Origin of the sequence: Marinobacter sp. (assembly GCF_034669625.1) — a bacterium.
Taxonomy (GTDB): Bacteria; Pseudomonadota; Gammaproteobacteria; order Pseudomonadales; family Oleiphilaceae; genus Marinobacter.
Window position 1 is genome coordinate 115,343 of record NZ_JAXMOY010000006.1, and the last position, 53,674, is coordinate 169,016.

68 protein-coding genes (1 of these 68 only partly in view) are annotated in these 53,674 nt (G+C 53.9%); 32 read left to right on the plus strand and 36 right to left on the minus strand.

The window, feature by feature from the left end:
• Positions 1-155 precede the first annotated feature (155 nt).
• The gene (locus tag VOI14_RS07350; protein WP_323751385.1) at positions 156-1,055 is read right to left on the minus strand and encodes a LysR family transcriptional regulator; all 900 of its coding nucleotides are present in this window, start codon (positions 1,053-1,055) and stop codon (positions 156-158) included.
• A 118-nt stretch (positions 1,056-1,173) separates the two neighbouring features.
• Between VOI14_RS07350 and VOI14_RS07355 the strand changes: the two genes are divergently transcribed.
• Entirely contained in the window at positions 1,174-1,368 is a 195-nt protein-coding gene (locus VOI14_RS07355) for a hypothetical protein (protein ID WP_323751386.1), read from the plus strand.
• A 69-nt stretch (positions 1,369-1,437) separates the two neighbouring features.
• Here VOI14_RS07355 and VOI14_RS07360 read toward each other — a convergent pair whose 3' ends face one another.
• Positions 1,438-3,120, minus strand: coding sequence for an AMP-binding protein (locus tag VOI14_RS07360; protein WP_323751387.1), 1,683 nt, complete (start codon positions 3,118-3,120; stop codon positions 1,438-1,440).
• A 291-nt stretch (positions 3,121-3,411) separates the two neighbouring features.
• Positions 3,412-4,188: a TSUP family transporter gene (locus VOI14_RS07365; RefSeq protein ID WP_323751388.1), complete on the minus strand. Its 777-nt coding sequence runs from the start codon at positions 4,186-4,188 to the stop codon at positions 3,412-3,414.
• Positions 4,189-4,252: 64 nt separating this feature from the next.
• Between VOI14_RS07365 and VOI14_RS07370 the strand changes: the two genes are divergently transcribed.
• From VOI14_RS07370 to VOI14_RS07380, 3 genes are all read left to right on the plus strand, one after another.
• Positions 4,253-5,938, plus strand: coding sequence for a L,D-transpeptidase family protein (locus VOI14_RS07370; protein WP_323751389.1), 1,686 nt, complete (start codon positions 4,253-4,255; stop codon positions 5,936-5,938).
• The gene (locus VOI14_RS07375) at positions 5,935-6,387 is read left to right on the plus strand and encodes a hypothetical protein (protein WP_323751390.1); all 453 of its coding nucleotides are present in this window, start codon (positions 5,935-5,937) and stop codon (positions 6,385-6,387) included. Before VOI14_RS07370 ends, VOI14_RS07375 begins: the two co-directional genes overlap by 4 nt.
• A 105-nt stretch (positions 6,388-6,492) precedes the next feature.
• Positions 6,493-6,669: a DUF1328 domain-containing protein gene (locus VOI14_RS07380; RefSeq protein WP_323751391.1), complete on the plus strand. Its 177-nt coding sequence runs from the start codon at positions 6,493-6,495 to the stop codon at positions 6,667-6,669.
• A 65-nt stretch (positions 6,670-6,734) separates the two neighbouring features.
• Here VOI14_RS07380 and VOI14_RS07385 read toward each other — a convergent pair whose 3' ends face one another.
• Positions 6,735-6,974 (minus strand): TIGR02647 family protein, encoded by a 240-nt coding sequence (locus VOI14_RS07385; protein ID WP_323751392.1) that lies wholly within the window; start codon positions 6,972-6,974, stop codon positions 6,735-6,737.
• A 158-nt stretch (positions 6,975-7,132) separates the two neighbouring features.
• On the opposite strand from VOI14_RS07385, the gene VOI14_RS07390 reads away from it, so the two are divergent.
• Together VOI14_RS07390 and VOI14_RS07395 are read left to right on the plus strand one after the other, a co-directional pair.
• Positions 7,133-7,846, plus strand: coding sequence for a lytic transglycosylase domain-containing protein (locus tag VOI14_RS07390; protein ID WP_416361395.1), 714 nt, complete (start codon positions 7,133-7,135; stop codon positions 7,844-7,846).
• A 2-nt stretch (positions 7,847-7,848) separates the two neighbouring features.
• On the plus strand, positions 7,849-8,616 hold the full coding sequence (locus tag VOI14_RS07395) for a spermidine synthase (RefSeq protein ID WP_323751393.1): 768 nt from the start codon (positions 7,849-7,851) through the stop codon (positions 8,614-8,616).
• A gap of 45 nt (positions 8,617-8,661) precedes the next feature.
• Here VOI14_RS07395 and yeiP read toward each other — a convergent pair whose 3' ends face one another.
• The 6 genes from yeiP to VOI14_RS07425 form a co-directional block, all read right to left on the minus strand.
• A complete protein-coding gene (gene yeiP, locus VOI14_RS07400; protein ID WP_323751394.1) occupies positions 8,662-9,228 on the minus strand; it encodes an elongation factor P-like protein YeiP in 567 nt (188 codons plus the stop codon).
• Between the two features lie 72 nt (positions 9,229-9,300).
• On the minus strand, positions 9,301-9,798 hold the full coding sequence (locus VOI14_RS07405) for an acyl-CoA thioesterase (RefSeq protein WP_323751395.1): 498 nt from the start codon (positions 9,796-9,798) through the stop codon (positions 9,301-9,303).
• 829 nt (positions 9,799-10,627) lie between these two features.
• Positions 10,628-11,326: a crotonase/enoyl-CoA hydratase family protein gene (locus VOI14_RS07410; protein WP_323751396.1), complete on the minus strand. Its 699-nt coding sequence runs from the start codon at positions 11,324-11,326 to the stop codon at positions 10,628-10,630.
• Positions 11,327-11,425: 99 nt separating this feature from the next.
• The gene (locus tag VOI14_RS07415; protein ID WP_323751397.1) at positions 11,426-11,803 is read right to left on the minus strand and encodes a hypothetical protein; all 378 of its coding nucleotides are present in this window, start codon (positions 11,801-11,803) and stop codon (positions 11,426-11,428) included.
• A 20-nt stretch (positions 11,804-11,823) separates the two neighbouring features.
• A complete protein-coding gene (locus VOI14_RS07420) occupies positions 11,824-12,621 on the minus strand; it encodes an SDR family oxidoreductase (RefSeq protein WP_323751398.1) in 798 nt (265 codons plus the stop codon).
• 117 nt (positions 12,622-12,738) lie between these two features.
• Positions 12,739-13,503: a helix-turn-helix transcriptional regulator gene (locus VOI14_RS07425; RefSeq protein ID WP_323751399.1), complete on the minus strand. Its 765-nt coding sequence runs from the start codon at positions 13,501-13,503 to the stop codon at positions 12,739-12,741.
• Positions 13,504-13,658: 155 nt separating this feature from the next.
• Here VOI14_RS07425 and VOI14_RS07430 point away from each other — a divergent pair, with 155 nt between their 5' ends.
• Positions 13,659-13,928, plus strand: a complete 270-nt coding sequence (locus VOI14_RS07430) for a YiaA/YiaB family inner membrane protein (protein WP_323751400.1) — start codon at positions 13,659-13,661, stop codon at positions 13,926-13,928.
• Positions 13,929-13,932: 4 nt separating this feature from the next.
• Complete coding sequence (locus VOI14_RS07435) at positions 13,933-14,655, plus strand: PspA/IM30 family protein (protein ID WP_323751401.1); 723 nt, start codon at positions 13,933-13,935, stop codon at positions 14,653-14,655.
• Positions 14,656-14,665: 10 nt separating this feature from the next.
• Here VOI14_RS07435 and VOI14_RS07440 read toward each other — a convergent pair whose 3' ends face one another.
• A complete protein-coding gene (locus VOI14_RS07440) occupies positions 14,666-15,358 on the minus strand; it encodes an NAD(P)H-binding protein (RefSeq protein ID WP_323751402.1) in 693 nt (230 codons plus the stop codon).
• Between the two features lie 105 nt (positions 15,359-15,463).
• Here VOI14_RS07440 and arfB point away from each other — a divergent pair, with 105 nt between their 5' ends.
• Positions 15,464-15,877, plus strand: coding sequence for an alternative ribosome rescue aminoacyl-tRNA hydrolase ArfB (arfB, locus tag VOI14_RS07445; RefSeq protein ID WP_323751403.1), 414 nt, complete (start codon positions 15,464-15,466; stop codon positions 15,875-15,877).
• 55 nt (positions 15,878-15,932) lie between these two features.
• The gene (locus tag VOI14_RS07450) at positions 15,933-16,778 is read left to right on the plus strand and encodes a DUF72 domain-containing protein (protein WP_323751404.1); all 846 of its coding nucleotides are present in this window, start codon (positions 15,933-15,935) and stop codon (positions 16,776-16,778) included.
• On the opposite strand, the gene VOI14_RS07455 is transcribed toward VOI14_RS07450, so the two are convergent.
• The 5 genes from VOI14_RS07455 to VOI14_RS07475 all read right to left on the minus strand — a co-directional run bounded on the left by VOI14_RS07455 (position 16,775) and on the right by VOI14_RS07475 (position 19,021).
• Positions 16,775-17,233 (minus strand): DUF4112 domain-containing protein, encoded by a 459-nt coding sequence (locus VOI14_RS07455; protein ID WP_323751405.1) that lies wholly within the window; start codon positions 17,231-17,233, stop codon positions 16,775-16,777. The two genes, VOI14_RS07450 and VOI14_RS07455, sit on opposite strands and share 4 nt — an antisense overlap.
• A gap of 31 nt (positions 17,234-17,264) precedes the next feature.
• The gene (locus VOI14_RS07460; RefSeq protein ID WP_323751406.1) at positions 17,265-17,696 is read right to left on the minus strand and encodes a DUF3010 family protein; all 432 of its coding nucleotides are present in this window, start codon (positions 17,694-17,696) and stop codon (positions 17,265-17,267) included.
• 27 nt (positions 17,697-17,723) lie between these two features.
• Positions 17,724-18,068, minus strand: coding sequence for a PBPRA1643 family SWIM/SEC-C metal-binding motif protein (locus tag VOI14_RS07465; protein WP_323751407.1), 345 nt, complete (start codon positions 18,066-18,068; stop codon positions 17,724-17,726).
• A gap of 126 nt (positions 18,069-18,194) precedes the next feature.
• Positions 18,195-18,695 (minus strand): hypothetical protein, encoded by a 501-nt coding sequence (locus VOI14_RS07470; RefSeq protein ID WP_323751408.1) that lies wholly within the window; start codon positions 18,693-18,695, stop codon positions 18,195-18,197.
• Between the two features lie 2 nt (positions 18,696-18,697).
• Complete coding sequence (locus VOI14_RS07475; protein ID WP_323751409.1) at positions 18,698-19,021, minus strand: hypothetical protein; 324 nt, start codon at positions 19,019-19,021, stop codon at positions 18,698-18,700.
• A 365-nt stretch (positions 19,022-19,386) separates the two neighbouring features.
• Here VOI14_RS07475 and codB point away from each other — a divergent pair, with 365 nt between their 5' ends.
• The 3 genes from codB to codA are packed head-to-tail and all read left to right on the plus strand — an operon-like array spanning position 19,387 to position 22,571.
• Entirely contained in the window at positions 19,387-20,673 is a 1,287-nt protein-coding gene (gene codB / locus VOI14_RS07480; RefSeq protein ID WP_323751410.1) for a cytosine permease, read from the plus strand.
• Positions 20,674-21,303 carry a PucR family transcriptional regulator gene (locus VOI14_RS07485; protein ID WP_323751411.1) on the plus strand — a complete coding sequence of 210 codons (630 nt, stop codon included), beginning with the start codon at positions 20,674-20,676 and terminating at the stop codon, positions 21,301-21,303.
• Between the two features lie 8 nt (positions 21,304-21,311).
• The gene (gene codA / locus VOI14_RS07490; protein ID WP_323751412.1) at positions 21,312-22,571 is read left to right on the plus strand and encodes a cytosine deaminase; all 1,260 of its coding nucleotides are present in this window, start codon (positions 21,312-21,314) and stop codon (positions 22,569-22,571) included.
• Between the two features lie 40 nt (positions 22,572-22,611).
• Here the strand turns inward: codA and VOI14_RS07495 are convergent, their stop codons facing one another.
• The 5 genes from VOI14_RS07495 to VOI14_RS07515 form a co-directional block, all read right to left on the minus strand.
• Positions 22,612-22,998 carry a DUF2750 domain-containing protein gene (locus VOI14_RS07495; RefSeq protein WP_323751413.1) on the minus strand — a complete coding sequence of 129 codons (387 nt, stop codon included), beginning with the start codon at positions 22,996-22,998 and terminating at the stop codon, positions 22,612-22,614.
• A gap of 39 nt (positions 22,999-23,037) precedes the next feature.
• Positions 23,038-23,490 (minus strand): GatB/YqeY domain-containing protein, encoded by a 453-nt coding sequence (locus VOI14_RS07500; RefSeq protein ID WP_323751414.1) that lies wholly within the window; start codon positions 23,488-23,490, stop codon positions 23,038-23,040.
• A gap of 78 nt (positions 23,491-23,568) precedes the next feature.
• On the minus strand, positions 23,569-24,303 hold the full coding sequence (locus tag VOI14_RS07505) for a ZIP family metal transporter (protein ID WP_323751415.1): 735 nt from the start codon (positions 24,301-24,303) through the stop codon (positions 23,569-23,571).
• Between the two features lie 146 nt (positions 24,304-24,449).
• Positions 24,450-25,310: a Na(+)-translocating NADH-quinone reductase subunit C gene (locus tag VOI14_RS07510; RefSeq protein WP_323751416.1), complete on the minus strand. Its 861-nt coding sequence runs from the start codon at positions 25,308-25,310 to the stop codon at positions 24,450-24,452.
• Entirely contained in the window at positions 25,291-26,400 is a 1,110-nt protein-coding gene (locus tag VOI14_RS07515) for a multiheme c-type cytochrome (RefSeq protein WP_323751417.1), read from the minus strand. Before VOI14_RS07515 ends, VOI14_RS07510 begins: the two co-directional genes overlap by 20 nt.
• 215 nt (positions 26,401-26,615) lie before the next feature.
• Between VOI14_RS07515 and VOI14_RS07520 the strand changes: the two genes are divergently transcribed.
• On the plus strand, positions 26,616-27,113 hold the full coding sequence (locus VOI14_RS07520; RefSeq protein WP_323751418.1) for a DUF2780 domain-containing protein: 498 nt from the start codon (positions 26,616-26,618) through the stop codon (positions 27,111-27,113).
• A 32-nt stretch (positions 27,114-27,145) separates the two neighbouring features.
• Here the strand turns inward: VOI14_RS07520 and VOI14_RS07525 are convergent, their stop codons facing one another.
• Positions 27,146-28,045, minus strand: a complete 900-nt coding sequence (locus tag VOI14_RS07525) for an alpha/beta hydrolase (protein WP_323751419.1) — start codon at positions 28,043-28,045, stop codon at positions 27,146-27,148.
• Positions 28,046-28,440: 395 nt separating this feature from the next.
• On the opposite strand from VOI14_RS07525, the gene VOI14_RS07530 reads away from it, so the two are divergent.
• The 3 genes from VOI14_RS07530 (at position 28,441) to VOI14_RS07540 (ending at position 30,301) form a co-directional block, all read left to right on the plus strand.
• Entirely contained in the window at positions 28,441-28,989 is a 549-nt protein-coding gene (locus VOI14_RS07530; protein ID WP_323751420.1) for an outer membrane beta-barrel protein, read from the plus strand.
• A gap of 82 nt (positions 28,990-29,071) precedes the next feature.
• The gene (locus VOI14_RS07535; RefSeq protein WP_323751421.1) at positions 29,072-29,623 is read left to right on the plus strand and encodes a hypothetical protein; all 552 of its coding nucleotides are present in this window, start codon (positions 29,072-29,074) and stop codon (positions 29,621-29,623) included.
• Between the two features lie 63 nt (positions 29,624-29,686).
• On the plus strand, positions 29,687-30,301 hold the full coding sequence (locus VOI14_RS07540; protein ID WP_323751422.1) for a PEGA domain-containing protein: 615 nt from the start codon (positions 29,687-29,689) through the stop codon (positions 30,299-30,301).
• Between the two features lie 38 nt (positions 30,302-30,339).
• On the opposite strand, the gene VOI14_RS07545 is transcribed toward VOI14_RS07540, so the two are convergent.
• A complete protein-coding gene (locus tag VOI14_RS07545) occupies positions 30,340-31,290 on the minus strand; it encodes an adenosine deaminase (protein WP_323751423.1) in 951 nt (316 codons plus the stop codon).
• Between the two features lie 183 nt (positions 31,291-31,473).
• Between VOI14_RS07545 and VOI14_RS07550 the strand changes: the two genes are divergently transcribed.
• The 8 genes from VOI14_RS07550 (at position 31,474) to VOI14_RS07585 (ending at position 38,275) form a co-directional block, all read left to right on the plus strand.
• Positions 31,474-32,070, plus strand: coding sequence for a DUF938 domain-containing protein (locus tag VOI14_RS07550; protein ID WP_323751424.1), 597 nt, complete (start codon positions 31,474-31,476; stop codon positions 32,068-32,070).
• Positions 32,071-32,202: 132 nt separating this feature from the next.
• Positions 32,203-32,871: a glutathione S-transferase gene (locus VOI14_RS07555; protein ID WP_323751425.1), complete on the plus strand. Its 669-nt coding sequence runs from the start codon at positions 32,203-32,205 to the stop codon at positions 32,869-32,871.
• 233 nt (positions 32,872-33,104) lie between these two features.
• Positions 33,105-34,097 carry a phosphate/phosphite/phosphonate ABC transporter substrate-binding protein gene (gene phnD, locus VOI14_RS07560; protein ID WP_323751426.1) on the plus strand — a complete coding sequence of 331 codons (993 nt, stop codon included), beginning with the start codon at positions 33,105-33,107 and terminating at the stop codon, positions 34,095-34,097.
• A 53-nt stretch (positions 34,098-34,150) separates the two neighbouring features.
• Positions 34,151-34,945 (plus strand): phosphonate ABC transporter ATP-binding protein, encoded by a 795-nt coding sequence (gene phnC, locus VOI14_RS07565; protein WP_323751427.1) that lies wholly within the window; start codon positions 34,151-34,153, stop codon positions 34,943-34,945.
• Complete coding sequence (phnE, locus tag VOI14_RS07570) at positions 34,942-35,760, plus strand: phosphonate ABC transporter, permease protein PhnE (RefSeq protein ID WP_323751428.1); 819 nt, start codon at positions 34,942-34,944, stop codon at positions 35,758-35,760. Before phnC ends, phnE (VOI14_RS07570) begins: the two co-directional genes overlap by 4 nt.
• Positions 35,754-36,563: a phosphonate ABC transporter, permease protein PhnE gene (phnE, locus tag VOI14_RS07575; protein ID WP_323751429.1), complete on the plus strand. Its 810-nt coding sequence runs from the start codon at positions 35,754-35,756 to the stop codon at positions 36,561-36,563. The genes phnE (VOI14_RS07570) and phnE (VOI14_RS07575) overlap by 7 nt, the downstream gene beginning before the upstream one ends.
• 70 nt (positions 36,564-36,633) lie before the next feature.
• On the plus strand, positions 36,634-37,407 hold the full coding sequence (locus tag VOI14_RS07580; protein ID WP_323751430.1) for an HAD-IIB family hydrolase: 774 nt from the start codon (positions 36,634-36,636) through the stop codon (positions 37,405-37,407).
• 58 nt (positions 37,408-37,465) lie between these two features.
• Entirely contained in the window at positions 37,466-38,275 is an 810-nt protein-coding gene (locus VOI14_RS07585) for a DeoR/GlpR family DNA-binding transcription regulator (RefSeq protein WP_323751431.1), read from the plus strand.
• On the opposite strand, the gene VOI14_RS07590 is transcribed toward VOI14_RS07585, so the two are convergent.
• Entirely contained in the window at positions 38,270-39,412 is a 1,143-nt protein-coding gene (locus tag VOI14_RS07590; RefSeq protein ID WP_323751432.1) for an iron-containing alcohol dehydrogenase, read from the minus strand. The two genes, VOI14_RS07585 and VOI14_RS07590, sit on opposite strands and share 6 nt — an antisense overlap.
• Positions 39,413-39,701: 289 nt before the next feature.
• Between VOI14_RS07590 and VOI14_RS07595 the strand changes: the two genes are divergently transcribed.
• Positions 39,702-39,908 (plus strand): cold-shock protein, encoded by a 207-nt coding sequence (locus tag VOI14_RS07595; RefSeq protein WP_323751433.1) that lies wholly within the window; start codon positions 39,702-39,704, stop codon positions 39,906-39,908.
• Between the two features lie 71 nt (positions 39,909-39,979).
• On the opposite strand, the gene VOI14_RS07600 is transcribed toward VOI14_RS07595, so the two are convergent.
• The gene (locus tag VOI14_RS07600; protein WP_323751434.1) at positions 39,980-40,138 is read right to left on the minus strand and encodes a hypothetical protein; all 159 of its coding nucleotides are present in this window, start codon (positions 40,136-40,138) and stop codon (positions 39,980-39,982) included.
• Between the two features lie 268 nt (positions 40,139-40,406).
• Between VOI14_RS07600 and VOI14_RS07605 the strand changes: the two genes are divergently transcribed.
• A complete protein-coding gene (locus VOI14_RS07605) occupies positions 40,407-41,405 on the plus strand; it encodes a YeiH family protein (RefSeq protein WP_323751435.1) in 999 nt (332 codons plus the stop codon).
• 26 nt (positions 41,406-41,431) lie between these two features.
• Here VOI14_RS07605 and mtgA read toward each other — a convergent pair whose 3' ends face one another.
• From mtgA to VOI14_RS07635, 6 genes are all read right to left on the minus strand, one after another.
• A complete protein-coding gene (mtgA, locus tag VOI14_RS07610; protein ID WP_323751436.1) occupies positions 41,432-42,136 on the minus strand; it encodes a monofunctional biosynthetic peptidoglycan transglycosylase in 705 nt (234 codons plus the stop codon).
• A 136-nt stretch (positions 42,137-42,272) separates the two neighbouring features.
• Entirely contained in the window at positions 42,273-43,964 is a 1,692-nt protein-coding gene (locus VOI14_RS07615; protein WP_323751437.1) for a diguanylate cyclase, read from the minus strand.
• 123 nt (positions 43,965-44,087) lie between these two features.
• On the minus strand, positions 44,088-45,857 hold the full coding sequence (locus VOI14_RS07620) for a DEAD/DEAH box helicase (protein ID WP_323751438.1): 1,770 nt from the start codon (positions 45,855-45,857) through the stop codon (positions 44,088-44,090).
• 60 nt (positions 45,858-45,917) lie between these two features.
• Positions 45,918-46,229 (minus strand): hypothetical protein, encoded by a 312-nt coding sequence (locus tag VOI14_RS07625; protein ID WP_323751439.1) that lies wholly within the window; start codon positions 46,227-46,229, stop codon positions 45,918-45,920.
• 3 nt (positions 46,230-46,232) lie between these two features.
• The gene (locus VOI14_RS07630) at positions 46,233-46,670 is read right to left on the minus strand and encodes a hypothetical protein (RefSeq protein WP_323751440.1); all 438 of its coding nucleotides are present in this window, start codon (positions 46,668-46,670) and stop codon (positions 46,233-46,235) included.
• 16 nt (positions 46,671-46,686) lie between these two features.
• Entirely contained in the window at positions 46,687-47,166 is a 480-nt protein-coding gene (locus VOI14_RS07635; RefSeq protein ID WP_323751441.1) for a peptidylprolyl isomerase, read from the minus strand.
• 169 nt (positions 47,167-47,335) lie between these two features.
• Between VOI14_RS07635 and VOI14_RS07640 the strand changes: the two genes are divergently transcribed.
• Entirely contained in the window at positions 47,336-47,896 is a 561-nt protein-coding gene (locus VOI14_RS07640; protein ID WP_323751442.1) for a hypothetical protein, read from the plus strand.
• Between the two features lie 110 nt (positions 47,897-48,006).
• Here the strand turns inward: VOI14_RS07640 and VOI14_RS07645 are convergent, their stop codons facing one another.
• Entirely contained in the window at positions 48,007-49,287 is a 1,281-nt protein-coding gene (locus VOI14_RS07645) for a dicarboxylate/amino acid:cation symporter (RefSeq protein WP_323751443.1), read from the minus strand.
• Between the two features lie 274 nt (positions 49,288-49,561).
• Positions 49,562-49,969, minus strand: a complete 408-nt coding sequence (locus VOI14_RS07650; protein WP_323751444.1) for a DUF1294 domain-containing protein — start codon at positions 49,967-49,969, stop codon at positions 49,562-49,564.
• Positions 49,970-50,114: 145 nt separating this feature from the next.
• Here VOI14_RS07650 and VOI14_RS07655 point away from each other — a divergent pair, with 145 nt between their 5' ends.
• Together VOI14_RS07655 and VOI14_RS07660 are read left to right on the plus strand one after the other, a co-directional pair.
• The gene (locus tag VOI14_RS07655; RefSeq protein WP_323751445.1) at positions 50,115-50,558 is read left to right on the plus strand and encodes a YHS domain-containing (seleno)protein; all 444 of its coding nucleotides are present in this window, start codon (positions 50,115-50,117) and stop codon (positions 50,556-50,558) included.
• A 100-nt stretch (positions 50,559-50,658) separates the two neighbouring features.
• Positions 50,659-51,414: a DUF3750 domain-containing protein gene (locus VOI14_RS07660; RefSeq protein ID WP_323751446.1), complete on the plus strand. Its 756-nt coding sequence runs from the start codon at positions 50,659-50,661 to the stop codon at positions 51,412-51,414.
• Positions 51,415-51,434: 20 nt separating this feature from the next.
• Here VOI14_RS07660 and VOI14_RS07665 read toward each other — a convergent pair whose 3' ends face one another.
• The 3 genes from VOI14_RS07665 to VOI14_RS07675 form a co-directional block, all read right to left on the minus strand.
• On the minus strand, positions 51,435-51,761 hold the full coding sequence (locus VOI14_RS07665; RefSeq protein ID WP_323751447.1) for a glycine zipper domain-containing protein: 327 nt from the start codon (positions 51,759-51,761) through the stop codon (positions 51,435-51,437).
• A gap of 186 nt (positions 51,762-51,947) precedes the next feature.
• Positions 51,948-52,124 carry a hypothetical protein gene (locus VOI14_RS07670; RefSeq protein ID WP_323751448.1) on the minus strand — a complete coding sequence of 59 codons (177 nt, stop codon included), beginning with the start codon at positions 52,122-52,124 and terminating at the stop codon, positions 51,948-51,950.
• Between the two features lie 14 nt (positions 52,125-52,138).
• Complete coding sequence (locus VOI14_RS07675; RefSeq protein WP_323751449.1) at positions 52,139-52,384, minus strand: hypothetical protein; 246 nt, start codon at positions 52,382-52,384, stop codon at positions 52,139-52,141.
• Between the two features lie 283 nt (positions 52,385-52,667).
• On the opposite strand from VOI14_RS07675, the gene VOI14_RS07680 reads away from it, so the two are divergent.
• Positions 52,668-53,213, plus strand: a complete 546-nt coding sequence (locus VOI14_RS07680) for a nucleoside 2-deoxyribosyltransferase (protein ID WP_323751450.1) — start codon at positions 52,668-52,670, stop codon at positions 53,211-53,213.
• Positions 53,206-53,674 carry the 5' portion of an MOSC domain-containing protein gene (locus VOI14_RS07685; protein WP_323751451.1) on the plus strand. It continues 38 nt past the right edge of the window, so the window shows 469 of its 507 coding nt (coding positions 1-469); its start codon is at positions 53,206-53,208; its stop codon lies off the right edge, out of view. Before VOI14_RS07680 ends, VOI14_RS07685 begins: the two co-directional genes overlap by 8 nt.

Sequence of the window (53,674 nt, forward strand, 5' to 3'; positions counted from 1 at the left end):
CTTATCCGGTTACAGGAACAGCGCTGTTTATGACACGCAGGCCGCCCCTTCAGCAAGCTTCCTCAGCTGCTGAAGATGACGGTTTGGTAGGAATGAATCAGGGCACGTGTAAAAAACGTTTAGATATCCGGCACAAGCACGTTAATACAGAAAACTCAGAGCGTGTTGCTGAATTCGATGGCAGGACCAAGTGCCTTTAGCCTTTCCACCAGAAACTCCATCACAATCCTGACTCGGGCCATCTGCTGGGTATCCTGGTTAACATGCAACCAAAGATCGATACTTTCCCCCTCCAGAGGGTCTGAAAGTCGCCGTAACTCCTTCGCGGCTTCCCCCAGATAGCAGGGCAGAACCGCCAGACCCGCCCCTGCCCGCGCCAAGGCATGCATGGACTGCAGACTGTTACAACGGATTACAGCTGGAACGTTTTTAAGATGCTTTCGGTACCACTTGCCGGTGGCCAGATGGCTAAAGGATTCGTCCGGGATAAGCCAGATGCAGTCCTCCGGATGGTTATCGATATCCATCTTACGGTTTCGCCGACAGTAGTTTGTCGAGCCATAGACAGCAGAATCGATCGCAGCGATACGCTCGCCTTCCAGCGTGGCCTGCGGTTTATTTTCAGGGCGCAAGGTGAGGTCGGCTTCGCGGTGGCTCAGATTCGCCACGTCGTTGTCGGTCAGTACTTCCAGTTCAATCTCCGGGTACTCTCTCACCAACGCCGCCAAAACCGGGCTCAGCAATTCATACATCACCGCATCTTCCGCCGCGATTCGGACTTTGCCTACGGGCGCGCCATCCTGACCGATCAGCTTTCGTTCCAGATTTTCCATGTCTACCGCGAGCCTTTCGGCCTCTCGGTAAGCCATTTCACCCGAGGCCGTCAGCTGTAATCCATCACGATTGCGATCAAAAAACTGCACCCCCAACGACTCTTCCATCTGATCAAGTCGTCTTAAAACAGTGGTTTGGTGAACACCCAGTATTTCACCGGCTTTTGCGAAGGTTCCAGCTATTGCCAGAGCCCGTATATATCGAAGATAATCCCAGTCCATAGTCACTGCACATTTGCAACATGAGTACGAAGTTTAACGTATTTAAACTGCAAATAAGTACCTCTAGAATAGTTTATAACCTAACAAACCTAGCCACCCTAATAAGGAGGAAGGCATCATGATTCACCAGCGTAACGTGAGCGTTCGCCCACAGCCATCTGGCATCCTCCACAATGGAGTGGAGATGCGCCGCGAGTATACCCGCGCTGCAGTCCAACAGGGGCTACAATTTTTAAGCCGCAAGCTGCGCAAAGCAAATCGCGACGCCGTCGCTGCGGTACAAGATCTGCCTCAGGCTCAAGGCGGCGTATAAACGCTGGCTCTGATCCCACAAAAAAACCGGCACGCAAACGTGCCGGTTTTTTTGTGCCTGAGGATCGTATCAAAACTCCCAAACTACCCTTTGATTTTGTGCAAACCAAGTTTCCATCTTCTGATTGTAAAAGTCTTCGATCACGTTGCGCTTAATTTTCATGGTGGGCGTCAACATGCCGTTCTCCATGGTCCATGGCTCTTTCACCAGCACCAGAAAGGCCACCTTCTCATGCGCCTCGCACTCAGCATTCACGGTCTCCAGTTCCTGCGCCAGCTCTTGTTCCAAAGCCGTGCGGTCCAAACCTGAATCCAGTGCCATGCGGGCTTCTTCGGACAACAACAGCATCAAACACGGTTGCGGCTGATTGGCGCCCGCCACACATACGGCTTCGGCCATCGGGTGATTGAAACGGTTTTCAATCGGCACCGGCACCACGTATTTGCCTTTGGAGGTTTTGAACAGATCTTTCACCCGCCCGGTAATACGCAGATAACCTTGCTCGTCGACCTCGCCCATGTCACCCGTTTTTAGAAAACCATCGTGAGTAACATCTTCCTTCGTTTTCTCGTCATTCTTGTAGTAACCGAGCATCTGTCCGGGGCTTCTGACTTCAATCTCACCGCCCTCGCCAATCCTTTGCTCCACCCCGGGATTCGTCACGCCTACACTGCCGGTTTTAGCCTGCCCCGGACGGTTTGCGTGGGAATACCCGAAGTTCTCCGACATGCCATAGACTTCCAACAACTCAAGCCCCAGATTTCGGTACCAGCTGATGATCTCAGCCGACAAAGGTGCAGCGCCGGTCATGGCTGCCCGGCAGTGATCGAGCCCCAATTGTTTCAGGACTTTCTTTTTCACCAAACGGTTCAGAACGGGAATCTTGAACAGCACTTTCTGTTTTTTGGGCGGGAGCTTGGCATTCACGCCAAGATAGAATTTCATCCACAAACGCGGCACCGAGAAAAACATCGTTGGCCGAGCCCGCTGCAGATCTTCTTGAAAGGTATCCAGTGAATTGGCGAAATAAAGATGGAAGCCGTAATACAACGACTGCGTTTCTACCGCGGCCCTTTCAGCAACGTGAGCCAGCGGAAGATACGACAACATGCGATCAGCGGGCGACACCTGAAACAGCTGCTGCAGCCCCTCCGCTACCGAAATCATCGTGCGGAAACTGTGCATCACGCCCTTGGGGCGCCCGGTACTGCCGGAGGTATACACAATCGTCGCCAGATCATCCGGGGCTGGCAGCCCAGGCTTGACGGGCGCACGCTCTGCTACGACATCCATCCATTTGGCAGTGTCATCACGAGGCGATAGTGGCAATGAAATAATGGGCAAATCATTCGGGATACGGTCTTTGATATCGTTCCAACCGTCCGCCGTTCCATCCATTTTGCCCAAAAACAACAGCTTCGCCTCGCTGTGTTCCAGCACGTAGGCGGCGGTATCGCCGTTGAGCGTGGGGTACAAAGGCACACTCACGTGCCCGGAAGACCAGATTGCCAGGTCCGCCAGAATCCAATGAGCACTGTTTTTCCCCAGTATGGCGATGTGGCTGCGCTCCGGAAGGTCAAGGCTGGCCAGATGCGCAACCATTCGACAAACCTGATCCGCAGCCTGTGCCCACGTGATATCTTCCACACGTCCATCCGGGTATGGCTGGGTGAGGTAGACATTATCCGGAATGCGATCAGCCCAGTGAAACAGACAATGTACTGAGGTTAACTTCTCGGGATCTACAGCCATAAAAAGTCCTTCTTATTGTTATCAAGTCGTATGGAAAGCCTCGCCTTTAATCACACTCCATACTAGACGACTTTTTAGAAATTGGCTGGTGACATCCCTCACGAATGGTCTACATTGATAAGTGCAGCGTATTGATTAGCCATACCTATGGAGGTAGCTATGATCAAACCGGCACGTTCTGTAATGATTGTTCCAGCCTGGAGCCTTATTCTGTTGGGTTCCTGCGCGTTTTTTTACACCGCCTACGCGGGCATGCTCGGCTCCTGAGCAACGGGAGCCCTGACGCAATCGCTAGATCCAAACAGTAACCAGCCCGATGCTGCTTACGACCAGCAGGATTGTGCCGAGCACTCGGTAAAACAGAGAAGTTTCTGCGTGCAGCATACGATCATGCACGTAGAGTCCGATTACGTGTCCGACAGCCGCTGCCGGCAATAGCCATACGTGATGTTCAAGCTGCAGATCCACGCCTGCCCAGACGAACGCTCCCAGCTTGATCAAGACCAAAATGAACCACAGGGCAAACAGAGTGTCCCGCAATTTCTCTTTAGGAAGATGCTGGGCCGCGACCGCAATAATTAATGGTGCGCCAATCAACGAAGTGCCACTGATATAGCCCCCGAGCATCAAAAACACCGCATCCACTGTTTTGCTACCGCTACGAAACGGCTTGTTTACGATGTACGAAACGGAATACAGGCCTACAATAATGAATATGATCGCACTCAGAATGTGGCCCGGCAGGGTGATCAGGCCGAACACGCCTATCAGCTTCGGCACAATCAAAATCGCCAGCAATCGCCCCAAATAGTGCCAATCCACGGTGCCGGACTTTTCCACATCCTCAGTATCAGGACGCTTTCGGTTGTTCATCCAGATGGTTAACGAAGAGAACACCAACAGATGAATAGAAATGATCGGAAGGAATACCAGTGGTTCGTCCAGCACGAGCAGCAAAAAAGGCAGCGAAAGCACGGCACCACCGAAACCTAAACCGGAACGCACAAAACCGCTCCACACAAATATCAGCGCAATTAAAATATACTGAACAGCAGACAAGTCAGACATAAAGAACAGTAAACTCCAGCAAGCCTGACGGCTCAGCTTGTAAGGTATTCACGAGGAGGACGATGTGCAGGATACCGGTTCGCAGACAAGGATTAAAAGCTGCCTACTCATAACTATGCTACTGGCAGTCATGCAAAATGCCCACAGCGACGATGGTATTATCAATCATCTGGAGGCTCTGCAATCCGGTTACCCCGTTTCGATAAACGGCACACGGCTGCATACACAAAGCGCTTTGACCCAGTTTTACGAAAACCGCCGTTACCAACCGGCCTGGACCTCACCGATTGCTCGAAACGAGCTAATTCGGGCTATTGATGAACTGGCAGATGATGGTTTGAACCCGGCCGACTATCACCAAGATGCAATACATACCATTATCCGGAGATCACAGGGGAGCGCCCATTCCGAATTACCAGCCGAGCTGGATCTGATATTTTCAGACGCTTTTTTATTGCTGGCCACGCACCTTCTTAACGGCAAGGTAGACGCGCAAACCATTCAGGCGCAGTGGACAGCGCAGCGCCAGCAGGCACAGATTCAATCGGCGTTTGAGCAAGCATTGCCGAGTGAAACCGTCTATCAAACACTGCAATCCCTCAAATCTCCGGCTTCGGCCTACCAAAAACTGCGCAACTACCGCCACCAACTCTCCGGCCTGCTTGGTCGCCCCTGGCCTTTGAACGAGCCTGGCCCCACGATTCACCCCGGCGACAGCGACCCTCGCATACCCGCGATCCGTCGACAATTGGCGCTTCTGGGCGATCTGCCGGCAGCGGACGATGACCCGTTCTACAGCGCCCCAAACCAGCCAGAAAGCCACCGCTATGCGGGTAACCTGATCGAAGCCGTCCCCGCCTTTCAGGCCCGCCACGGACTGGAACCTGATGGCCTTATTGGGCGTAAAACGTTGGAAGCCCTGAACACCATGCCCATTGAACGCATTCGCCAGATTGATGCCAATCTCGAGCGTTGGCGCTGGTTACCGGACTCGCTGGGAGACACTTATGTTCTTGTGAATATCGCCGGCTACGACATGGTTCTGGTGGAAAACGGCGAAGAGGTTATGCACCAAAGGGTCATCGTTGGCGATCCTTTCCGGCAGACCCCGGTGTTCAGTGATCGTATTCGTTATCTAGTGTTCAATCCGACATGGACGGTTCCCAGAACACTGATGATCAAGGACCAACTCCCCAAACTGCAAGCCGACCCGAGCTACCTGTCCCGCATGAACTTCAAAGTCTATAAGGGATGGGGCGCTAATCGCGTGGAAGTCTCACCGGACGAGATCGACTGGCACTCACTATCCGCCGATCACTTCCCCTATCAGCTTGTTCAGCAACCGGGACCAAACAATTCGCTCGGACAGATCAAATTCATGTTTCCGAACAAGCACGCAATTTACCTGCACGACACCCCGGGGCAATATCACTTCACCCGTCAGCAACGCACGATCAGTTCTGGCTGCATACGGGTAGAACGTCCCTTTGAACTTGCAGAAAAGCTACTCAACGGCAACAGCGACTGGGACAATGACAGCATCCGGCAAGCCCGAAGCGAAGCAGAGCCGGTAAAGGCCATTCTAAAAAAGACCGTACCTGTGCATCTGCAATATTGGACCACTTGGGTGGATAAATCTGGCAATCTACAGATCAGGCAGGATGTGTATGGCCGGGACCGCCGACTCGTGGATGCGTTAAGATCCGACGTTAACGGAAACCTGCAATTAACCCCCAGGAGCCAGCGATGACCCGAACCCTCCTCCCTTTGCTCGCAGCCGCCTCACTGACAGCCTGCCAGAGCCTGCCAAGCGTCCATCCGGACATCGGGGACAACGCAGTGCTAATCAGTGCCCAACACTGCCTTGAGGAAACGGTAGGCGATAACAACCGTGTTCACTATGGCCCCTGCCTGAAAATCACAGAGATAAACGGCAACAAACCGAACGTTCGCACTGATGGGTTTATCGAGTTGACCATAGGCCAACCGGCCAAAATTGAAACTGCCTGCGTCTATCGTCTCGCCGACGGCAGGCCGATCCCAGCCACGGTCGAAACCGCAACCTTTCAGGTTCGAGCCGACACCTTCCCCAATGGTGGCCGACGCTGGTACCTCCACGCTCAGAAGCAAGCCCGGGGCGTGATCGGCTGCCAGCCTACCCTCGCTCCGTCCGTGTATCCGCTGGAAAAAACCGACTAGAACCTAACGACACAATGACCATCGCTTAACGTTCCAGGCTCTGAATTGCGGGATCGTCCGAGTTGTGCCACGTTAATAGAGAATTGCAAAAAAGGAGGATAGTAAATGCTCTATTGGGCTTTAGTGTGTCTCGTTGTTGCGATCATTGCGGGCGTATTAGGTTTTGGCGGTATAGCCGGAACTGCGGCTGGCTTCGCTAAAATTCTGTTCTTTATCTTTCTGGTATTACTCGTCGTTTCTGTATTGGCGAACGTGCTCAAAGGAAAAGGCCCCAAGGTTTAGGGCATGGCACCCGAAGACATGTACATGGCCCCGATGTCAGAGGGCCATGTACCCTCCCCTCTTACTTACTCACTCGCTAACATAGCCTGAAGCTTCTGCGTCAACTCAACCGCCTCACATCCCATAGGCGTTAAATAACCACCGTCTTCCTTCGAAATCAGTCCCTTCGAGAACAGAGAGGCAGCTGCCCGAACGGTTTCCGGAGCCGCTTGACTGGCGTGTACCTTGATACCTTCCTGAGTAGACGTGGAAGGGAACTGCAACAACAGATTCAATTCAGCAAGATGAACCGGCGAGAAAGGCATAAAAAACTCCTTGTTAGGTATCTTCTTTGCAGCATAGCGGAAATAATCCCGGCCGAGCGAAATTTCTCACAAACAAACAAAAAGCCTACACTTCACAGTACATGTCCGTTGGCAATAACGGTACATTGGAGCCTCCGATTCAGCATTCCGGTCATGAAATGACGTTGAGCCTTACCACACACAAAATTTTCGTTATCGCCCTGACAGCACTTATGTGTTGGGCGGTGAATACCGGCGCTGTAGCCGATACGATAAAACGGGTCGTGCACCCCGACGGACGTGTGGAATTCACCAACGTCAAAAATAAAAGCCAACCGCGGCCGTCCACCAAGAGTGAAACCGTTTACCGTTACAAGGATCAACACGGCGTTGTTGCCTACAGCAGCCAACGGCCCGCCAGCTCAGATTTCGACGTGATCAGTTTTTATTGCTACGCCTGCGACCCGAATTCCACCGTCGACTGGCGTAAAACGCCGCTGTTTCTTAGCCCTTTCAAGAACGAGATCAAGACCGCAGCCAAGGAATTCGGCGTAGACCCGGCGCTTGTACGCGCCGTCATTCATGCCGAATCCGCATTTAATCCACAGGCAATATCCCCTGTCGGCGCCCAGGGTCTGATGCAGTTAATGCCCGGCACGGCAAAAGAACTGGGCGTTCAAAACCCGATGACGGCATCCGAAAACATTCGTGGCGGCGTGAATTATCTGTCCCGGATGCTGGCTCGTTTCCAGGGTGACACACGGCTTGCCACCGCAGCCTATAATGCGGGTCCCGGCGCGGTAAGCCGGTACAAGGGCATCCCGCCTTACGCCGAAACCAAAGCCTACGTGGAACGCGTAGGCATCCTGCATAAACGCTACGCAGCCAACTAACAATGAGCAACCCGATTAACACCATTGCCATTCCCGGCGATATTGTTCATGTGGACCGGGACAAATACGGCAACATTCTGGTGATCGACGACCGGAAACACCGCATTCTGAGTTTCGATTCAGTGTTTGAACAAAGCAAGATGGTGCGCGCTGCACCGAACGTACCCGTCCATGAATACAATCGCGCCATGCTCTTACCCATCGCCTTTCAGGAGCCAGAGCATGTCACAGTACTTGGTTTGGGCGGCGGTGTGCTCGCCCACGGTTTGCACAAGCTACTGCCCCACAGTGACATTCAGGTCTTCGAGCTGCGGGAGAAGGTGGCGGAGATCGCCCGCAAGTGGTTTGCCCTGCCGAACAGCAACCGACTGCAGGTAACCATTCAAGATGCGCGTCTGGCTGTGGATAACCTGCCTGAAGCCAGCACCGACATGATCCTCACTGACCTCTACAGCGCCGACAAAATGAGCCCTGCCCAGGCTCAGAGGCAGTTCATTAAAGCCTGTAGCCGGGCCCTGACGAGCACAGGCTGGCTGGCGTTGAACTATCACAAAATGCCCGAGGCCAACGGCAATCTGGTGCGTGAACTTCGGCGTCAGTTTCCGTTACTGTTGGTGTTCAGAAGTAAAACCAACAATTGGGTGATCTACGGCAGTAAGCGAGGCATCAGTAACGTTAAGCTAGCGTCGTCGCGGTGTGCCGAGCTAGAAAAGCGGCTACCCATAGGCTGGGCAAAACTGGGGAAAAAACTGGAAGCAATGGAACTGTAGAGAGAGGTTCAGCCCCTCTCTACAGTCTTCAGAAGCCAGTACCAATCAGGCCCGGCTCAGGAACTTACGCTCTTCCACATTGACCTTGATACGGTCGCCGGTGGAAATGTGCTCAGGCACCTGCACAACCAGGCCTGTCGTCAGGTGAGCTGGCTTGGTACGTGCCGTCGCAGAACCGCCTTTCACAGAGGGATCGGTCTCGGCAATGGTCAACTCGACCGTTGGGGGCAAGTCCAACGCCACCGGTGTATCGCTCACCAGAATGGCCATCACACCCTGAGTTTCCTCGGTGATGAACAGCAGCTCATCTTCAATGGCGCTTTTGTTCAGCATGTACTGAGTGAAGTCTTCGTTATCCATAAAGACGTACTCGTCGCCATCCGCGTAGGAAAACATAACCGGCCGGCGAACCAGATCAGCCAGGTTCAGCATATCTGAGTCTTTAAAGGTTTCATCCAGCTTCTGGCCAGAAACAACATCGTACATCCGCATGCGGTACAAGCTGCCACCGGCACGGCCCTGTGGCACCGAACGCTCGATGTCTTTCACGAAAAACGCACGTCCGTCGTATTCAACCGCTTGGTTCTTTTTAATCTCACTCGCTTTTGGCATGTCACCCATTCCAATTAAGTTGATCATCCGTGGCCGTGATATACCACGACTGGGGTAAAGATGCGACTTTGCTCAGCTGTTCGCCTTGGAAAGCTGCTCTCGGGTTTGCAGGCGCCCTGCCCTGCGAATCTCGGCATTCGCGTACCGCCGGCGCTGCTCATCCGTCTCAGGGATCACCTCCGGCACATCCACCGGCTTGCCGCCTTCATCCAACGCCACGAAGGTAAAAAATGCGGACAGGATGTGGCGGGTATCGCCGGTATAACTGTTCTCGGCTTCCACTCGCGCGCCAATCTCCATAGAGGAGCCCCAACTGCGGTTCAGGGTCAAACTGAACAACAAGGTGTCTTTACCGGTGGCCGGCGCGCGGAAATGAATAGAATCGACCGCAGCGGTTACACACACATGCGCCGAGTGCCGTTCGGCCACAACCAGAGCCAAGCGGTCACACTTGGCCATGATCATGCCCCCGAATACCGTGTCGTGCGAGTTCATATCGTTGGGAAACACTTTATACACGTGATTCTCAATGGCGGAAGCCGAAACAGGCTTGGCCGGTTTTCCAGGCATCGCGAGGTGTTCCTTTTGTTATTTACCCACAAATACTGTGGACAACTGTGTTAGCAAGGTAAGGACAGGTAGCCCAAAGCCACGGCCCTAGCGGGTTCTCGGCTTTTGAAGGTAATTTAACCAAGCCGGACATCCCCACATCAGAAAACATATTGAGGCGATTTTCAATGCCTAACATACACAATATCAACCGGTTTATCCGTCAAGGTGGGGATAACCTTATCCAGTTACGCACAAATTCTGTGGACAACCGTGTTAGCAAGGTAAGGACATATAGGCTAAAACCGCTCTACAAGCGGGCTTGCGGAATTTGTAGGTAATTTGACCAAGAAAGATATCAACACACCAAAATACACACAAACAGGCTTTCCATTGAATAAACACACAGCACCTGATCGTTTTTCGACCACCATGGGGATAACCTTATCCAGTTACACACAAATTCTGTGGACAACTGTGTTAGCAAGGCAAGGACACATAGGCTAAAACCGCTCTACGAGCGGGTTTACGGAATTTGTAGGTAATTTAACCAAGCCAGATACCGCCGCATAAAAATACAGATCGAGGGGTTATTCATCACCAAAAGCAAGCGAAATCGAACAAATTTTTAGGGAATCTGGGGATAACGACGAGCAGTTACCCACAAACTCTGTGGAAAACTGTGTTAGCAAGGTAAGGACACATGGCTCTAAGGCGCGGTTTTACTGGCTTTCCAAGATCTGCCGGTAATTTAACCAGGGTTGAGACAAGCACTTAATAAAGCAGAAAAAATGATCACTAAATCGTCTTGAAAGACGGCGGTCGCACTATCAGCGGCCGCCCAAAGACATCAACCCATCAAATCAGACTGGCTTGCGTCCTGCTCAATGGCGCGATCCAGTGTGGCCAGGTATTCCGCCTTCACCTTCAGCTTGGTTTGCTTGTGGGCGCGCATGTTCAGCTGCTTGTATTGGGCAGCCACAGCTTTTGCTCGCTCCATCAACTGCTCAGGAGCAACCACTTCATCCAGAATGCCTGCCGAGGCCGCACCCTCTGGGTTGAAGATTTCTGCATTCACAACAGAACGGAAGAAGTATGGCGCTGGCATACGGTGACGAGCGATCTCAATGCCTGCATGGTGCATGGTCATGCCGATGGCCACTTCGTTGAGGCCCAGCTTGAAGTTACCTTCAACACCAATACGGTAATCAACTGACAGCAGAATAAACACGCCTTTAGCAATAGCGTGGCCACCACAAGCACCAATCACCGGTGTCGGGAATGCGGCTAGGCGACGAGTCAGCGTTGAGCCAACCTTTACCAGTGCCATGGCTTCTTTCAGACCTTTCTGCATTTGTTTCAGGTCGTAGCCACCGGAGAACATACCCGGCTGGCCAGTCAGGATGACAATCGCTTTGTCTTCTTCGGCACGATCAAGCGCAGCGTTCAGCTCATCAAACACTTCATGGCTCAGTGCATTGGCCTTGCCATTGTTCAGGGTGATGGTGGCAATACCTTCGTTCAGTTCGTAAGTTACGAGTTCAGTCACCGCGGTGTCCTCATCAATTTCATGGAATAAAGTAAGCGTATGTTAACTGTATAGTTTAGGCCGTTCTTCGGCAACGCAATCAAGCGCTCTCTACTAGCATCAAGGTTGAACCACCCCGGATTCGCGAACCAGGCAGTTCATCGTGGTAATCGAGACATCCCTGAAAACCGCATCGGATCTCACCTTATCCGGGAACCGGTCATACACGGCACGTCGACAAGATGACGTTCGGGATTCCGCCAGCGCAACGCAGTCCGCTTGCGCCTCGTTGCTTCCTGCCCTCGCGGTAGCCTCTTCGCACAGATCGGAAATTCGGGAAATGGCCAGATCCACCACGGCACTGCGATCCACAGGGTTGGCGGCGAGATTGGCGAAATCGGCCGCCCCAACCGGCGTGGCATCAGGCTGCGTCTGGTTCCAGAACACATACCCGAGCGCCGCAACCACCAGGGTCACGGTAACGATGGGAAATTTCATCGGAAAAACTCGCTTTTTAATTAACGTTTGGCACGGCGTGTCAGACGGAAAACCAATTCAGGCGAAAGTCGCTTCACCCAAAGTGCCGCCATTTCTTTGCCCTTACCGACAGGAATTTCTCGCTTACGCGCCTTCAAGCCTTTGAAGACCACAGCCGCACACTCATCCACATCCATGCCGGTGGCTACTTCATCATCCATCTGGCCATGGGGCGAGCCATCGGCAGACAAGGCGTTTTTGGAAATGTTGGTTCGGATAAAGCCGGGCAGAATGGTAGACACATGCACGCCACTGGTTTCCACTTCCGCCCGCAGAGCGTCGAAAAAGCCGACCATCGCGTGCTTAGCGGCGCAGTAACCCGTCATTTTGGGCACGCCGACCTTACCCGCAACACTGGCGGTCACCGCCAGATGGCCTCTGCCGCGATTAAGCATGTGCGGGAGCACGGCTTTGGTCAGGGCAATCTGCCCCATCACGTCAACGTCCATCAACTTCTGGTAGACAGCCATATCGGTGTCTTTGCACAAAGAACCTTGAGACAAACCAGCGTTATTCACCAGCAGATCAATCGCGCCAAAGCGATCCACCACCATCTGCGCCGATGCTTCGTGGGAAGCCCAGTCCGTTACATCAAGGGGAAGCACCATAATGCTGTCTTCCGGCAAGCCAGCTTCGACGCAACGAGCCGCAACACGCTGCAACTCATCTTCACGGCGAGCCGACAACACAAGCCCTGAGCCATCTTTCGCAAACTGAAGCGCCAGCGCTTCACCAATACCCGACGAAGCGCCGGTAATCCAAACGGTTTGGGCCGTCATAAACAAGCCTCCAACAGGCGGTATGTATTTATTATTAAGCCTTCGGATACTAGCAGATAAAGCTCCGGAGCTCCGAGCGCTACGGAACCGCGATCGAAGCATTAACCCACTTTGTCCTCAACGGCTATAGGGCGGGTATTGCTTAAGTGCCTCTGGCCGGCGAAAACTGTTGAACGCATCGATCTCCCAGGGGCGCATAGCCATCAACAGGCTCACGCCAAACCGATGCTCCAGCGGCAATGCGAGATCTTCTTCATGGCAATGGCGAAACTCCAGCGCTAGACGTTTGAGCTTCTGCTGAACCGCTTCATTGGATTGGGTCGATAGCATGCCGCTCACAAACAGCCTGAGTTCACCGGGGTGATTGAACCGGCACTTGAGAAAATCCTGCTGCACTTCGGCTTCGAAAAATCGCTGTATGGGGCCGCCCGGCTGCCAGGTAAAGTCATGACTGACCAGCAGCTTGAACCGGTTCCCGGGCAGCAACTCCAACACGCCCATACGATCCAGCTTGGCGAGATAGCCAATCAAATCCGTTTCCGAAACATCATAAACCTGATGTATCTCCTGAAACTGCCACCGGTTCATGGCGCAGACGGCCACCAACAACAGGCGTACATCCGACACCAGCTCCTGCTCCTGCTCCGGGCTCAGCTGCTCCACTCTGGGTTCCGGCGCCAGCTTGCGCACCAGATCGCTGATTTCCATGCCCATCAGCGTACAAACCTGATCCAGTCGCTTGAGCGAAAACTGCTTTTCAGAAAACAAACGCTTTACGCTTGCCTCTGACAGCTCCAGAGCATCCGCTACGTCCTGATAAGTCAGCCCGTGCGACCGCAGTTGCCGTTTAAGTTCACTGATGATGGCACTGGTTTGCGCCATGGTGATATCTCCCCGTCAAACTCCAGCCCCAGAAAGTATCACTATTCGATACCCCATAGATATACACCCAATACGTTTTGGGGAACGCTCGCGGCGTATTCAGCGATGGCGCACAGTGCAGCTGTCCCAACAACAACGCCAATGAGGAAGACATCATGGATAGCGAACTGAAGAGCAACTCGAGCTCCTGGGTATTTTTTGTGAAGGTTTCCTTCGCCATTGCACTGTTTGCCGCCGCCGCAGGTGTGGTGCTTGCGCCCGTCGATATGGTGCTGAAAGGCTACATGGCGATCAGCGCTCTGTTTCTGGTTACCACCACCATCACGCTTTCAAAAACGCTTCGTGACGAGCATGAGCAGCACCGAATTGCGAACCGTATTTCCGAAGCTCGAACCCATCAGCTGTTGAAAGAATACGGGGAGTAACACCATGAGCATCTGGCGCAAACTGAACACACTGTTTCGGGCATCGGCCCACGAACCGGTCGCAAAGCTGGTGGATGCAAACGACATTCGGATCTTTGAACAGGAACTGAGGGACGCCGAGCAAGCCATTGCCCGTTCAAAGCGCGAACTGGCCTGCCTGATGGCGGAGAAAACCCGGCTGGAACGCGACAACACCGACCTGCAAGCGGCCATTAACAAGCGGGAGCAGCAAGCCAGCCAAGCACTAGCGCAAAACGAAGAAGCGCTAGCGATGGAATTGGCCAACCTGATTGCAGAAGATGAAACCGTGCTACAACGCCAGCAACAACAGCACGCAAAGCTGCAGCATCAGGAAAACCAGCTGCGCCGTCAGCTGCGGGATTCCGGCCGGGCACTCAAACACTTCCATAGCGAAATGCGCCTGGCAAAGGCCAATCGACACGCCGAACAGGTCACCCGCCAGCTTCGGGGCCACGCAACCGGATTGCACAGCCACATGGAAGAATTGAACGTCTCAGCCGATCGAATTCGCGCTCGCCAAACTGAGTCAGAAGACATAGAAGCCGCCCTGGCCGAGTTGGATCAGGAACAACAGAACGGGAATCTGGACGCTCGCCTGAAAGCGGCCGGCATCAACAACCGAGCGAGCCATGGAGAGAACGTGCTGGCTCGCTTAAAGGCTGCGCAAGCCCAAGGGCAGCCCGACAACAATCAGCCGCAGCCATAAACTCATCGACTCAGGCCGCCCCGTTGCGGCCTGAGTTTGCCAACGTCACAATGTCAGCATACTGCCGAACAGACACCACCTTACCCACACTGCGGTCAGCACCGATTTCAGGCATTTCGTTCGCCATGGCCGCAGCGATCGTATCCGCCTCGATCGCACGGTACTTTCGCAATGCCCCGACCAAGGCACGGTTGGCGACCGGCATCACCGCCATACCCAACGACTCCGCCGTGCGATGCTCCTGCCGCTGACCCAGCAATAAACTCGGTTGATAGATCGATAGACTAGAAAACTCCAAAGCCCGCAAGGCGTCTTCCAGTTCGCCTTTCACCCGACTGTAAAAAACGGAAGACCGGGAAGACGCACCGATGGCCGACATCAAAATACAGGCTTGCGCACCCGCCTCTTTGGCCAGGCGCGCAGCATTCAAGGCATAACTGTAATCCACCTTGCGAAACGCCTCTTGGGAACCCGCTTTTTTGATGGTGGTACCCAGACAGCACACGAGCACATCCACATCGAATATGCCGGCATGGGCGCCCATGTCATCAAAATCGATCACAGGCGATTCCAGATTCGGATGACGCCACTCCAATGTTCTGCGCACCGGCGCCACCACAGTCGTAATATCTGGATTAGCCAGTAGTTTCTTAACTAACAAACCGCCCGTTAAGCCGGTGGAACCCAAGACCATAACCTTCATAAAGCGCTCCGTTGCTGCCTCGCCACTTCTGATCGCGGCACTGATTGCGTAGGATGATACTAACAGGAAGCGGAAGCTGATCATCACACCAACTATGCAGGCACTATGCTCAAAATTTCCAACGCCGTAGAAATTGCCGACTGGGAACTCGAAATCACGCAAATTCGAGCCCAAGGCCCCGGCGGCCAGAACGTAAACAAGGTCGCCTCTGCCGTGCACCTTCGCTTCGACATTCAGCGCTCTTCCTTGCCGCCCTTCTATAAAGAGCGACTGATGGCATTTTCAGATCAGCGCATCAGCAAAGAAGGCATCGTAATCATCAAGGCACAGTCGTCCCGGACTTTGGAGCTAAACAAGGAAGACGCTCTACAACGTCTGAAAGAACTGATTCTGGAAGCGGTCAAAATCCAAAAAACACGGCGCCCAACGCGCCCCACCAAAGGCTCCCAACGGCGTCGTGTGGACAAGAAAACGAAAAAGGGTAAAACCAAGGCGCTTAGAGGTAAGATTCAGCTTTAATTAGGTCAGCCAAATCATCGAAAATGACAATCACTCGAGCTAATCACTAACCCACATGCCTCTGCCCTACTATCTTGGCTGCCCACAATGGCAGGACCCAGCCTGGAATACACAGCTGCCAACGGGTGGCACAGCGCTCGGCCGCTATGCTCGTGTGTTCAATACCGTTGAAGGCAACACAACATTTTACGCCACACCCAGCCACGATCAGTGCAAGCAGTGGCGCAAGCAGGTGCCGGATGATTTCCGTTTTCTGCTCAAGTTGCCCCGAGCACTGACACACGAGCGCATGCTCAACGGCGTCGGTTCGGAGTTGCAGACCTTCCTGGACGTGATCGAGCCTTTGTCAGATGTACTTGGGCCTATGCTACTTCAGTTGCCGGCAGGCTTTGGCCCTGACCGACTGCATCAACTCTGGCGTTTTCTGGATACGGCACCGGAGACACTGGACTGGACGGTTGAGGTAAGAAACCCGGCGTTCTTTGCGAAAGGAAGTGAGGAAAAAGCGCTGAATCAGGGGCTACGCCAGCGCAAACTGGCCCGGGTGTGTATGGACAGCCGGGCCGTGTTCTCAGCGATACCCGAAAACGATGTGATCGTAGATGCCCAGCGTAAAAAGCCCCGGGTTCCCGTTCATTTGCTGCCCAGCGACGCACCACCGGTCATCCGCTACATTGGCCACCCGGATCTGGAAACCAACCGGAGCTTTCTTGCGCCTTGGGTAACCCGGATGAAAGAGTGGCTGGATTCCGGCAGCGGGCCTTATGTGTTCATGCACATGCCCGATAACGCTCATACAATTGCACTCGCAGAGCTGTGGACGGAATTGTTACGGGAACACCTTCCGGAGCTGGAATCTCTGCCGGTGGATGTTTCCGAACCTCAGCTCGGACTGTTCTAGAACAGCAGCGTTAATCCACCCGTCACCACAGCGAACAACACGGACAACCAGATCAACGTTTTCCAGGGGAATGGCGGCGCTGGTGGTTCTATCTCGAGCTGTTTTTCCAGATAGTTCCTCAACAACCGGGTATTGCGGGTATTCGCCTTGTAAATGGCATCAAAGGCATCGCCCACCACCGGCAGCAAGCCTCCTAGAAAGTCGATGCCCATGTTCCGGAGCATGCGCAGTTTGATCCCTTTACTCGCCCCCGCTCGCTGAGCCTCTACCAGCACGTAGCTGGCCAACACCAGACCTGCCACATCGCCCAATACCGGCACGACACCAATAATGGCCTCTGCACCGATTTTGAATTTTGTGAAGGGAATGCCAATGCTACTGTCAGTAAAGCGACTGAACTTATCCAGCCGCTCGAGAATCGCCCGCTGGCGAGCCTTCATGGCATCTGTTGCCATTTCATCTCCAAACTCGGGGGAAGTCATCCGCTTATTTCGTCATCTGCCCAACGTACGCGGCTGTAAACGCCGTTTCCTGAAACACTTTCAATCCGGTCTCGGAAAACGGAATCGGTAACGGCTTGGACGCCAGCGTGGATTTAATCAGTGCGGGCGTCAGCAATCGAACGTCTAACTCTACATCCGAAATCAACTGAAGGGCCGCTTCAAGCTTGAAGCTGATCGCGCCGCCGGCAAACTTACCTTTCGGCATCCGCTCCTTGATGGCAACACTGCTTACCCCGTGCTCCTTCATCAACTCTGCAAACGCCTTTTGGAAGTGTTTCAGGTCTTCCCGAGTGTGATTCTTGGGCAGCGAAAGCTTTCGCACCTTGCACTCCGGCAAACTGAATTGCCCCCGATCCAGGCTCAGCAAACAAACCACGGCATCGCTGCCGCTCAGTTCAACACCACAAATAGTCATAGACTCTTTCTCAACCTCAAACCGACATCAACCACAGCACTTCTTGAACTTCAGCCCACTGCCACAACTGCACGGATCATTGCGAGAAGGCGCTTTCGTTGCCGTAACCGTCTCGCTCTTGTTTAAAATTACGGTCAATTCGGCAATCGACTCCACCGCATCGTCACGGGTATCAACGGTAATGTTGGCGTAGAGGTTGGCTTCCGCCACCTGGGCTTCAACCTCTTTTTTACGAGCCTCGCTGGTCACCACTAACGTTAACGGGAATTTCTTGCTGCCACTCTTTTGGCTGGCATTGGTTTTAAAGCCGCCGTATGCCGTGTGATGCTGACGCGCGTCTTGCCGGCCTTTGTAGAAAAATTTGTCTGACATGCTGAAGCCCTGATAATTGAAAGTGCGCCCTGACTCGCCAATTGTAGTCGACCCTAGCTGGGCGACGACGTTTTAACACGCTTAAGGAACGGGATATATAGGTAACCGTGTAAATCGTCGGGAACTTCAGCGATCCGCGGCGTCATTCGCCGCTTCCGGACCTCCCCCCTCGCCGTCGTCACCGCGCTGCTGCCGCTCAGCCTCCTTCGCGAGTGCCATACCACCTTGCATCAGCATGGACTTCAATCGAGGATCTCCCTGCTCCACCACGCCGAGGGCAAAGGCCGCCAACGCCGCTTCCAGAGGATTCTTCTGAATTAGCCGTTTAACGGCTCCGAATGGCGAACCACTCGAATCGCCATCGCCAGAGCCCTCCGACTGTTTAGAAGGCAACGGACGAGTCATACGATAGAAAAAAAGGAACAATAACAATAGGCAGGACAAGCCCGTCACCGCCATAGCGCCGGCGCCTCCCAATAAAGGTGTCAGCGCTAATGTGGCAGCATTGACGAGCAAGTAAAAGCCGGTGATTAACAAGGCAACCAGCAACACAAAGGACAGCATAAACCCGAGAAAGGCGGCAATGGCTTTGCGCAGGGCGCCCTGTAACCGATCCGAATCAGGCATGATCAGCGATCCAGCAACCGACCAACCAACACACCGGCAAGGAACATAAGAACAATACTGAGGAAAGGCCGCTCCTCAATCTTATGCTCCACACTCTCAACGGCCTTACCGCTGGCATCCCGGGCCTGGGTGAGCGCTTCATCACCGCGCTGTTTGACCTGATCAAAAGCCGCGAGACTCTCCCTTCGAATTTCATCCCGCAGATGACTGATGTTGCCTTTCTGGCCATCAGCAACACTTTTCGCGAGCGTGGAGAGGTCTTCCTGAAGTTTTCTCAGATCCTCCCGGACCTGGTCGTACTCGGTTTTATCCGATTTTGCTTCCATTACGTGCCTCCTTATCAGTATCAATAACTGTTATTTCGGCTTAGCCACCCTCGGGTGTATAGGGGTAGCTAACACCAATCTAGCACAAGGATCGGAGCCTGAAATGAGGACTTTTTAATCTTCCGTTCAAAACGAGATGAATAACAAACCCTTACCCATAAAGCGCAACGCCCTATCCGGGCACACTCAACGTTAAATCGCACCAACAAGACGCATGCAGCTAATGAATTTAGGTTCCAGCCACCGCCCCTTGTGCATTGTGCACAAGCCACGCCCGCTCCCAGCGGTTTAAAGTCCTCCAAAGTTCACGATGGCACGAAGGTTGCGGACCCCAAGGTGTTTATTCACGACAGGGAACATTAACGATGAACTCGCAAACCCCTCAAAAAGACCAAGACTACCCATTGAGCCCCGTGCCGATGACCGATCGCAAAAGCATCTGGTCTATGGGACTGGTCTTGCTTGGCTTCACCTTTTTTACAGCAACCATGTGGGCCGGCGGCAGCGTTGGTACTGCCTTTGATTTCCCGACCATGCTAATGGTTCTCACCGTCGGCAACTTACTGCTGGGGCTTTATGCCGCTGTCCTGGCTTACATAGCGGCTCGGTCTGGCCTTAACACCGCACTGATGAGCCGATTCGCCTTCGGGGAAATTGGCAGCAAACTTTCCGACATCATCCTTGGGTTTACCCAAATTGGCTGGTACGCCTGGGGCACTGCAACCATGGCCATCCTGCTAGTGAAACTTACCGGTTTACCGGAAAGCCTAACCACCCCCTTAATGGTGCTCTTCGGTTTAGGCTTCTGCGTGACGGCCTTCATCGGATACCAGGGCCTGCTATGGTTATCGCGAATTGCGGTACCAGCTATGATCATCCTGGTTGCCACAAGCATGGGCCTTGCCGCTTCCGACGCCGGCGGCTTATCAGGACTTCTCGCAATCACACCCACCTCAGAGATGACCGTAGCAGCAGCGATCACTCTGGTATTCGGCACCTTTGTTAGCGGCGGCACCCAAGCCACCAACTGGACCCGGTTTGCAAAGTCAGGCAAAACCGCTGTGATCGCCACGCTTTTGGCATTCTTCCTTGGTAATGGGCTCATGACGCTCATCGGCGCATTTGGAGCGCTGGTCTACCAGCAGGCGGATATCGTTGACATCATGGTGGCCCAAGGGTTGGCAACGCTCGGTATTCTGATGCTTTTCCTGAACCTATGGACGACTCAAGACAACACCGTCTATAACTTCGCAGTGGCCGGCTGCAACCTCCTGCGAACCCGCCGACGCAAAGCCGTCACCATCGGTGGCGCGGCCATCGGCACCGTGCTCGCTGTATTGGGAATGTATGAATGGCTGATTCCGTTTCTGGTATTACTTGGCACATTCATTCCTCCAATTGGCGGCGTGATCATGGCGAACTACTTTGTAGGCTATAAGCGCCAGTATCCGGACCTCACGCAAGCATCCTTACCCGCGTTTAACATTCCGGGACTATCCGCCTATGCCATTGGCTCCGCGGTAGCCTACACATCCCCGTGGATAGCGCCGATTGTCGGTGTATGCGCGGCCATGTTTGCCTATAGCGCGATTGTGGTTATCAGCGCGGGCGTCCGCGAGCGCAAAGCCCAACAACTCTTGGGCACCGTGTAAATGCCCCTGCGTTGCCGCGATATTCCACGAATCCCCGGCCTGGAGCCCATCAAGCTTCGGGGCGGCATGACAGCAACGGACAATGTCGTGCGCTGGCCCTACGTCGCTGAAAACCGATCCTTTCAAGAGTGGGTCAAAGGTGGTGAGCTGGTTTTCGTAACGGGCATCAGCCGCCACCGAAACCCTGAAAATCTGGCGGAATGTCTCTACGAAGGCAAGGAGTGCAGCATCTCGGGATTGGTCGTGTTAACCGGCGACGCATACATAGCACAGCTACCAAAAACCCTCTGCCAACTGGCCGATGAGCTATCAATACCGCTGTTTGAGCAGCCATATTCTCTGCCCATGGTAGAGGTAACTGAAAAAATTAGCCGAGCGATTGTTTTGCGAGAGCACACAGGTGATGAGCCCTCAATACCAGAGCTAACGCCCCAGCTATCTGAACTAATCGAAGCCTGGATAACCTGCCGAGGCAATCAGCGAGCCATGGCTGAGGCACTTGGCTGCCACCGGAATACCGTTCACAACCGAGTACAACAGTTATCCAGAAATGCTTCCGGCCACACCAACGACCACCAGAACTTCAAAGCGCTGCTGATGACTCACTTACTCAAAGCATCACAGCCATAGGGAACATCATGACCAAAACACTGAACGCTATCGTCAACGCCCGCCTAGCCGGCAAAGAGGGATTACACAGCCTCACGATCAACAACGGACTCTTCACAGAGATTCAACCTCAAACATCGCCAGTCTCAGCAACAGACCACGAATTGGATGCTTGTGAGAATCTGGTCACCTCTCCTTTCGTCGAGCCCCACATCCACCTGGATGCAACGCTGACCGCCGGTGAACCGCGATGGAACGAAAGTGGAACGCTCTTCGAAGGCATCGAGTGTTGGTCAGAGCGCAAGGCGCTCTTAAGCGAAAGCGATGTGACCAGTCGCGCAACCCAAACACTAAAGCTGTTGGCAGCTCATGGCGTTCAATATGTTCGCACTCACGTGGACACGACCGATCCGCAACTCACCGCGCTCAAAGCCATGGTCAAAGTACGCGAACAAACCGCGAACTTCATTGATCTTCAGATAGTGGCCTTCCCACAAGAAGGCATCTGGTCCTTTCCCAACGGGCGGGAACTAATGGAAGAGGCCGTCCGGATTGGCGCGGATGTCATCGGCGGCATTCCCCATTTTGAGTTCACCCGGGATTATGGTGCCGAATCGGTGCGTTGGCTGGTGGAGCTGGCCCACAAAAACGACCTTCTGGTGGACGTACACTGCGACGAAATCGATGACCCTGAATCACGGTTTCTGGAGGTATTAGCGGCCGAGGCCCTGCGTCTGGACTACGGTACCCGGGTTACCGCTAGCCACACCTGCGCCATGGGCTCGTACAACGATGCTTATTGCAGCCGGCTGTTCCGGTTGTTAAAAAAATCCAATATCCGGTTCCTGTCGATGCCCACGGAAAGTCTGCATCTACAGGGGCGCTTCGATAGCTATCCCAAACGTCGAGGCATCACCCGCGTTCCCGAACTCCTGGATGCCGGGCTCAAAGTAGCCTTCGGCCAAGACTCCATTCGAGACCCTTGGTATCCCATGGGCAACGGCAATATGCTGCGCACGCTTGATGTGGGCTTACACGCTTGCCACATGCTCGGCATGAACCGAATCGAGCGCTGCCTGGAACTGATCACCGACAACGGCGCCGCCGCACTGAACCTCAAAAACTACGGCATAGCCCCGGGCCAACCCGCTCGCTGCGCGGTTCTCCAAGGGCAAAACGCTTATGAGGTGCTTTTAGGCCAACACCCTGTGCTTGCTTCCGTACGAGATGGCAACGTTCTGGTACAGCGGGCAGCCGTAAATCCTGAGGCAGACTTACTCATCACATAAGGACTTTGGCCCCTGAAATGGGGCCTTGTTAATCGCCCGTTCAGAACGAACCGGACAACACCTCCTGAAGGTCGCTTTTCAGCACTTCAGGTTCGGTGATCCAGAGTTCGCTGTCGGCACCGGGGAACACGCCAACCTCAAGCTTGTCGCGGGTTAGGCCGGGCACCCACTTCTTGAAAAAGTCCGGGAGTGACAGTGATTTCGGAGAAAGATCGCCGGAACCACTAGCATACTCGGCCGCAAAATCCTCACTGGGCCAAACCGGGAGATAACCAACGCCGTCTTCTTCGGACACAATCTTCAGAAACTGGTTGTCGGAATTGACCAGAATCCAAAGTTCGCGCTCTTCCACGACAGCATCCAGGAAATAGTCGTATCGTTCCTCGCCATCCATTTCGAGAATCTGGGCTAACGGGTTATCACTCATTAATGCTTCCTTGTGGGAATGCGGCCTTTTGGCCTGAATTTATGCCAGAGCAGCCCGAACTTTTTGGCTCAGCTGCCCCATATCCACCCGTCCGGTTACCTGGGGGCGCAACTCGTTCATTACCTTACCCATATCCTGCATGCCCTGAGCACCGGTTGAACTCACCGCATCACGGATCAAACCTTCCAGTTCCTCGTCCGTCAAAGCTGCCGGCATGAACTCTTCGATGATCTTCATTTCGGCGCGCTCTTTATCCGCCAACTCGGCACGACCGGCGTCATCATACTGGCTGGCAGCATCACGGCGCTGTTTGAGCATCTTGTCGAGCACCTTCAGAACATCATCATCAGAAAGCTCGCGGCGCTCATCAATTTCAATCTGCTTCACGGCCGCCTGAGCCATCCGCAAGGTAACCAGGCGCTCCCGCTCTTTGTTGCGCATGGCATCTTTTACCGCCGTGCCAAGCTGTTCCTTAAGTGATGATTCTGCCATCGTCGGGCTCCTGTTTTATGAATGTGGGGTGTGCATCGTCTGAAGACCGGAATAATACCCAAACCGTGGGCCCGCGTCCTACCCTGAAAGCATCATCTGTCCGATTACGCCCAGCAGGAAACCGGCCACCGCACCCAACGGCGGCGCCCAATGTTTTTCCAACCGCGACTGAGGAGCAATGTCCTGAAAGACAATGTAGAGAATACCTCCCGCTGCAAACAACATAATTCCCGACACCAGATGGTGGGAGTCCGACAACAAGAAGTGGCCGGTTGCACCCGCTACCGGACCCAACAGAGCCATCAAGGCAAAACAACCCACGATTTTCCGCCGACCGTAATTCGTTGACTGGGTTAGCTCTCGATAAGCGTTGAATCCTTCCGGTAAATTCTGAAGCGCGATGATGCCAGCCAATAACACCCCACCTTCGCTAGAGACAGAGAACGTTGCCCCCAGCGCCAAAGCCTCCGGTACAAAGTCTGTCAGCATCGCCACCAACTGACTGGCCGATGTGCCATTGGCCGCCAGCCAGCGGTCGATCAACATGAAGGTGATCCCGCCTGCGGCGAAACACGCAACAACCGCCACCATCGGCAGATTGGCGGTCCCCTCGGGCACCAGAACCAGCGCCACCGCGGCCAAGAGTGCGCCACCCCCAAAAGCGATTACGCTGTGATGCAGCTCAGATTCCAGCCAACCGGGGTGAATTCGCTCCACCGACGCCAGAGCTGCCCCCAACGGCATGGCCGCGCCCGCCATCAGTGTGAGTAACAAAACCTGCAACAGACCGTTTGTCTGAAGGGCCTCCACCATATCTGTCACCTACCCTCGTTGATCTTTTCGTCCCCGGAAACGTGCGGGGCAATCATTCACAGAATGCGATGTTCACGGTTTAAACGAACCGTGCATAAGGACGGACAACATAGCAGAAAAATAAAACGGTGGGATTTCAAGAATGACTATTCGGGCTCCGGAGGCCGCAGTGTACTGAGATACGGCCCAAAACCGTCATCCCCCAGCCAGTAGCGCAACAAACCGGTGACACTGCGACTCGTCCTGGTGGCACCCGACAGCCCGTCGACTTCATAGACGGCAGACGGACTTGACGCTGGCACCTGCCCCCTTGCCACGCCAATGCGAATTTCACCCTCCGAATCGCGCACCTGCTTCCCTTGCCATTGCTGCAGCCATTTGGCGTCTCCGACCCGAGCTCCAAGCCCCGGCGTTTCAGCGTGCTCGTAAAAGGTTAAACCAACAACGGTGTTGGCATCGGCCGCCAGCCCGAGATAGCCATACAAGGTGGAAGCGTACCCGCTACCGTAGACCGGCAGGATGATCATTTTTATCTCGCGATCTTTACTGACCAGATAAACCTTGGCGTACTTTTCCCGCCGCTTAATCTTCGCGAGATCCTTGTCGACAGCGATCTCAATGCTTTGGTCCGGGAGCTTCGCCGCTGCCCGCTGGTCAAATTCATTCGGGTCGATTGCTTGCAAGTGCTGCCCTGTTTCGAGATCGATCACATGCGCTTTCACGTGCTCTGCCGACACCTCTTCGAATAGCTCCTGCATCCCGGGCTGGCTTCTAACCATATCAAGCAGGCTCTTCTGTTGATCCCATTCCTGATTTGCAAGGTATCGAGGCTTCAGAAGCACGTTCGAACTGGTCACCAGATAACCGCAGATCAAACCAATCACGCCGGCCACAAGCAAAGCTTTAGGGGTACTATCTATTGGAAGCGCCGCCATCTTCCGTTTCGCCCTACCCCATATCCCCTCCGCCTCCTTGCTACCGCCGGAATCAATGGACTTTTTCGGCATAAGACTGCGCCCACTCCTTATCTTTATCGACGTGACAAGACAAGCACACGTAATCCAGTGTCAGGTAGGCCTTACCAGCATCATCCACGCGCACAAACGCGCCATCATCAGTAAACATCTTCCAGTTCGGATCGGTGCTGATGCGCTGAATGTGTGTTCGCAAATCGCCTTTTGGCACGCTGCCGCCGTCATACGTCACGACTGTGGATACCGCAGATTTAACCGCGTGCGGCATATGGCAGGTTTGGCAGGCCACATCCTTTTTAGCCTCAAGTTTGATCTCGATGTTTTGATGGCAGGTTTTGCAGGTGGTGTCGGCGCCCAGATAGCCACCGGCCTGATAGATCGTGCTCTTGTGAGGATCATGACAAGCACCGCAACCCAGCGGCTTGTGCGGAGAGGCTAACAAATCCTCATATTGCTCATGATGCCGAATCAGCCCGCCCTTTGCGTCGATCTGACTGGGATCGCCTCGCGAATGGCAGGTGCCACAGTTTTCCTCAACGGTCGGTTTGAACTCTTTGGGACTGGTAACGTGATCGGCACTGGCACCGTGACACGCTTCGCATGTCACGCCGGGTTCTGCCCACGTTCCATGGATGCCAGGCAGTCCAGCCTGATGCGGCCCAGCGGCCCCCGTGGATTCCCATCCGGTGGTATGACATCCACCGCAGGTGTATGGCTTTCGGGATGGCTCGTCACCCCCATAGGCGACCCAGTGCGCATCTAGGCCCAAGGCCATATTCGGCAAGTTGTATTGGCGGCTTTCACCCGTAAGAATATAGCCCTGAGCATCCATGAAACGCGCCTTCCAACCGAACCCACCAATGACGTAACTGATGGACTTCCAATCTTCACCCAACGGGGGATGCGGCACACCGGGCGAGGTGCCGGACGGATAGAGCGGCCGCGCGCCTTCCACCGCTTGAATTTTGTAGGGATGGCCCGACCGTTCGTATTGTTCATAAACGGTTTCATGGCAGCTCTTACAGCTTTCGGAACCGGCAAAACTCTCCGCCAGAGCATCGGCGCCAACCAGTAGAGCCCAAAGACCAACGAGAAACCTGAAACCCAAGAGACCCTGACTCATAACACTCTCCCGAACCATGATGGGGCGCCATCAGCGGAAAGAAGCTGTCATAAAAGAATAGTACAGTTTTTGAACACACACCCTGGACTGACTCCAATATTCAGCCACATGAATGAAAATTCATGACTTTATTTCGGTTTATTACACTGTAAAAAGTCTCACATTGCCTCAATATAGAAAGGACTTGCTCGCACATTCAAAATTAGGACGCCCGAATGAATGCTATTCTCAAGCAGTTTCTTTTAGTCTCCAGTATCTACCTGCTCGCCCCCAGCGCCAGTGCCTTTAGCCTGAACGATGCACTGACAACCGGCGCCATGGCGCTGTCTCCAACCACCGAAGTCAACGGTGAAGCGCAACAGCTCGTAGGCCAGCTGACTGACCAACTGGGTGTGACACAAACTCAAGCCGTGGGCGGCACCGGTGCATTACTGCAACTGGCCCAAAACCAGCTTGGGCAAGACACCATCAGCAACCTGAGCAGCGAAGCCTCCGGCCTGTCCAGCCTTCTGGGTGGCGGTGGTGGTCTGACAGAAAGCCTACTCTCCAACATTTCATCGATGGACGGGGTTCAGTCAGCCTTCTCAGCCTTGGGAATGGATGTATCCATGGTGCAGCAGTTCGTACCAGTAATATTAGGTTTCCTGGGCAATCAGGACATTGGTTCGTCACTACTGGGGCAATTGCAGGGTTTGTGGACGCCGGCTGAATAAACCGGCCCTCCAACAAATAGCATTCAGCCTTTTTATCCGAACGCTTTACTCAGCGTTCGGATACAGGCGATCGGTTGGTCAATCAGCGGCACATGCCCGCTGTGTTCAAACGTGACCAACCGAGCATTGGGCAGTTTATCGGCCATGAACGCCTGCCCCTCCCAGGGGTACATTTCCGAGCGGCGGCCCGCTATGACCGTAGTCGGCACTTCCAGTTTGGGCAAAATAGGCCGGAAATCGTACTCGCGTTCCGTGTAGGCACGCATGTGCTGGTACAGGGTATACCAGTTGTCCAAAGGCACGAGTTGCCGCGCAATGTATGGCACACGCATTAACCGCCCTGCCCCCCACTTCATCCAGCCCCGACTCAGCGCCGAAGCCATGAAACCGGCCAGATCTTCATGCAACTGTTTGCGCAGCGATACCGGCAAGTTTTCATAGGGTGTCTGTGGGTCAATTTTCGCCACTTGATCCAGCATCGGCCGCCAACCACGAATGCGCTCGGGCCCCAGCTCACCAAATATCCCCCAAGGCCAATCCGGGCCATGCGAAATACGCGGTGCCTGATCAATGTGGGCGTAATGGCGGATCGCCTCGGTGCCGAACATTTCCATATAGCGCAAAGCCGTGCTGGCACCCATGGAAATCCCGCCCAACCCAACCGGTTTGCCATGACCGTAGGCACGAATGATGGCATCAAGATCTTTAGCGTGGCTTGTCAGCACGCAGGACTCACTGCACGTCAGCCGCGAAGACCCGCCAAACCCCCGCAAGTCGGGAAGCACAAACCGGAACTTATGCGCCAACGGCAACACAATCGGCAACCAGTGGCGGCTCTCCATACCAAAACCGTGAAGAAGGATAACCACCGGGCCCCGCCCGATTTCCCGTACTTTCAGTTTGGCACCGTCGTGCGCGGTTACTCGTGCCATCTTTGCGTTTACTCCGTTACGTTCGATGGCGGCCATTGTCTATGTCGAGCACCCAACGAGGCAGTGCTGAGCGGGCCAAGTTGATAGAACCGAATGGCCCTGAAGAGAAAAGCAGAGCCCTCCAATAATCAATTGTGTATGAATGTAAAATCTTCAAGTGCCATCTTCACCTCAACGCGCCAATACGTCATCATTTGTTTGGATAGGACAGCAACTTATAGCTAGCGACAATGGATGTCGGATCCCTGCAGTGCCTCCCCACATCCAAATATCAGCATCCCTATCGAACGCCCCCGCTCATGTATTGAGGAAAGGTATTACCTTGCAAGTAATGTAGTCTTCGGTCACGAAGCGGCTCAAAGCAACAAAATATAATTAAACTCAAGGAAGAACTAATGTTCAAAAAAGCGTTAATTGCCGCAAGCATATCTATGACAGCCACCCCAGCACTTGCCACTGAAGTCGACGAGCAAAAACGCTTCTCTGTCGGTATCTCATCCTTTGCTACTGCAACAAGTATTGACACTTACTATGGTAGCGAAGATGAAAATTTTAGCGGTTTCGCTTTATTTGGAACTGCGGCCGTTAACGATAACTTCGCATTCAGATTAACCTATGCCAACCAAAGCCATGAAGACGATTCAAATCTTGACCTGACCGCAATTGAAGGCAGTGTAATTGCAGGTACAGGTCTCGCTACTACTGGTTTCAAAGCGTATGGTTCCCTCGGCTTTTTCAATGAAACACTTGAATACAGTGGCTATAGCGAGGAGTTCGACTTTAACGGCTTAATGCTAGGCGGGGGTATTGGATATAACTGGAACCCTGTCTCTCTCGAACTCTGGATCAACTTCCGTGATGCCGGCGACTACGAAGACTTCGTTGGTGGAGACGCTGATGCAACCGCAGCCTCTGGCGGGATTGGGCTATCCGCGAGATTCTGACGACTACCCGAAAATCCTACCTAAAGCCACGTCAACGCAGTGGCTATAGAAAAACTGATATCGCCAAGAAAAAGGAACTTTCGTGAACCTTTTACGTTTTTTGGTAATTGCGGCGTCGGCAATCTATTTGTCGGGATGCGCTTCTGGCGCCAAGATGGACAACATGATCTACGACGGCCCAGCTAAAATTTACGATGCTGAGCTTGAAAACAATATGGGAATTTCCAATGTCACAGGTGGAACTAAAACCAATCCAGCGTGGACATCGGAAATTGACAATAACGCTTTCTCTGGCGCAATAAAGGAAAGCCTCCTTCAGCAAGGCCTTCTATCAGGAAAGGGCCGATATCAGCTTGAAGTTATTCTACTTGAAGTGGTCCAACCTCTCTTCGGACTCGATTTTACTGTTACGACACATGTTAAGTACCTTCTTACCGACCGGGAAAACAATGGTGCTGTCGTCATGAACGAGACAATTGTTGCCCCATATACCGCAACATTTGGCGATGCATTCGCTGCAATCAAACGTCTGAGGCTTGCGAATGAAGGCTCGGGAAAAGCAAACATTGCAAGCCTTCTCGCCGCCCTGTCTGAATTAGAGATCAAACCTGGCGACATTTATCTCTCGCAATAAATAGAAAATGGCCACGTCCTTATAGATGGGACATATCGGATCACGATGACTCAAGGAAATTAAATGAAATCGCTTTTATTACTCACGCTTTCCATACTTGTCTCTTTGGCTAGCGGTTGCGCCTCCATCGTTACAGGCACAGATCAGAACCTCACGTTCAACAGCGAACCTGAAGACGCGACTGTCACTGTATCCGGCAGGGTACTCGGCAAGACCCCCCTTACTGTGCTGGTCGACAAAGGCACAAATCAATCCATTACGTTCGAGAAAGAAGGCTACAAAACTCACACAGCCCAACTGTCCACAACCACCAACCCTTGGTTCTTTGGCAACGTCGTATTCGGCGGGCTTGTTGGCTCAACAACTGACGGGGTATCAGGCGCTATTCACGAGTTTTCACCCGACCAATATTTCGTAACACTTACGCCAGATTCTCCAACAGGCCTATCATCATCTAGGCCAAGAAAAATAAAGGAACTGTTGATTGCGTTTAGCGGTGAAATACGTCACGAACTAGCAAGCGGAGGTGGGGACAAGGTTGCAACGATCCTAGGCATCATTGGCATCGACCAGTCGGAGAAGGAAACCACTGTTAAAGCGCTAAACCAACTAGCTCTTAGCAACGAAAACGATCTAGAGTTGGCACAAACCATCATTGATATCTACAACGTAAAATAACCCGTCAAATGAGAGCTGGGCCAGCCCAGCTCTCGGCATTACACCAAACGGGCATCCATGCTATTTTGCGCCAATTGGCGGGCTTGATCTTCGGTCATCCCCAAACCGTCACGCAGGGCCTGAAAGTTCTCCAAGACATAACCGCCGAAATACGATGGGTCATCCGAGTTCACGGTAACCTTCAAACCACGCGCTAATAGATCCAGAATGTTGTGCTGGTTCATGTCCTGAAAAACACGCAGTTTGATGTTCGACAGCGGGCACACGGTTAAGGGAATCTGCTCATCCGCCAGCCGGTCGAGCAACTTCGGGTCTTCTGCTGCGCGTACGCCGTGGTCAATGCGGCTTACCTTGAGCAAATCCAGCGCCTGCCAGATGTACTCGGGCGGCCCTTCTTCACCGGCGTGAGCAACCGCCAGAAAACCTTCAGCACGCGCCTTGGCGAACACCCGTTCAAACTTACTGGGTGGGTGGCCCTGCTCAGAGCTGTCCAGCCCCACTGCAAAGAACTGATCACGAAATGGCATCGCCTGTTCAAGCGTGCGGAAGGCATCGTCTTCCGACAAGTGCCGCAGAAAACTAAGGATCAGCCCCCCGGAAATACCCAACTGCTCACGCCCATCGCGCAGGGCGGCGCTGATGCCATGGATGGCCACCTCAAAAGGGATGCCGCGTTCGGTATGGGTTTGGGGATCGTAGAACGGCTCAACATGCACCACGCCCTGCGCCTGACACTTCTGCAGGTATGCCCATGTGAGGTCATAGAAATCCTGCTCCGTACGCAACACATTGGCGCCCTGATAATACAGATCCAGGAACTCTTGCAGGTTATTGAAGGAATAGGCCTGGCGCAGCGCATCCACATCGCTCCACGGCAACTCAATGCCATTGCGTCGGGCCAGTGTAAACATCAGTTCGGGCTCAAGAGCACCCTCCAGATGCAAGTGCAATTCCGCTTTGGGCAGAGCGTTCAGCCAGTCTTCGTTCATGGCAGTCTCCCGGATCGTTGTGGCGTAGATTTAACCATCATCCCGAAAAGCCCTAACATCTTGCAAATACCCGCTTGCCTTTCCGGCGCAGCGCAGTCTCTCAACACCTTCAGCGATTGGCATTTACACGCGTTTCACACGCATAATCGACACACCGTATTCAGCAACCGGAGATGCCACTCAATGACCACCGACCTCCCGTTTTCCCAGTCTTGTGAGAACAACAAAACCCCCATACTGGAAAAACTCCGCGAGATTTTCGATGCGCCGGGCAAAGTTTTGGAAGTCGGCACCGGCACCGCGCAGCACGCCGTGCACTTCGCAGAAGCAATGCCTCACCTCCAGTGGCAACCGACTGACCATCCCAACGCGGTTAAAAACTGCGGCCCCCGGTTAGAGCTAGCCGCGCTACCCAACACCTTGCCAGTGCTTGAACTGGATGTCGCCACGCCCCCTTGGCCCGTTGAATCCTTCACGTGGGTGTTCTCGGCAAACACGGCCCACATTATGGCCTGGAGCGAAGTCGAGCAGATGTTTCACAACATTGGTAAGCGCCTGCCAAAAGAAGGAGCTTTTTGCCTGTATGGCCCTTTCAACAATCAGGGTCAGTATTCTAGTGAAGGCAACCGAGCATTTGATCAACATCTAAAAGCCAGCGCTGCGCACATGGGCATCCGGGATCTGGAAGATCTGAGCACACTAGCGCAAACCGTCGGCCTGACCCTGTCGGAGAACCACGCGATGCCCGCGAACAACCGGTTGCTGGTTTTCAGGAAATAATCGTCAACAGCGGTCTCCGATTGGCGTCGTGAGCCAAAACATCACCGAAAACACCCCATCCGGTGATCCAAAACCACATTTTCAGTCTACTCTAACAGTCTTCTTCTAATTGCGATGCCAATGGAGTTCTGCATGATTACGGTCCATCACCTGAACAATTCCCGCTCACAGCGCATTCTCTGGATGCTGGAAGAGCTGGGCGTGCCCTACGAGATCAAGCGTTACGAGCGTGATGCCCAAACCATGCTGGCGCCGGAAAGCCTCAAGAAAGTACACCCTCTGGGCAAATCCCCGGTGATCACCGATGGCGATCTGGTCGTGGCGGAATCCGGCGCTATTATCGAATACCTCGCCCACACCTATGGCAAAGACACCATGCTGCCGGAGTCCGGCGGACAAGCCTGGCTGGATTACTCCTACTGGATGCATTACGCCGAAGGTTCGCTGATGCCACCGCTGGTGATGCGCTTGGTGTTCGAGAAGGTGAAAACCAGCCCAATGCCGTTCTTCATCAAGCCTGTCGCCAAAGGGATTTCAGACAAAACCAATGAAATCTTTATTGGCCCGATGATTAATACCCACCTGAACTTTGTCGAAGCCCATCTGGCCAAAAGCACCTGGTTCCTGGGGGATAAGCTTAGCGCGGCGGACATTCAGATGAGCTTTCCACTGGAAGCCTCAGCAGCACGAGGAATCGTCGGTAAGAGCCGACCCAACATCACCGCCTGGGTAGAGCGGGTACACGCTCGTCCGGCTTATCAAACGGCGCTTGAGAAAGGCGGCGAGTACGACTATGCCTGAGTGATCGGGGAGGGCTTCAGCGCCCTCCCCAACCGAACGACCCCGCCTCGAAACCCCGATCAGAAAAACCACCGAACTCCCCCCAAAAGCATTCAAACAAGAACCATCTTGCCTAATAGACATAGACTGTTACTATCAATGTTCAATTGAACATCTCGCAATAAAAACCAATGGAGCCGGCCCTCCCGGATGTTCAATAAAACTGCATGGACCGCTCCCGACGGAGAATCACAATGAATTCCCATAACAAAAAGTTTTCCGGGGCACTGCCCTCCGCTGCCTTGGCAGCATCCGTTCTGATGACAGGCTTTAGCGGTCAGGTATTCGCAGATTGCGAAAGAGGCGCGCTGGATACGCTGTATTGCGACGAAAATGGCGACATGGTTGCCGATCTGCCTAAAGACCAGTCTCAGTGGAACGATCCCGACACACTGATTTTTGCCTATACACCCGTTGAAGACCCGGCCATTTACTCCGATATCTGGCAACCGTTCATCGACCACCTGTCGGAAGTCACCGGCCGTGATGTTCGCTTCTTTGCCGTACAGTCCAACTCCGCTCAAGTAGAAGCTATGCGCAGCGGCCGTCTGCATATTGCTGGTTTCTCCACAGGCCCGACGCCTTTCGCGGTTAACCTGGCGGGTGCGGTGCCTTTCGCGCTGATGGGCTCTGAATCCGGTCAGTTCGGTTATTCGCTGCAGGTTTTCACCCACAGCGATTCCGACATTCATGAAATTACAGACCTGAAGGGCAAGCGTGTAGCCCACACTTCCCCCACGTCTAACTCCGGCAACCAGGCGCCAAGAGCCCTGTTCCCTGAACTGGGCGTCGTACCCGGCGAAGACTATGAAATCACCTTCTCAGGCAGCCACGACCAGTCCATGCTGGGTGTCGTTGCCAAAGACTATGACGCAGCTCCGGTAGCGTCTGAAGTGGTCGAGCGTATGGCCGCTCGCGGACTGTACGACACAGACGACGTACGTCTGGTTTGGGAATCCGATCGTTTCCCGACAACGTCATACAACCACGCTCACAACCTGCACCCGGACCTAGTTGAGAAGATCCGTGAGGCCTTTTACACCTTCAAGTTCAGCGGCACCGAGCTGGGCGAAGAGTTTGAAGGCGTCGAGACCTTCATTCCCATCAACTACAAAGACAACTGGAAGGTCATTCGGACCATTCAGGCTTCTAATGGCGTCCAGTACACCCGCGAAAACCTTAAATAAGCAGACCAAGAGTCTCTGGTGACATGCCAGAGGCTCTACCCGGAGTTAACCACATGTTAGAGATTACCAACCTCGTAAAACGTTACGGGCAAAACGAACCTGTGCTCAAAGGCCTGAACCTGAAGGTCAAAGGCAGCAGCGTTGTTTCCATCGTCGGTGCATCCGGTGCCGGTAAAAGCACCCTGTTACGCTGCATCAACCGGTTGGTCGAGCCGACCTCGGGTTCGATCAAGCTGAACGACCACGAGTTGGTCAATCTTCGCGGCAGCGAACTGCGCCATGCTCGCCGACGCATTGGTATGGTATTTCAGGGCTTCAACTTGATTGATCGCTTAACGGTCATGGAAAACGTGCTCTCCGGGCGCTTGGGCTACGTGTCCTTCTTCCAGGCCCTGACTCGCCGCTTCCCGCAGTCGGATATTGACCGCGCCTTCAGCCTTATGGAACGTGTGGGGATTGCCCACTACGCCGACAAACGGGCCGACCAGCTGTCTGGTGGTGAACGCCAGCGTGTGGCGGTGGTGCGGGCACTGATGCAAGAGCCCGAGATTCTTCTGGCCGACGAGCCTACAGCCTCGTTGGACCCCAAAACCTCGCAACAGATCATGAGCCTGCTGCAAAGCCTTGCCAGCGAAATGTCCTTGCCCGTGCTGATCAACATTCACAACGTCACTCAGGCACGCATGTACACCGACCGTATTGTCGGCATGCGTCATGGGCAGATGATCTTTGACGGGGAGCCCAAAGACTTCAACCAGGATGCCTTGGATGCCATCTACGGTGGTATCGAATCACCGGAAGAAGATGCCGGTGAACCCGCATCCCCAACCGAGGAGGCTTCAGCATGACATCCGGCAGAACTGCATCCGACGCCAAGTCGGGCAGAGTCTGGAAAAAGCCCCCTTTTATAGCGAACCCCTGGATTCGCTACGGACTGGCCGTCATCGTTCTGGCCTACCTGTATTGGGCATTCTCCACTCTGCCGTTTGACTGGCAGCGCATCGCCGAAGGCTTGCCCCGTGCTGGCAAAATTTTTGGCGGCGCCTTCCCTCCCAGCTTTGAACGCGCCGAGCTGTTATGGACAGGTTTCAAGGAAAGTTTCCAGATCGCCTTTTTGGCGACCCTGCTGGGTGTTCTCTTATCGGTACCCATTGCGGTCATGGCGGCTCGGAACGTAGCTCCCCTGCCGGTTTATCTGCTGGGGCGAACCCTGATTATTGTCTCCCGCAGTTTTCACCCGGTTATCGTCGCCATTCTGTTTGTTGCGGCCGTAGGCTTTGGCCCCATGGCAGGCATTCTGACCCTGACCCTTTATTCCATCGGGTTTGTGGCCAAGTTGCTGGCTGAAGAGATTGAAGAAATCGACTGGGGCCAGGTGGAAGCCATGCGCTCTGTCGGCGCCGGTTACATGAAAATCCTGGTCTATGGAGTATTCCCGCAGATCATGCCGCGTCAGATCGGCCTCTCTATGTATCAGCTCGACAGTAACCTGCGGGCATCAGCCGTTGTTGGCATTGTCGGTGCCGGCGGTATCGGTGGCACCTTGATGAACGCATTCGGACGTTACGATTACGATTTCGCCTTTGCCATTTTGCTGATGATTATTGCAATCATTCTGGTCAGTGAAGGCTTGAGCGGATGGGTGAGGAAAAAAGTATGGTAGATCACGCAGCAAAACTGACCGATCGAGTCTGGTCACGTTACGACCGTAAAGAACAACTTACGCGCTATGTGGTCTATTTGGTCACCCTGATAGCGGTTGTCTGGGCCGTACGTGACATCGACATCTTTTGGCCCTGGGTATGGGATGCACCCAACCAGATCCAAAGCCTCGCTAGTCGCATGTGGCCACCGGAGTTCAGCAAGTGGGATGCAATATTCGCCGCCATGCTGGAGACCGTCCATATCGCCACACTGTCCACCATGCTGACGATTTTCATCGCCTTGCCGGTGTCTTACATTGCCGCGCAGAACACCACACCCAACAAGCTCACGCTGTGGATTGGCCGGTTCATTCTGGTATCCAGTCGTTCGGTGAACACCATCATCTGGGCCTTGCTGTTTGTGGCCATTTTTGGCCCCGGCGTGCTGGCCGGCATTCTGGCGGTTATGTTCCGCTCCGTTGGCTTCATCGGCAAACTGATGGGCGAAGCCATTGAAGAGATCGACCGCCGCCCTGTTGAAGCCATGGAAGCAACTGGCGCCAGCAAGATGAAAGTCGTGCTGTATGCGATCGTGCCTCAGGTCATGCCGGCATTCTTTGCCATCATCATTCTGCGCTGGGACATCAACATCCGTGAATCCACGGTATTGGGTTTGGTCGGCGCCGGTGGTATCGGCGTGTTGCTACAGGGGTCAATCGACATGTTCGCTTGGCAAACCGTAGCAACCATCCTGCTCGCAATCGTTGTTTTGGTCATTCTGGGCGAGGCGCTGACCAGCGTCCTGCGTAAGAAAGTCATTTGACCTTGAGTTGTTTGTCGCCCGAAGCATTCGGGCGACAAACACTCGCGCCGTGAACTGGAAAACCGTTTCTATGAAAGACCGTATTGATTTTGGCAATGCCGACATTCTTTTCACCGATGTGGACGATACACTCACCACCGGTGGCCGGCTGTTACCAGAGACCTACCTAGCACTCTGTCGCTTAGCCGAGGCTGGCATAAGTGTCATCCCGGTAACGGGTGGCTGCGCGGGCTGGTGTGACCAGATCATTCGCACCTGGCCAGTAAAAGCGGTTATTGGTGAAGGCGGCGCATTCTATGCTGAGCGCACAGCCCCACAAACTGTACGCTGGCACTTCTGGGAAAACGAAGCCAAGCACCGCCGCGACCAGCAGGCCATATTGGATGCGGTTGCCGCCCTGGAACTGGATTTCGAGCCCAAGCTGGCCACAGACCAACCCTTCCGCTTTGTGGATGTGGCCGTGGACTACAACCAGCAGGAATCGCTAACACCGGAACAAGTGGCCGCGATTCACGAGCCACTGGTGGCTCAGGGCTTCAGCGCACGGCAAAGTTCGATCCACATCAACATCTGGCTCGGTGAATTCGACAAATCCACCATGTCACTTCGTGTCGGGCAGGAGTTGCTGGGACTGGACACCGAAGCGTTGCAGAAGCGCGCCATCTTCATCGGTGATGCGCCCAACGACGAGAGTATGTTCCGAAGCTTTCCAATGAGTGTTGGCGTAGCCAACATTCGCAAGCATTTACCCGTGATGACCCACCAGCCGGCTGCCATTGCCAGCCAACCGTCGGGTCTGGGCTTTGCTGAAATGGCAGAGGTCTGGCTGCAACATCGTACCTGATTCAGTCCGGAGCTTTGCCTGATACCCCTAGGGGTCAACTGATCGAGCATTTAGTCTGATGAGCGCAAAAGAACGCCAGCGCTGCATCCTGGAATGGGTGCATGAACAAGAGCATGTCGAAGTCGAAGACATCGCTCAGCGTTTTGGCGTTACCACCCAAACCATTCGCCGCGACATCAACAAACTCTGTGAACAGGGTTTATTGCGCCGTCGTTATGGTGGCGTCAGCTTGCCAGCCAATCCGGCCCCGGCGCTAACCGCCTTACCCGGGGAACCCGTTCCCAACCTGTTCGCTAAACAGCAAATCGCCAAGCGCGTTGCCGCCGACATTCCGGAAGGTGCCACCGTAAGCCTGGGCGTTGGCAGTACCATAGAACTGGTCGCCCAAGCGCTCGCGGGCCACACGTCACTCCGGATACTGACCAACAACTTCCGTGTGCTAACGGCGCTTTCCGGTAACCCCGGCATCGAAGTGATTGTTTCTGGTGGAATATACCGGCACAGCCATCACGACGTGGTTGGCCCTGAAGTCACTAACTTCTTAAGCTCATTCACAACCGACTTCGGCATTGTCAGCACCGGCAGCATGGATCTGGTCAACGGCTTGATGGATCACGAAATTCGGGAGGCCGAAGTGAGCCGGGCAATTATTGCCAATACCCAAGCCCGTATTCTGGTCGCCGATCAGAGCAAATGGAGCTACGACTCACACTGCAAAGTTGCCTCGTTCAACTACGTCGACCGCTTCTATACCGACAAGATCCATCATAAGCAGCGAGTATGCATGCCGGGGTCACTCGAGATTATCGAATGCCATGAAACAACATCCGATTCAGAAGAAATCAGCCCGGAACCTTCGCTGTCATAACGACTGACGTATAACCTTTTCGACGATTTCCGCCGGCAATACAACGGGATTGGCTTTCATCGAAGAGGACGTGGCTGCGGCTTGAGTGGCGCCAATAATGTGGTCCTCGTTGACACCAATGGACGCTAGCCCAGGCAGGCCACTCGAAACAATCCATTGCCGAAAATCGGGTAACGCCTGATCTGGAGATGTCTCGAACACGTCCGCAATCCAGTCAATGACCTGATCGATACGAGCCTTATGGTCAGTCTCGACAACGCTGTCCCTGTTTGCAGCAATACCGGCGGGCAACAAAGCGCCGCAAATGGCACCGTGGGGCGCACCACACAAACTGCCTAGCGGGCCTGCAATACCGTGCACCACACCCAACCCCGAGTTCGCAAGCGCTAGCCCACCGAACAAGCTGACCTGAGCCAGAGCATCACGGGCCGCTTCAGACTCGCTGCTCATCAATTGCTTTATGGCCGCAAGCCCTTTGGGAATCGCCTCTTTGCACAACATATCCGTGAACAGATTGGCGCGAGCCGAAAGGTAGGGCTCGATCACCTGAGTAATCGCATCCAGCCCAGAATGCAGGCTCACCGTCTTGGGGCAGTTGTCGGTGAGCGCCGGATCCACCAGGGCGAGGTCCGGGAGTAACTGGGTATCCCTGAGACTCACCTTGCGCTGGGCATCCGGAACATCAATCACCGCATTGCGGGTAACTTCAGCACCAGTACCCGACGTAGTTGGCACCAAGATCAGCGGCAAGCGACTGGCGGCTAGTGGCAGCCCGTCTCCCACCACCTCCAAATGGCTCATCAACCCGGTTTCGCTAGGCAACATGGCCGCCAGCACCTTGGCGGAATCCATCACCGAGCCACCGCCAATTCCGATGACCAGATCGATACCTAATAATTTCCCTTCCTCGATAGCGGCTGTGAGGGTGGGCAGATCAGGCTCTTTTTCAATCGCCAGCATCTGGACGATATCGATAGAATTAAGGGACTCGAAAACCCCCGAGAGCCTGCCCGGGCTCTTACCGTGCACCACCAGTGCCCGTGAACCCAGCTTTGCCGCCCGGTCATTCAGTTGGGCGATGTGCCCCCGGCCGAAGACGATCTCAGTAGGGGTAATTAGGGTAAAAGCGCCTGCCATGGGTGATAAAGTCCTGTATCAGTCCGGGTGAAAATCGGCTCAGGTTATTGGCGCTGCGCGATCGTAGGAAAATAATTGAAAATTTCTCTATGCAACGCCGATCAACTCGCGTACTGTAGCTCTCGTTGGAAAGATTTAGCAAAGCATTTCACGAATAAGACCTTTCAAGTAGTCATACTTCTAGTCCTGTTTTTGACCCTGCACGTTTTTTTGTTTCCGCACATCGCTGATCAAAGATCACAACGATCTCTTGGCGGCACATTATTGATTAAAAATCAGGATATATATTATGTCTACAGTTACTGGCAACGTTAAGTTCTTCAACGAAGCAAAAGGTTTTGGCTTTATTACTCGTGAAAGCGGCCCAGACGTTTTTGTTCACTACAGCGCTATTCAAGGTGGCGGTTTCAAGACTCTGGCCGAAGGCCAAGAAGTTGAGTTCACCGTGACCGACGGCCAGAAAGGCCCTCAGGCAGAGAACGTTGTTGCCCTGTAAATAACAGGTACAACGTAATCTAAAAAAGGCAGCCCTAGGCTGCCTTTTTTGTTGGTATCAGATAACCACTGTTACTTTTTCAGATTAATCTGCTTGGAATTGGTAGGGAACGTTTGCCCACTCTTACCCTTACCTACATGCTCAACAGAACCACCCGCCTTTAAAAATGCAGCCGTCTGCTCTTCAATCGTGGCAGAAGTTAATGTCGCTTTTTCGTTCTTCTTACTCATTCTATTTACCCCGTCCACTTTGGTTTATTTACCAACCTAAGTTTCTATACTATAGGATTTGAATAAAAATTGTTTGAAATATAAACAAAAACAGCAAAACTGATCGAACTATTCATCCTTAGTAAATCAATCTCACACCGCCCTCGCCCGCCCAGCACGCCTCCAAAATATTCGTAAAATCGATTACAGAAACACAAAACAACCATTTCCCGAATATCAAATCGCCAGAATAGAATATGCATATTCCAAGAAGTTAGGAGTATCGCAAATGTTCAAGGGATTAGGTTTGTGCGCGTTTCTGACGCTGGCTGGCTATGGCCTAGCGGCTTTGCCTCCCGTTCACGAGACCGGACTGGGGCCTCTGGTATTCACATTAATACTGGGCCTCGTGGTTGGAAATCTCCGTATCGGCACACAATTGGAAGGTGTCGCCCCCGGGCTTGGCTTTGCTTCCCGCTGGCTATTAAGAACAGGCATTGTGCTGTTCGGGTTCTCCCTCACCGTGCAGCAGTTGGTGGGCCTGGGGCCCATGATTCTGGTTCTGGATACACTCGTTGTACTCACCATCACAACAGCTGGATATTGGTTGGGCACCCGTTGGCTCAAACTGGATCGCGATACCGCCATCCTTACCAGTGCAGGCAGCGCAATCTGTGGTGCGGCGGCGGTACTGGCGACCGAGGGCGCCATTCGGGCAAGGCCTGCGGCAACCTCAATGGCGGTGGCTACGGTGGTACTTTTCGGTACGCTGGCCATGTTCATTTACCCAATCATGTTTCCACTGCTGGGCTGGGATGAGGGTCTGTACGGCATTTACATTGGCTCCACCGTACACGAAGTAGCACAGGTGGTGGCCGCAGGGAATGCCGTTGGGGAGCAAGCGATGGCCAATGCGGTTATTGTGAAACTGGTGCGGGTGATGCTGCTGGTCCCGTTCCTTCTGGTGATCGGCCAAATCTGGACACGGAACCGAAATAAAACCGACAACGGTGACGAAACAACCGGCAAGCTCACGATCCCGTGGTTCGCGTTTGGCTTTGTCGCCGTTGTCGTGCTGAATAGCCTGTTACATCTACCCCAAACAGCCCAAGGCACGCTCGTCCTTGCCGGACAAATAGCCATGACAATGGCAATGGCAGCTCTCGGATATCAAACTCGAATTGAAGCCCTGAGGCACCTGGGCCTGAAGCCGTTTATTCTGGCGTCATTACTCTTTGTGGCGCTGCTCGTCGGAGGCGCCGTGGTGACCCCTGCGATTATCGGTTAACACCCATGTCGGTTATCTGGATGCCGCTATAGTGCATCCAGATAACCCCACCGCGACAACTGCCCCATCTGTACTTCTATCCAAGCCACACGCTCCTGCACGTATGGCGAGGGCGAACGCACACTCAACACTTTGGGGTTGGGCAACACCGCTGCCAAGTGCGCAGCCTGGGAGAGTGACAACACGCCGGCCGGAATCCGGTAGTAAGCACGGCTGGCAGCCTGCACGCCGTAGATGCCCGAGCCGAACTCCGCGACATTCAGATAGACCTCAAGAATCCGCCGCTTCGGCCAGAGCGCATCAATCGCCAGAGCGAGCCCCGCTTCGATGGCCTTTCGCACAAAGCTGCGGCCGTTCCAGAGAAACAGGTTCTTAGCCGTTTGCTGAGTGATGGTGCTGGCACCGCGCAAGCCCTCTCCGGCCTGATATTCCGACACGGCTTTGTGCACAGCCTGAAAATCGACCCCATGATGTTCGGGGAACCGTTGGTCCTCACTGGCCATCACCGCCAAGGCCATCCACTCGGAAACCTCGGCCAGAGGCACCCACTCGTGCTGCAAGGCCGGGCTCGCATCGCTCATCTGATAACTGAGCATAAACGCCGACGTAGGCGGGTTCACGAATCGAAACAGCAAGATGACCAAAAGAACCAGTGCCACCGCGCCTGCGGCACACCCGAGAATCAACCGCAGTAACTTGCGCGCAAAAGAGATCTTGGCCTTATTACTCATCCGCTTTACCTACACCGCCCCTGATTGTCCAAAATGAATCGGTTTAACCCTCAGCATAATGTATCGGAGGGGCAATGGTCTTCAAAGACGGAAGCATCAAACTGGAGCGGCTGAGCGATAGCACTGGGTTTTAAGATTAACCACAGAAGCCACTGACCCGGTTTCGCCCTTCAGCTTTCGCTTCATATAGCAGCTGGTCCGTACGGTTAACCGCGCTCTCTAGCGTTTCAAGCGCTGGGTTAACCTGTACGACCCCCAAACTGACAGTGACACGGACTACCACATTCTCGCTGGCTGCAATGGCCAGCGACTCCACCGCGCTCCTAATTCGCTCGGCACAGCCGTATGCCTCATCGAGATCCGCGCCGGGCAATAGGATTAGAAATTCCTCACCACCAAACCGAGCGACCAAATCCCTGTCTCGGCTTAATTTACGGAACGTAGAAGCAACCTCCACCAAAACGAGATCACCCACGTTGTGACCATGGGTATCGTTAACTTCTTTGAAATGGTCAATATCGAGAGCAATCACTGACAGAGACTCGCCGCCTTCCTTCGCCTTCGTCAGCAAATACTCGCCTTCCGCCATAAAATAACGCCGGTTATAGAGCCGGGTCAGCGGATCGGTGGAAGCCTGTCGCTTGAGCTCATCCTGCTTCGAACGAATATCCTCCAGCAATTTGATCCGATACGAGATGATAAACGCGAGCGTAAGCGCCTCGAGTATGATGCCAATGCCAACCCCATGACTGTTGAAGTAGTTCGGCGTAACAATCCCCTTGTAATACATGACCGCGATCCCGTTGAATATCAGGAAAAAAGTGTGCCCAACAAGGAAAAACTTCACCAGCGGGTGCCCCTTTCGGAGCAAAGAAAGACTGACCGAGAAGGTCACCAGCATCACCAATGCGGCAAGATTGTCAGAAAACTTAAAGACGGCCGTAATATCAAACAAGCCGTAAACGAACGCCACAATCAGAGGCACCAACATAGCCTGTAAAACACGGTGTTCTGTTCGGTAATACTCGCGAGTTTCGAAAATTGCCATCATAAACAGCAATAGAAAAATCGGCATGGTGATGATCGACAGATTCAGCATGAAAATGGCATCGCCGTAGGCGCTAAAGGCCTTGGCCACAAGGCCGTAAGACAACGCTATCCACACCAGGCCTGAAATAAGATAAAGGGAGTAAAAGATGTTCTCTTTCTTGCTGGTGGCGAAGTACAACAAGCTGTTATAGAACACGAGCGCCAACATCATGCCCACCATGAGAGCGATATCGAGATGACTGCCGACAAGTTCATGCCGGGAATGCTCCTCATCGTATATCCCTAGCGAAAACCACTGGTGAGAGTATGCATGGCTACGTACGTACAGAACCGTTGTCTGGCCCGCAGGCAGAACGAATGGATACACCACCGTTCCTTTGTACATCGCAGGATGGGCCTCGGCATTATTGAGGTCGATGGATAAGCTATTCACCAGACTGGCAGCGCGTTCCTCGAGGATATCAATTGAGCGAACGTGATAAGCCTTGGGTAGATGCAGAAAAAGCGAGTGATCAGAGGCACCCGTGTTCTGCAAGGAAATACGGTACCAAGCAACCGGCGCTCGGTTACCCAGGGTTGCCATACTGGTCGTGGTTTCGAACGGCTCAAGGCGAACCGACTCATACTCCATCGATTGCGAACCATCCACAAAATACTCGACGGGAAAGTCCTTTAGCTTTACCGAGCCTTGGCCTATCTCCAATGAATGCGAAGCCCATGCAGGGAGAGCCACCAGCAACAGCGTGACAACGCATAAAAACAAACGGCAAAGCGCCATGTTGGGTATCCTTACTCAAGCAACGGCCGTCAGTTTAGCACTTGCCGGAGGTCACGACCGTAGGACGAAAGAAGAAATATAATAACCTATTGATTAGCGAGACAGGAAAGGGCTTCGGGGGCGTTATGCCTCATTCGCTTTCCTGTATTGCCCCTGATAATCAAACATCCGTTCCTGCACCTGCCAGTAATACTTTTGCTTTCGAGCAATCACGAAATCCGGTGCCGGCATCAAGGCCTGCAGCTCAAGCACTTCATCCGCCTTACTGAACTCTTTCGGGGCCTGACTGTTCGCGAAACGCCGCCCGAACAGTTTATTGAAAATACTGCGCTGTGCCGGTTTGCCAAAATCGAACGACTCGCTGAGCTCCTCTCCATCTTCACCATGATAGATGATCTTCAGCTTGCTACCCGCAGCGCTCAAGGAAACGCCGGCACAGCGGATGACCATGGCATTCTTGAGTTTCAGGGCGTCTCGAAGCTGATCGTCCGGGTCGATAATGGCTTTTTTACACTGGTGGCAATTACGGGCTGCGATGTCATTCTCGGCACCGCAGTGTGGACACCCTTTAAATCGAAAACGGTAATCGCACTGTTCGGGGCGCTGGCTCCGAGCTGAAACCCCACCGTCGTCCGCAGGCTCTAGCAGCCCCTGACAACGACGGCCGTAGTGCTCGATAACACGACCTTGGCTGTCTGTTTTACCCCAGAAGATATTCGCAAACCCACAGCCCGGGCAAAATACCTGCACCGGCTCGCTGTCGGGGTCCGGCTTCTTCTCTCCCACTTCCGGGTGGTGCAAATTCACACTGTTGCCCGCGTAATCAATCACCAAACAATCTTGCTTACCTTCATCCAATCGCAGACCTCGGCCGACGATTTGCTGATACAGGCTCACCGACTGAGTCGGGCGAAGAATGGCGATAAAATCCACATGAGGCGCATCAAAGCCCGTAGTAAGCACAGACACATTCACCAGATACTTCAACTGCCGTTGCTTGAATCGCTGAACCAAGGAGTCCCGCTCAGCCAGCTCTGTCGCCCCGGTAATCAACGCAGTTTCGTGCTCTGGCAAATACCCGGTGATTTCCTTGGCATGATCCACCGTGGCCGCAAAGATCATCACCGCAGTGCGCTCAACCGCCAGTTCCATCACCTGCTCAATAATGGCCCGGGTTACGCGCTGGTGTTTACTCAGCAGTTCGTTGACATCCTTCTCCGCGTATTCGCCAAAGCGATCCTGAGCCAACGCGGAAAAGTCGTATTGCGCCACCGCCGCGTTCACCAGTTCAGGCTTGGTAAGGAACCCGCGATTAATCATATAGCTGAGCGGCAGCTCGTAGATGCAATGCACAAACGGCTTGTCCTGCTCACTGCGCACAAAGCCCCGATGGTGATACCGGTATATCCAGCCCATCGCCAGCCGATAAGGTGTGGCGGTTAAGCCAAGCACTTTGAGGGAATCGTTCTGCTGTTTCATCAACTCGATGATGCGGTGATACTGGCTGGTTTCTTCGCCGCTCACCCGATGGCACTCATCGATGATCACCAACGAATATTCGCCTTTGAACTGATCCAGGTTCGCCGAAACCGACTGCACACTGGCAAAGGTCACCTGATGCCGGTTTTCCTTACGTTTCAGCCCGGCCGAAAAGATCCCGCCCGTTAATCCATAGCTCTCGTACTTGGCGTGGTTCTGCTCCACCAGCTCTTTCACATGAGTCAGCACCAGAATCTTGCGCTTGGCTAAGCGAGCCAATTCCGCAATCACCAGACTCTTGCCCGCACCGGTCGGCAACACAATAACCGCAGATTCATCCGATTTGCGGAAATGCCTCAACGTCGCATCGACCGCTTCTTGCTGGTAAGGCCGCAGTTTGAAAGGAGCGTTCATCTGGAAGGGCTTAATCGTTGAATGGGCAGAGACCCCTCTGCAACGGTTCAAAGTGAGAAATTACAGATCGGCGCTCGGTTTAATAAACATCTTGATGTACACCAAATACCCCGAAAACAAGAACAACGGAGTCGTGTACCAAAGGTACGCTAACTTACCCGCGCCCATACGATAAAGCACAATCACAGCGATCGCACTGACAATGCAGCTTGCCGGCACGGAATACATGGCCGAGTCCAGCACCGAGGAATCAAACGGCGTAACCCGATGAGTGGTGCCAACGGCACTGAACCCGAACACCACCAACATAAACATCATGTACGCCAACAAAAACTGGCCAATCGTGCCTGCTACTACCCATCCTAGAGTCATTCGTCATTCCTTTTGCTCTTTGATCAACAGGCAACTTCCCAACGCCTGCGCGTCCAAATATTCACAGAACGCCTTCACATCCGAGTTTGTGAATTCACTGGAAATAAACTCGCCCGGAATCAGCCCTTCATCCCATCGGCTCGTCACCAGAGTATGGGGCCACTGTTCACCGTCGCCGAGATAAATCTGCACCACCGATTGGGTCTGGTGAATATAAAGATCACGAAGTTCTTTAGCGCAACGAAGCGCATTGGGGTGATGGCGAGTATCACACTGATAGCCCTTCCCGGAAAAGAACTCACTGGTGACGGAGAACAGCGTGTCTGCCGTCAAAGAAGAAGACGGCGCCGGATGAATGGTTCTGGCCGCATCGCTGGTAATGTTGGTACAACCAGCGATGAACGACAGGGACAGCATCAACAGAACTGTAAACTTATTCACAACAGCGCCTAACCTCTTAATGATGACCGCCGGGCCCATGAGCGTGGCCGTGTGCGATCTCGTCTGCATCGGCATCGCGTACTTCGATGATCTCGATATCAAAGGTCAGAGTTCTACCCGCCATCGGGTGATTAGTATCCACATCGGCAAACTTGAGGCCGACCTTGGCAACAACCACATGGCGTGGGCCCTGTTCGGTTTTCACCTGGGCGATCATGCCGGGCTTCCAACGTTTGGCGCCCATCAAATGCTTCACCGGCACGCGCTGAATGGCATCGGGCTTCCGCGGTCCGTAGGCTTTTTCCGGAGCAATGGTGACACTGAAGACTTCGCCAGCCTCGCGACCTTCCAGAGCTTCTTCCAGGCCCGGAATAACACCGCCGTGGCCGTGCAGGTAGGCGTTCGGCTGGCCGCCACGGGAGTTTTCAACAACGGTGCCTTGCTCATCACGGACGCTGTAGTGAAACAAAACCACCTGATTCTTTTCGATTGGCATAACGCCCTCTACGACGATTTAAAGTACGCCACTATAGCCCGCAGCGGCGCTGATTCTAGAACCGGAAAACCAGAACAGGTCTACTTTCACGGCGTGTCGCAGCCATTCGCCTTATGCAATAATGATATAACAGAAAATCACACAGACAATATCGCAAGGAAACACAACCATGAAAAGGATTGCACTGTTCACGCTTGTTTCGGCATTAATGACCGGCTGCGGAGGCGGGGAAAGCGGAAGCGACCTAGACAAAGTCGAGGAGGGTACCCCTCCGGATTCAGGCTCCTCTGACGGCAGCGATGATAACGATAACGACACTCCTAGTGATGAAATCACCGTACTTGAAGGCACTTGGAACAAGCAGTGCGGACCCGTTCAGGGCGAAGTGCACCACGATATCGTGACGGTAACCTTCACCCGCGGCACCTTCAACACCAGTATCGAGAACTACACCGATAGCGGCTGCATGGTGCCGTTACCGGAGGCCCCGAACCCTACCTCATCAGGCTACTTCACTTTGGGTGCGGATGTTGTATTGGGTTCTGGCATCACCGCGACCGAGCTGGATACGCATGTTACTCGATACAATGGCGCCGACTGGGAGATCGACGAATACACGATCGTCCACATCGACAATAATATTCTCCGCATCGGCGAAGGTGATGGCGAATCGCCAGCGCAGCGGCCAACCAGCCTCGACTATTCCCGTCCATTCGATCGAGTGAACTAGGTTACTTGCTCAAAACCGCGAAGGGACGACTTTGCCTCTGCCGGTCAGCTTATTGCGATTGATCGCAGAGCGAATTATCCCTTCCGGCAGAGAGCTAAGGCGCGCTTCGGCTAGCCCTGGCCGTGCTCGTAGGATAGCTGATTCTCCGATTCCACCGGGTTTGCCTCCCCGGACTCATGCTTCTCCTCAGAACGGCCAATCACGGCGCTGCACACCAGATCCCCGGTTACATTCATCGCAGTGGCCCCCATACCCACAAGGGCATCAATGGACACCAGCAGAGCCACGGTTTCAATGGGCAGACCCACCTGGGCGAACACCGTGGCAATCATGACGATACCCGCCCCCGGCACACCGGCGGTGCCGATGGAAGCCAGAGTACCGATCAGCACAATTTCCAGCATGGTCACGAAGTCCAGAGGCACCCCGATCACGTTGGCAGCAAAGACTGCGGAAATGGCGATGCGGATACCCGCCCCGTCCATATTGATAGTGGCGCCCAGCGGCAAGCTGAAACCATAGATACGCTGGGGAATCCCCATACGGCGGGCGGCGTTCAGAGTCAGGGGTAGAGTCCCGGAACTGCTCTGGGTAGCAAAGGCCGTGGCGACCGGAGCGCGGGCCTCACGAATAAAATCCGCCAAACCCACACCATTGAGACGCATAAGAACCCCGTAGACCACCAACTGCACCGCCAGGGCGATGTACAGCACCATGACCATATCGCCCAGAGCCAGTATCGTGGCCATGCCCTGCTCACCGGCAGTACTGGCCACAATCGCAAACACACCAATCGGCACATACTGGAGAACCCCGGACATCACCTTCATCGTGACATCGTTCAGGCCGGAAACCACGTCATACACTTTATCTGCGGCTTCCCTGTGATCATCTGACTCCCGCAATTTCAGCAGGGCAATGCCAAACACAACCGCGGTAAAAATAATCCCCAACAGGTTCGGCTTGGCAAAGGCTTCCACAATATTGACGGGAACAATATTCAGCAGCACCTGAACAAAGCCCGGATTCTCCGGCACTTTAACCGTGGCCGAAGAGGACAACTCCAAACCGCTACCCGGCTCGAAGACGGAAGCCACTGCCAGTCCCACCGCAATAGCCAGAGCCGAAGTCAGCACGTAGAAACCCAGCAGTTTCCGGCCCACACGCCCCATACTGGAAAGATTTGCCTGATTGATGCCCACCATCAAGGTAAACAGGACGATCGGCACGATCAGAAACTTCAACAACTTGAGCAGCAGTTCGCCAAACGGGTTCAGCCATTCGGCCACCGCCGGTCCGCCCACCAGGCCAACAACCAAACCCAGAACAAGCGCAATACCAATGCGCAGCACCAACGAAGTCTTCAGATAAACATCAAGTACAGCTTTCATGGGGGCTCCCGTTACACCCTGGCCCGTTAATGAGCAAGCGATCAAATACGTCAGGGCCGTGGATTCTGGTCAGCACCGGCTTATGGGTAAACCGGTATTCCCACGTACGTTACTCACAGAAGCTGTGGATAACATTGTTGGGAACCTAGGGTTAAACCACCATAAGCCTTGTGCCGCAAGGATTCGAAAGATTTGATGCAAAAATGGGCTATGCGTGAAGGCTATATGGATATGAAACATCCGTCTCAGCAGGCATAAGGTGCCCAAGCAACGGCTACCACAACTTCGACCAATCAAAGCTCGATTGCTGGCGCCAGCTCATCGCCTCCGGTGCCATAAGCAGCCAGCCCAGAGCGCCCAGATTTACCAACAACGCCAGCCAAAACACGAACTGATAGCTGCCCTTCCGCGTTTTATGCCGAAAAGCCTGCTGGGCCATCAGCGCACCGGGCCAGCCACAACACAGCTCAAACAGGTGCAGCGTCTTTTCAGCGATGCGTTGGTCACCCCGCTGCGCCGCCCGCTTATCAATCCCGTACATCACGAACAACACCAGACTCACTCCGCCGTAGGCTGCCAGAACGGCGACCGGCAGATAACCTTGATGGAACAGACCCGCCAGAATGGTGAAAAACACCATCACCACAGCCGCAGCCACCCGGCCCCCTTGGCGTCGTTTCATACCATGACCAACCTTTTCTGATTCAATGAATATCTCCATGCAGAGCCTACACCGGGAACAAGCTATGCGCTTGCTTGTCCAACAGGAAAATCGACGAAACAAATGTGCCGCAGGGCAAAGTATCCCATCCTTCGAGGAAATCGACATGACCAGACGACTGGCACTCATTACCTTCACGCTACTCTTGGCCACAGGTGCATTTGCTTCCGAACCTGCCGTTTACACGGGCCTGCTGAGCAATACGGGGGCCGGCGGCTATGACACCGTCAGCTACTTTGAGACGGGAAAAGCAACGAAAGGCTCCAGCGACTACACCACAGAATATCAGGGCGTGACCTGGCGATTCGCGAACGCTCAAAATCTGGCGAGTTTTGAGGCCAACCCCGAACACTTTGCGCCCGCCTATGGCGGCTACTGCGCCTGGGCCGTTGCTCAAGGCAACCTCGCCAAAGGTGACCCACAACATTGGACCATCCGGGACGACCGCCTGTACCTGAACTACAACCAGGCGATACAAAACCTATGGCTGGCCGACCCCGAAGGATTCATTCAGCAGGCGGACGCGAACTGGCCAGAAATTCTGGATTAGCTGGCGGTAATGCTTCGGATTGATACCCAAGATTGTATGAAACGTATACTGATTGGGTTTTGACCACCAACCAATACATGCAGTCCGAGGTACCACAGGAATGAGCAAGCCCCTTCGATGGTTCATCAGAACCACCGTCTTTTTGTTGGTTCTTCTGGCAGGCCCTGCACTGATTGCGGCCTGCAGTAGCCAGTCAGGCCAGAGCTGGCGTGACGCCGATCGCTCCAGCGCAGGCATTGCGCCACTGCCCGGCCAGACCGAAGAAGCCATCGTGCAGGTTTATGGTGCCCGAGCTTATAACTGGCGCGGCCATTTTGCGGTACATACCTGGATTGCGACCAAGGAGCACGGGGCATCCACCTACGAGGTTCACGATGTCACGGGCTGGGGTTATAAGGCGGTGCGCTCCCGCCCCGGTGAGCCGGATACCGCTTGGTATGGCAACCCGCCGAAGTTGCTGGCAGATATTCGTGGCGAGAAAGCAGCCGCCGCTATCATCAATATCCGGACAGCTGTCGACGCCTACCCCTACGCGAATGAATACAAAGCCTGGCCCGGCCCCAACAGCAATACCTTTGTCGCCTGGGTAATCCGAGAGGTACCCGAACTGAATGTTGCACTGCCCAATATTGCCATCGGAAAAGACTATCTGGCTGACGGAGTATTTGCGAAAGCGCCCAGCGGTTCGGGCTACCAGTTCTCCCTCAATGGGTATTTCGGCCTTATGGCGAGTATCCGGGAAGGTGTTGAACTGAACATACTCGGCCTCAATCTTGGCGTTGACCCTCTGACCTTGGCCGTCAAATTACCAGGGATCGGGCGCATTGGCCTGCGCGACCCCTGGATGGATCGCTGAAAAATAATCTGTCCCGGGTTTCAGCAGTTGCCCTTTTTCGCTTGGCCCGGTGGGCAGAAATTGCCTTGAGACTTCCGATAAGACCCGCGATCGTCGTAGTCATCACGACGGTGATCTTGATCGCGAACGTCTTCCTCATGATCTTTGGTGGTAATGGCTGTTCCCGTTGCCGCACCGACGGCTCCGCCGAGAATAGCGCCATCTCTGCCACCTACCTCGTTACCGATGGCAGCCCCAATGGCTCCTCCAATACCGCCACCCAGCGCGGCGTCGGCGGTGTCATCTGCAACGGCACCCAATGAGGCCGCACTCAGAGACAGAAAAACGAGCAGTGATTTCATGTTCATGATGTAAACCCCATGATTCAGGTGATCTGACTTGCCGATATGACGGGCAGGAGAGCATTTTCTCCATCGTCCCATCAGGCACTTGTCAGTTTTTGAATCATTCGAGATTATCAGAAATATACGAGAGGACGCCCTTACCTTTTATTTATATTTCATAAGGTTACAAAGCCTTAAGAGAGACTGACATTAGGGGATTTCCAGCGACATCACCATTGCGCCGATGTTCTGACAGCGCGAAGACTCAACACCGTGTTTCATGAACACATCGGCAAGAGCCCGCGGCAAAGCATCGGGGTCGGCTTTACACAGCTTCCCGATTTCGATGGCGCAGACTTTTTCGGTAGGCGGACGCGAACTGGCCAAACGTACTGGAATAGTTACATCGCAGCGTCCAGCTCATCGATCGCTTTATTAAGCACCTTTACAGACTCGCCGTGCTTACCCTGTTTGTGCAGCGTTTCACCTTGATCCCGAAGTTCCTTGATCCGGGTTTCCGTTGCACTGTCCAGTTGAACCGTCTTCAGTTGTTCATCAATCTTGTGCACCAGCGTAGGACAATGGCTGGCGAAAACGCTGCTCGCAAAAAATACCGTGAATAACAGAACCGCAAGATAACGCATCATAGCTCTCCCCTTATTCACACGCCCTTGTAGAGTATAGACGACCAAGTCTAGACAAGACCCCGAACCTTACTCACAAAAGCTGTGGATAACGTTGTTGGGAACCTAGGATTAACTACCCATAAGCCCCTTGCCACACGGCCTCGGGAAAGTTGATGCAAAAATGGACGATGCACGGCCAGATAAAAATAAAGGCCTACCTACAGCAGCGAATTACGGCCCTATCCACAAAGCAGCACTGGCCACGTAAACTGGCTAATCAATTGAATTAAAAGCCGAGGGTCACATGACAACACCAACACGCATCTACCTCGCTGGCCCCGAAGTGTTCTTCCCTACCGAAGAACACAAAGCTATCGTGGCCGAGAAAAAGCGCATTCTTCAGGAAGCCGGATACGAAGGCGTAGACCCACTGGACACCGCCCTGACGTTTTCAGATCACGAAGCCAAACCCGAACGCGGCCACCGAATCTACCAGGCCAACCGCGAACTGATGGACAGTTGCGACGCCATCATTGCCAACCTCACCCCTTTTCGGGGCATCAGCGCAGACCCGGGCACCGTGTTTGAAGTGGGCTACATGATTGGCCAGGGCAAACCGGCTTTCGGATTCACCCTAGACAACCGGAACTATCGCGACCGCATCGGAGCGACCGACCAAGATGAACATGGCCACGCCATTGAGGACTTCGAAATGAGCGATAACCTGATGATCGAGGGTGGCATCCGCGAATCCGGTGGCCAGCTATTGGTGGCAGAACAACCTGGGGAACATCGGTATTTCTCGGCGGAGCTGTTTCGCAACTGCGTGCGAGCACTCCCCCATGCCTGAACCAACCCCACTACAAACCCTGCTAGACACCCTGCCCCAACGCGGACGCGTGGAATGGATTGGCATCCGCCCCGCTCGCGGCGAGCCCATGCAGGCAATCGAGCGCGTGGTAATCACTCCCGGCAAGGGCTTGGAAGGCGACCGATTCGCAGGGCGCGAAACCAGCAAACGCCAAGTCACCCTGATTCAGCAAGAACACCTTCACACCATTGGCTCCTTCCTACAGCGAGAAGCCATAGAACCCGAGGTGTTCCGGCGCAACATCGTAGTCTCTGGCCTGAATCTGCTGGCGCTGAAAGGCAAAATATTCCGGATTGGTGGCGTGGTGCTGGAATACACCGGCCAATGCCACCCCTGCTGCAAAATGGAAACAACGCTTGGGCCCGGTGGCTATAACGCCATGCGCGGGCACGGCGGGATTACCGCGCGAGTGGTTGAAGAGGGCGAGGTAACACTGGGCG

Bases quoted from the DNA above. Each gene is read 5' to 3' on its own strand.
- VOI14_RS07620 (WP_323751438.1), bottom strand. From the start codon at position 45,857: ATGAACGCTCCTTTCAAACTGCGGCCTTACCAGCAAGAAGCGGTCGAT.
- arfB (WP_323751403.1), top strand. From the start codon at position 15,464: ATGCTCAAAATTTCCAACGCCGTAGAAATTGCCGACTGGGAACTCGAA.
- phnE (WP_323751429.1), top strand. From the start codon at position 35,754: ATGGTAGATCACGCAGCAAAACTGACCGATCGAGTCTGGTCACGTTAC.
- VOI14_RS07645 (WP_323751443.1), bottom strand. From the start codon at position 49,287: ATGAAAGCTGTACTTGATGTTTATCTGAAGACTTCGTTGGTGCTGCGC.
- VOI14_RS07470 (WP_323751408.1), bottom strand. From the start codon at position 18,695: ATGCCTGATTCGGATCGGTTACAGGGCGCCCTGCGCAAAGCCATTGCC.
- VOI14_RS07550 (WP_323751424.1), top strand. From the start codon at position 31,474: ATGACCACCGACCTCCCGTTTTCCCAGTCTTGTGAGAACAACAAAACC.
- VOI14_RS07365 (WP_323751388.1), bottom strand. From the start codon at position 4,188: ATGTCTGACTTGTCTGCTGTTCAGTATATTTTAATTGCGCTGATATTT.
- VOI14_RS07510 (WP_323751416.1), bottom strand. From the start codon at position 25,310: ATGCCGAAAAAGTCCATTGATTCCGGCGGTAGCAAGGAGGCGGAGGGG.
- VOI14_RS07650 (WP_323751444.1), bottom strand. From the start codon at position 49,969: ATGAAACGACGCCAAGGGGGCCGGGTGGCTGCGGCTGTGGTGATGGTG.
- VOI14_RS07515 (WP_323751417.1), bottom strand. From the start codon at position 26,400: ATGAGTCAGGGTCTCTTGGGTTTCAGGTTTCTCGTTGGTCTTTGGGCT.
- VOI14_RS07655 (WP_323751445.1), top strand. From the start codon at position 50,115: ATGACCAGACGACTGGCACTCATTACCTTCACGCTACTCTTGGCCACA.
- VOI14_RS07420 (WP_323751398.1), bottom strand. From the start codon at position 12,621: ATGACGGCCCAAACCGTTTGGATTACCGGCGCTTCGTCGGGTATTGGT.
- VOI14_RS07355 (WP_323751386.1), top strand. From the start codon at position 1,174: ATGATTCACCAGCGTAACGTGAGCGTTCGCCCACAGCCATCTGGCATC.
- VOI14_RS07665 (WP_323751447.1), bottom strand. From the start codon at position 51,761: ATGAACATGAAATCACTGCTCGTTTTTCTGTCTCTGAGTGCGGCCTCA.
- VOI14_RS07600 (WP_323751434.1), bottom strand. From the start codon at position 40,138: ATGAGTAAGAAGAACGAAAAAGCGACATTAACTTCTGCCACGATTGAA.
- codB (WP_323751410.1), top strand. From the start codon at position 19,387: ATGAACTCGCAAACCCCTCAAAAAGACCAAGACTACCCATTGAGCCCC.
- VOI14_RS07450 (WP_323751404.1), top strand. From the start codon at position 15,933: ATGCCTCTGCCCTACTATCTTGGCTGCCCACAATGGCAGGACCCAGCC.
- VOI14_RS07415 (WP_323751397.1), bottom strand. From the start codon at position 11,803: ATGAAATTTCCCATCGTTACCGTGACCCTGGTGGTTGCGGCGCTCGGG.
- mtgA (WP_323751436.1), bottom strand. From the start codon at position 42,136: ATGAGTAATAAGGCCAAGATCTCTTTTGCGCGCAAGTTACTGCGGTTG.
- VOI14_RS07540 (WP_323751422.1), top strand. From the start codon at position 29,687: ATGAAATCGCTTTTATTACTCACGCTTTCCATACTTGTCTCTTTGGCT.
- VOI14_RS07520 (WP_323751418.1), top strand. From the start codon at position 26,616: ATGAATGCTATTCTCAAGCAGTTTCTTTTAGTCTCCAGTATCTACCTG.
- phnD (WP_323751426.1), top strand. From the start codon at position 33,105: ATGAATTCCCATAACAAAAAGTTTTCCGGGGCACTGCCCTCCGCTGCC.
- VOI14_RS07395 (WP_323751393.1), top strand. From the start codon at position 7,849: ATGAGCAACCCGATTAACACCATTGCCATTCCCGGCGATATTGTTCAT.
- VOI14_RS07585 (WP_323751431.1), top strand. From the start codon at position 37,466: ATGAGCGCAAAAGAACGCCAGCGCTGCATCCTGGAATGGGTGCATGAA.
- VOI14_RS07360 (WP_323751387.1), bottom strand. From the start codon at position 3,120: ATGGCTGTAGATCCCGAGAAGTTAACCTCAGTACATTGTCTGTTTCAC.
- VOI14_RS07455 (WP_323751405.1), bottom strand. From the start codon at position 17,233: ATGGCAACAGATGCCATGAAGGCTCGCCAGCGGGCGATTCTCGAGCGG.
- VOI14_RS07580 (WP_323751430.1), top strand. From the start codon at position 36,634: ATGAAAGACCGTATTGATTTTGGCAATGCCGACATTCTTTTCACCGAT.
- VOI14_RS07555 (WP_323751425.1), top strand. From the start codon at position 32,203: ATGATTACGGTCCATCACCTGAACAATTCCCGCTCACAGCGCATTCTC.
- VOI14_RS07595 (WP_323751433.1), top strand. From the start codon at position 39,702: ATGTCTACAGTTACTGGCAACGTTAAGTTCTTCAACGAAGCAAAAGGT.
- VOI14_RS07500 (WP_323751414.1), bottom strand. From the start codon at position 23,490: ATGGCAGAATCATCACTTAAGGAACAGCTTGGCACGGCGGTAAAAGAT.
- yeiP (WP_323751394.1), bottom strand. From the start codon at position 9,228: ATGCCAAAAGCGAGTGAGATTAAAAAGAACCAAGCGGTTGAATACGAC.
- VOI14_RS07525 (WP_323751419.1), bottom strand. From the start codon at position 28,045: ATGGCACGAGTAACCGCGCACGACGGTGCCAAACTGAAAGTACGGGAA.
- codA (WP_323751412.1), top strand. From the start codon at position 21,312: ATGACCAAAACACTGAACGCTATCGTCAACGCCCGCCTAGCCGGCAAA.
- VOI14_RS07375 (WP_323751390.1), top strand. From the start codon at position 5,935: ATGACCCGAACCCTCCTCCCTTTGCTCGCAGCCGCCTCACTGACAGCC.
- VOI14_RS07640 (WP_323751442.1), top strand. From the start codon at position 47,336: ATGAAAAGGATTGCACTGTTCACGCTTGTTTCGGCATTAATGACCGGC.
- VOI14_RS07425 (WP_323751399.1), bottom strand. From the start codon at position 13,503: ATGGCGCAAACCAGTGCCATCATCAGTGAACTTAAACGGCAACTGCGG.
- VOI14_RS07380 (WP_323751391.1), top strand. From the start codon at position 6,493: ATGCTCTATTGGGCTTTAGTGTGTCTCGTTGTTGCGATCATTGCGGGC.
- VOI14_RS07545 (WP_323751423.1), bottom strand. From the start codon at position 31,290: ATGAACGAAGACTGGCTGAACGCTCTGCCCAAAGCGGAATTGCACTTG.
- VOI14_RS07660 (WP_323751446.1), top strand. From the start codon at position 50,659: ATGAGCAAGCCCCTTCGATGGTTCATCAGAACCACCGTCTTTTTGTTG.
- VOI14_RS07440 (WP_323751402.1), bottom strand. From the start codon at position 15,358: ATGAAGGTTATGGTCTTGGGTTCCACCGGCTTAACGGGCGGTTTGTTA.
- VOI14_RS07530 (WP_323751420.1), top strand. From the start codon at position 28,441: ATGTTCAAAAAAGCGTTAATTGCCGCAAGCATATCTATGACAGCCACC.
- VOI14_RS07495 (WP_323751413.1), bottom strand. From the start codon at position 22,998: ATGAGTGATAACCCGTTAGCCCAGATTCTCGAAATGGATGGCGAGGAA.
- VOI14_RS07605 (WP_323751435.1), top strand. From the start codon at position 40,407: ATGTTCAAGGGATTAGGTTTGTGCGCGTTTCTGACGCTGGCTGGCTAT.
- VOI14_RS07465 (WP_323751407.1), bottom strand. From the start codon at position 18,068: ATGTCAGACAAATTTTTCTACAAAGGCCGGCAAGACGCGCGTCAGCAT.
- VOI14_RS07675 (WP_323751449.1), bottom strand. From the start codon at position 52,384: ATGATGCGTTATCTTGCGGTTCTGTTATTCACGGTATTTTTTGCGAGC.
- VOI14_RS07615 (WP_323751437.1), bottom strand. From the start codon at position 43,964: ATGGCGCTTTGCCGTTTGTTTTTATGCGTTGTCACGCTGTTGCTGGTG.
- VOI14_RS07475 (WP_323751409.1), bottom strand. From the start codon at position 19,021: ATGGAAGCAAAATCGGATAAAACCGAGTACGACCAGGTCCGGGAGGAT.
- VOI14_RS07350 (WP_323751385.1), bottom strand. From the start codon at position 1,055: ATGGACTGGGATTATCTTCGATATATACGGGCTCTGGCAATAGCTGGA.
- VOI14_RS07680 (WP_323751450.1), top strand. From the start codon at position 52,668: ATGACAACACCAACACGCATCTACCTCGCTGGCCCCGAAGTGTTCTTC.
- phnC (WP_323751427.1), top strand. From the start codon at position 34,151: ATGTTAGAGATTACCAACCTCGTAAAACGTTACGGGCAAAACGAACCT.
- phnE (WP_323751428.1), top strand. From the start codon at position 34,942: ATGACATCCGGCAGAACTGCATCCGACGCCAAGTCGGGCAGAGTCTGG.
- VOI14_RS07635 (WP_323751441.1), bottom strand. From the start codon at position 47,166: ATGCCAATCGAAAAGAATCAGGTGGTTTTGTTTCACTACAGCGTCCGT.
- VOI14_RS07460 (WP_323751406.1), bottom strand. From the start codon at position 17,696: ATGACTATTTGTGGTGTTGAACTGAGCGGCAGCGATGCCGTGGTTTGT.
- VOI14_RS07430 (WP_323751400.1), top strand. From the start codon at position 13,659: ATGGATAGCGAACTGAAGAGCAACTCGAGCTCCTGGGTATTTTTTGTG.
- VOI14_RS07390 (WP_416361395.1), top strand. From the start codon at position 7,133: ATGACGTTGAGCCTTACCACACACAAAATTTTCGTTATCGCCCTGACA.
- VOI14_RS07625 (WP_323751439.1), bottom strand. From the start codon at position 46,229: ATGACTCTAGGATGGGTAGTAGCAGGCACGATTGGCCAGTTTTTGTTG.
- VOI14_RS07405 (WP_323751395.1), bottom strand. From the start codon at position 9,798: ATGCCTGGAAAACCGGCCAAGCCTGTTTCGGCTTCCGCCATTGAGAAT.
- VOI14_RS07485 (WP_323751411.1), top strand. From the start codon at position 20,674: ATGCCCCTGCGTTGCCGCGATATTCCACGAATCCCCGGCCTGGAGCCC.
- VOI14_RS07435 (WP_323751401.1), top strand. From the start codon at position 13,933: ATGAGCATCTGGCGCAAACTGAACACACTGTTTCGGGCATCGGCCCAC.
- VOI14_RS07505 (WP_323751415.1), bottom strand. From the start codon at position 24,303: ATGGTGGAGGCCCTTCAGACAAACGGTCTGTTGCAGGTTTTGTTACTC.
- VOI14_RS07590 (WP_323751432.1), bottom strand. From the start codon at position 39,412: ATGGCAGGCGCTTTTACCCTAATTACCCCTACTGAGATCGTCTTCGGC.
- VOI14_RS07385 (WP_323751392.1), bottom strand. From the start codon at position 6,974: ATGCCTTTCTCGCCGGTTCATCTTGCTGAATTGAATCTGTTGTTGCAG.